40 protein-coding genes, 3 tRNA genes and 1 pseudogene are annotated in these 40,728 nt (G+C 67.0%); 24 read left to right on the top strand and 20 right to left on the bottom strand.

The features are described from left to right. Positions 1-256: pseudogene (locus AVE30378_RS29290) on the top strand (hypothetical protein); the annotation flags it as partial. A 50-nt stretch (positions 257-306) separates the two neighbouring features. Here AVE30378_RS29290 and AVE30378_RS29285 read toward each other — a convergent pair. Beyond that, on the bottom strand, positions 307-1,179 hold the full coding sequence (locus tag AVE30378_RS29285; RefSeq protein WP_129246243.1) for a DMT family transporter: 873 nt from the start codon (positions 1,177-1,179) through the stop codon (positions 307-309). Positions 1,180-1,455: 276 nt separating this feature from the next. Between AVE30378_RS29285 and rplS the strand changes: the two genes are divergently transcribed. Together rplS and AVE30378_RS29275 are read left to right on the top strand one after the other, a co-directional pair. Continuing rightward, on the top strand, positions 1,456-1,836 hold the full coding sequence (gene rplS, locus AVE30378_RS29280; RefSeq protein ID WP_043543023.1) for a 50S ribosomal protein L19: 381 nt from the start codon (positions 1,456-1,458) through the stop codon (positions 1,834-1,836). A 123-nt stretch (positions 1,837-1,959) separates the two neighbouring features. Next, on the top strand, positions 1,960-2,691 hold the full coding sequence (locus AVE30378_RS29275) for a CoA pyrophosphatase (protein WP_129246241.1): 732 nt from the start codon (positions 1,960-1,962) through the stop codon (positions 2,689-2,691). Positions 2,692-2,806: 115 nt separating this feature from the next. On the opposite strand, the gene rsgA is transcribed toward AVE30378_RS29275, so the two are convergent. Further along, positions 2,807-3,769, bottom strand: a complete 963-nt coding sequence (rsgA, locus tag AVE30378_RS29270; RefSeq protein WP_244235176.1) for a ribosome small subunit-dependent GTPase A — start codon at positions 3,767-3,769, stop codon at positions 2,807-2,809. Beyond that, the gene (locus tag AVE30378_RS29265; protein ID WP_129246239.1) at positions 3,766-5,013 is read right to left on the bottom strand and encodes a M48 family metallopeptidase; all 1,248 of its coding nucleotides are present in this window, start codon (positions 5,011-5,013) and stop codon (positions 3,766-3,768) included. Before AVE30378_RS29265 ends, rsgA begins: the two co-directional genes overlap by 4 nt. A 135-nt stretch (positions 5,014-5,148) precedes the next feature. On the opposite strand from AVE30378_RS29265, the gene orn reads away from it, so the two are divergent. Both orn and AVE30378_RS29255 read left to right on the top strand, forming a co-directional pair. Next, positions 5,149-5,694, top strand: a complete 546-nt coding sequence (gene orn, locus AVE30378_RS29260) for an oligoribonuclease (protein ID WP_043543026.1) — start codon at positions 5,149-5,151, stop codon at positions 5,692-5,694. An 11-nt stretch (positions 5,695-5,705) separates the two neighbouring features. After that, complete coding sequence (locus AVE30378_RS29255) at positions 5,706-6,698, top strand: sigma-54 interaction domain-containing protein (RefSeq protein WP_129246237.1); 993 nt, start codon at positions 5,706-5,708, stop codon at positions 6,696-6,698. Here AVE30378_RS29255 and AVE30378_RS29250 read toward each other — a convergent pair. Genes AVE30378_RS29250 through AVE30378_RS29240 form a run of 3 tightly spaced genes read right to left on the bottom strand, consistent with a single transcriptional unit; the run spans position 6,685 to position 9,408 of the window. Next, complete coding sequence (locus AVE30378_RS29250; protein ID WP_129246235.1) at positions 6,685-7,650, bottom strand: tripartite tricarboxylate transporter substrate-binding protein; 966 nt, start codon at positions 7,648-7,650, stop codon at positions 6,685-6,687. The two genes, AVE30378_RS29255 and AVE30378_RS29250, sit on opposite strands and share 14 nt — an antisense overlap. A gap of 57 nt (positions 7,651-7,707) precedes the next feature. After that, the gene (locus AVE30378_RS29245; protein WP_129246233.1) at positions 7,708-8,034 is read right to left on the bottom strand and encodes a DUF4387 domain-containing protein; all 327 of its coding nucleotides are present in this window, start codon (positions 8,032-8,034) and stop codon (positions 7,708-7,710) included. 12 nt (positions 8,035-8,046) lie between these two features. Next, positions 8,047-9,408 carry an acyclic terpene utilization AtuA family protein gene (locus AVE30378_RS29240; RefSeq protein ID WP_129246231.1) on the bottom strand — a complete coding sequence of 454 codons (1,362 nt, stop codon included), beginning with the start codon at positions 9,406-9,408 and terminating at the stop codon, positions 8,047-8,049. Positions 9,409-9,632: 224 nt separating this feature from the next. Between AVE30378_RS29240 and AVE30378_RS29235 the strand changes: the two genes are divergently transcribed. After that, complete coding sequence (locus AVE30378_RS29235) at positions 9,633-10,268, top strand: NAD(P)H-hydrate epimerase (RefSeq protein ID WP_129246229.1); 636 nt, start codon at positions 9,633-9,635, stop codon at positions 10,266-10,268. 34 nt (positions 10,269-10,302) lie between these two features. Here AVE30378_RS29235 and paaX read toward each other — a convergent pair whose 3' ends face one another. Next, positions 10,303-11,232 (bottom strand): phenylacetic acid degradation operon negative regulatory protein PaaX, encoded by a 930-nt coding sequence (paaX, locus tag AVE30378_RS29230; protein ID WP_129246227.1) that lies wholly within the window; start codon positions 11,230-11,232, stop codon positions 10,303-10,305. 173 nt (positions 11,233-11,405) lie between these two features. Here paaX and paaA point away from each other — a divergent pair, with 173 nt between their 5' ends. The 9 genes from paaA to paaK all read left to right on the top strand — a co-directional run bounded on the left by paaA (position 11,406) and on the right by paaK (position 19,796). Further along, positions 11,406-12,395, top strand: a complete 990-nt coding sequence (paaA, locus tag AVE30378_RS29225; RefSeq protein WP_129246225.1) for a 1,2-phenylacetyl-CoA epoxidase subunit PaaA — start codon at positions 11,406-11,408, stop codon at positions 12,393-12,395. A 183-nt stretch (positions 12,396-12,578) separates the two neighbouring features. Continuing rightward, the gene (paaB, locus tag AVE30378_RS29220) at positions 12,579-12,863 is read left to right on the top strand and encodes a 1,2-phenylacetyl-CoA epoxidase subunit PaaB (protein ID WP_013392438.1); all 285 of its coding nucleotides are present in this window, start codon (positions 12,579-12,581) and stop codon (positions 12,861-12,863) included. A gap of 15 nt (positions 12,864-12,878) precedes the next feature. Then, on the top strand, positions 12,879-13,643 hold the full coding sequence (paaC, locus tag AVE30378_RS29215; protein ID WP_129246223.1) for a 1,2-phenylacetyl-CoA epoxidase subunit PaaC: 765 nt from the start codon (positions 12,879-12,881) through the stop codon (positions 13,641-13,643). Further along, positions 13,640-14,146, top strand: coding sequence for a 1,2-phenylacetyl-CoA epoxidase subunit PaaD (paaD, locus tag AVE30378_RS29210; protein ID WP_129246221.1), 507 nt, complete (start codon positions 13,640-13,642; stop codon positions 14,144-14,146). Before paaC ends, paaD begins: the two co-directional genes overlap by 4 nt. Positions 14,147-14,159: 13 nt before the next feature. Beyond that, on the top strand, positions 14,160-15,248 hold the full coding sequence (gene paaE, locus AVE30378_RS29205) for a 1,2-phenylacetyl-CoA epoxidase subunit PaaE (protein ID WP_129246219.1): 1,089 nt from the start codon (positions 14,160-14,162) through the stop codon (positions 15,246-15,248). A 47-nt stretch (positions 15,249-15,295) separates the two neighbouring features. Further along, positions 15,296-16,960, top strand: coding sequence for a phenylacetic acid degradation protein PaaN (gene paaN, locus AVE30378_RS29200; RefSeq protein WP_129246217.1), 1,665 nt, complete (start codon positions 15,296-15,298; stop codon positions 16,958-16,960). 143 nt (positions 16,961-17,103) lie between these two features. Beyond that, complete coding sequence (gene paaG / locus AVE30378_RS29195) at positions 17,104-17,892, top strand: 2-(1,2-epoxy-1,2-dihydrophenyl)acetyl-CoA isomerase PaaG (RefSeq protein WP_129246215.1); 789 nt, start codon at positions 17,104-17,106, stop codon at positions 17,890-17,892. A gap of 2 nt (positions 17,893-17,894) precedes the next feature. Next, positions 17,895-18,365 (top strand): hydroxyphenylacetyl-CoA thioesterase PaaI, encoded by a 471-nt coding sequence (gene paaI / locus AVE30378_RS29190; protein ID WP_129246213.1) that lies wholly within the window; start codon positions 17,895-17,897, stop codon positions 18,363-18,365. A gap of 117 nt (positions 18,366-18,482) precedes the next feature. After that, entirely contained in the window at positions 18,483-19,796 is a 1,314-nt protein-coding gene (gene paaK, locus AVE30378_RS29185) for a phenylacetate--CoA ligase PaaK (RefSeq protein WP_129246211.1), read from the top strand. A gap of 158 nt (positions 19,797-19,954) precedes the next feature. Here paaK and AVE30378_RS29180 read toward each other — a convergent pair whose 3' ends face one another. The 6 genes from AVE30378_RS29180 to radC form a co-directional block, all read right to left on the bottom strand. Then, positions 19,955-21,358: an MATE family efflux transporter gene (locus AVE30378_RS29180; RefSeq protein WP_129246209.1), complete on the bottom strand. Its 1,404-nt coding sequence runs from the start codon at positions 21,356-21,358 to the stop codon at positions 19,955-19,957. Continuing rightward, positions 21,355-23,085, bottom strand: a complete 1,731-nt coding sequence (locus AVE30378_RS29175; RefSeq protein ID WP_129246207.1) for an ArnT family glycosyltransferase — start codon at positions 23,083-23,085, stop codon at positions 21,355-21,357. The genes AVE30378_RS29180 and AVE30378_RS29175 overlap by 4 nt, the downstream gene beginning before the upstream one ends. 124 nt (positions 23,086-23,209) lie before the next feature. Beyond that, a complete protein-coding gene (locus AVE30378_RS29170) occupies positions 23,210-23,476 on the bottom strand; it encodes a type B 50S ribosomal protein L31 (RefSeq protein ID WP_043549053.1) in 267 nt (88 codons plus the stop codon). Between the two features lie 210 nt (positions 23,477-23,686). Next, entirely contained in the window at positions 23,687-24,535 is an 849-nt protein-coding gene (kynA, locus tag AVE30378_RS29165) for a tryptophan 2,3-dioxygenase (protein ID WP_129246205.1), read from the bottom strand. A 202-nt stretch (positions 24,536-24,737) separates the two neighbouring features. Then, positions 24,738-25,364, bottom strand: coding sequence for an arylformamidase (gene kynB / locus AVE30378_RS29160; RefSeq protein ID WP_129246203.1), 627 nt, complete (start codon positions 25,362-25,364; stop codon positions 24,738-24,740). Between the two features lie 94 nt (positions 25,365-25,458). Continuing rightward, positions 25,459-26,136 (bottom strand): RadC family protein, encoded by a 678-nt coding sequence (radC, locus tag AVE30378_RS29155; RefSeq protein WP_129246201.1) that lies wholly within the window; start codon positions 26,134-26,136, stop codon positions 25,459-25,461. A gap of 50 nt (positions 26,137-26,186) precedes the next feature. Here radC and AVE30378_RS29150 point away from each other — a divergent pair, with 50 nt between their 5' ends. Genes AVE30378_RS29150 through maiA form a run of 3 tightly spaced genes read left to right on the top strand, consistent with a single transcriptional unit; the run spans position 26,187 to position 28,335 of the window. Further along, a complete protein-coding gene (locus AVE30378_RS29150) occupies positions 26,187-26,663 on the top strand; it encodes an FKBP-type peptidyl-prolyl cis-trans isomerase (RefSeq protein WP_129246199.1) in 477 nt (158 codons plus the stop codon). Then, positions 26,663-27,640, top strand: coding sequence for a 4-hydroxy-3-methylbut-2-enyl diphosphate reductase (gene ispH, locus AVE30378_RS29145; protein WP_129246196.1), 978 nt, complete (start codon positions 26,663-26,665; stop codon positions 27,638-27,640). Before AVE30378_RS29150 ends, ispH begins: the two co-directional genes overlap by 1 nt. A 50-nt stretch (positions 27,641-27,690) precedes the next feature. After that, positions 27,691-28,335 carry a maleylacetoacetate isomerase gene (gene maiA / locus AVE30378_RS29140; protein ID WP_129246195.1) on the top strand — a complete coding sequence of 215 codons (645 nt, stop codon included), beginning with the start codon at positions 27,691-27,693 and terminating at the stop codon, positions 28,333-28,335. 31 nt (positions 28,336-28,366) lie between these two features. On the opposite strand, the gene AVE30378_RS29135 is transcribed toward maiA, so the two are convergent. The 5 genes from AVE30378_RS29135 to AVE30378_RS29115 all read right to left on the bottom strand — a co-directional run bounded on the left by AVE30378_RS29135 (position 28,367) and on the right by AVE30378_RS29115 (position 33,418). Then, positions 28,367-29,809 carry a DegQ family serine endoprotease gene (locus AVE30378_RS29135; RefSeq protein ID WP_129246193.1) on the bottom strand — a complete coding sequence of 481 codons (1,443 nt, stop codon included), beginning with the start codon at positions 29,807-29,809 and terminating at the stop codon, positions 28,367-28,369. Positions 29,810-29,873: 64 nt separating this feature from the next. Then, positions 29,874-31,202 (bottom strand): ATP-binding protein, encoded by a 1,329-nt coding sequence (locus AVE30378_RS29130; protein WP_129246191.1) that lies wholly within the window; start codon positions 31,200-31,202, stop codon positions 29,874-29,876. Continuing rightward, a complete protein-coding gene (locus tag AVE30378_RS29125; protein ID WP_129246188.1) occupies positions 31,199-31,858 on the bottom strand; it encodes a response regulator in 660 nt (219 codons plus the stop codon). Before AVE30378_RS29125 ends, AVE30378_RS29130 begins: the two co-directional genes overlap by 4 nt. A 763-nt stretch (positions 31,859-32,621) precedes the next feature. Then, entirely contained in the window at positions 32,622-33,185 is a 564-nt protein-coding gene (locus AVE30378_RS29120; protein WP_129246186.1) for a PDDEXK family nuclease, read from the bottom strand. Continuing rightward, the gene (locus AVE30378_RS29115) at positions 33,182-33,418 is read right to left on the bottom strand and encodes a helix-turn-helix domain-containing protein (RefSeq protein ID WP_129246184.1); all 237 of its coding nucleotides are present in this window, start codon (positions 33,416-33,418) and stop codon (positions 33,182-33,184) included. The genes AVE30378_RS29120 and AVE30378_RS29115 overlap by 4 nt, the downstream gene beginning before the upstream one ends. Before the next feature lie 58 nt (positions 33,419-33,476). On the opposite strand from AVE30378_RS29115, the gene AVE30378_RS29110 reads away from it, so the two are divergent. Then, on the top strand, positions 33,477-34,466 hold the full coding sequence (locus AVE30378_RS29110; protein ID WP_129246182.1) for a DNA-methyltransferase: 990 nt from the start codon (positions 33,477-33,479) through the stop codon (positions 34,464-34,466). A 102-nt stretch (positions 34,467-34,568) separates the two neighbouring features. Here AVE30378_RS29110 and AVE30378_RS29105 read toward each other — a convergent pair. Beyond that, positions 34,569-34,644, bottom strand: a tRNA-Thr gene (locus AVE30378_RS29105). 376 nt (positions 34,645-35,020) lie between these two features. On the opposite strand from AVE30378_RS29105, the gene AVE30378_RS29100 reads away from it, so the two are divergent. The 3 genes from AVE30378_RS29100 to AVE30378_RS29090 all read left to right on the top strand — a co-directional run bounded on the left by AVE30378_RS29100 (position 35,021) and on the right by AVE30378_RS29090 (position 37,203). Next, positions 35,021-35,096, top strand: a tRNA-Asn gene (locus AVE30378_RS29100). A gap of 92 nt (positions 35,097-35,188) precedes the next feature. Further along, positions 35,189-36,205, top strand: a complete 1,017-nt coding sequence (locus tag AVE30378_RS29095) for a CobW family GTP-binding protein (RefSeq protein ID WP_129246180.1) — start codon at positions 35,189-35,191, stop codon at positions 36,203-36,205. A gap of 92 nt (positions 36,206-36,297) precedes the next feature. Next, complete coding sequence (locus tag AVE30378_RS29090) at positions 36,298-37,203, top strand: LysR family transcriptional regulator (RefSeq protein ID WP_129246178.1); 906 nt, start codon at positions 36,298-36,300, stop codon at positions 37,201-37,203. Between the two features lie 646 nt (positions 37,204-37,849). On the opposite strand, the gene AVE30378_RS29085 is transcribed toward AVE30378_RS29090, so the two are convergent. Further along, a tRNA-Met gene (locus tag AVE30378_RS29085) sits at positions 37,850-37,926 on the bottom strand. 61 nt (positions 37,927-37,987) lie between these two features. Here AVE30378_RS29085 and scpB point away from each other — a divergent pair. Together scpB and rluB are read left to right on the top strand one after the other, a co-directional pair. Further along, positions 37,988-39,196, top strand: coding sequence for an SMC-Scp complex subunit ScpB (gene scpB, locus AVE30378_RS29080; RefSeq protein WP_129246176.1), 1,209 nt, complete (start codon positions 37,988-37,990; stop codon positions 39,194-39,196). Positions 39,197-39,231: 35 nt separating this feature from the next. Next, a partial coding sequence (rluB, locus tag AVE30378_RS29075; RefSeq protein ID WP_208742453.1) for a 23S rRNA pseudouridine(2605) synthase RluB occupies positions 39,232-40,728 on the top strand: 1,497 nt, incomplete at its 3' end.

Here is a 40,728-nt window from a genome sequence, read left to right as displayed (position 1 = left end):
CCTGCTGGCTGGCAAGGGGCCGGCTCCGGTGTCCGTGCCGGCGCCCGAGGTCCGTCCCGCCGCACCGGCCGCACCCCTCGCGCCGGGCCTGGCGGCGGCGCCCGCCGCGCGCGAACGCAGCCTGGGCAACGCCACGGCCGAACCCGTAACGGCTGGCATGACCCGCAAGGCAATGCTGATCGACGTGGCGATGGTGCTGGCCTGGGGCGCCATCATCCCCGGGCTGATGTGGCTGGGCGCCGCCGCCGGTTTCTGAGCCGTCCCGGCGTTCGGGCGAAGCTGGAACCTGGAACGGATTCCTGGCGTTTAGCTGGATCCCAGCAGCACCACGCCCACCAGGATGGACAGGCAGCCGGCCAAGCGGCCCGGCCCCACTTTTTCGCGCAGCAGGAACATGCCCGCCAGGGTGCCCAGCATCATGGACATCTCGCGCGCAGGCGCAACCAGGCTCAGCGGCGCGCCGTTGCGCAAGGCGTACAGCACCAGGATGTAGCCTAGCGGCGACAACAGGCCGACCGCCAGCGCCAGGTGCCAATACCCGCGCATGGATTCCCAGGCGTGGGCCCGGCGGTGCAGCATGTGGGGAGTCATCATGGCCGTGCGGGTCACGCAGGTGAACCAGTCGAACAGCACCGGGCTGATCAGCAATACCTTCACGCCATAGGCATCCACGACGGTGTAGGCCGCGATGAAAAGGCCGATCACCATGCCCCAGCGTACGCCGATCCAGGCCTGCGCCTGCTTGAAGATGGCCAGCCGGCCCTGGGTCGCGATGAGCAGCACGCCGATCACCACGCACAGCATGCCGGCGATGCCGGTGCCGGTGGCGGGTTCGCGCAGCAACAGAAAGGCCCCCGTGGTGGAGAGCAGGGGGCCGGTGCCGCGGGCAATGGGATAGACCACCGACAGGTCGGCCACCTGGTAGCCGCGCTGCAGGCACAGGCTGTAGCCCAAATGCAACAAGCTCGAGGTCAGGATGGCGCCGACCACGGGCCAGGTCCAGTTCATGCCGTCGTGCATCAGCACCCAGACGACCCACGGCGCATACAGCACCGAGGCGCACAACCCATAGGCGAAGACAAACGGAGCGCCCACCATGGCCGCGCGCTTGGCGAGCAGATTCCACGTTGCGTGGGCCATCGCCGCCAGGACGACCAAAATCAGGGACGAGTACGACATGAGGGGAAACCGCGCCGTATGACGTGTTTGTTACAGAGAACGGAAGAGTACCCCAAACCGGGGCGGGCCGGGCTCATGTTACCTGAGGCTTGCCGTGATTTTTGGTGTAGAATCATTGGTTTGCCAAATCTCATCCTCTGCTTGCGGCACATGTATGGGGGTCCGGCTTCATGCTGGGCGGCCATGCACACGCGATTAGGTGCAAACCACAGCGCGTGAACAACATCGAACGGCAAAAGTTTCAGTCCGCAACGACATGATGATCTAGGAGTTCTCATGAACCTTATCGCTATCCTGGAACAGGAAGAAATCGCCCGTCTGACCGGCGGCGTGGCCAAGCCTGAATTTGCTCCCGGTGACACCGTCATCGTGAGCGTGAACGTCGTTGAAGGCACCCGCAAGCGCGTGCAGGCTTTCGAAGGCGTTGTCATCGCCAAGCGCAACCGCGGCCTGAACTCCGCGTTCACCGTGCGCAAGATTTCGTCGGGCGAAGCCGTGGAACGTACGTTCCAGCTTTACTCGCCGCAAATCGCCGGCATCGAAGTCAAGCGCCGCGGCGACGTGCGCCGCGCCAAGCTGTACTACCTGCGCAACCGCTCGGGCAAGTCGGCGCGTATCAAGGAAAAGCTGGTCAGCAAGCAAGCCTCGGCGGCTTGATCGCTTATCGGTACACGGCCCTGCCAGTGTCGGACGCTTACGCCTTCCCGCGTTTTCGTCCGGCACGGGTTTCCGGGTTAAAAAGGCACCTGCGAGGGTGCCTTTTTCTTTTCAAAAAGCCGTATGTCTGATTCCTCGTCTTCCCCGCGGCCCCGGAGGCCGCTGGCGCGTCCCGGCTTCGATCCGGCGACGCAACCGTGGGTGCTGGCCAACGAGTCCCTGCCGGCCGTGCCTGCCCGCCTGCTGACCCCGGATTCGCTGCGGGGCACGCTCAGCCAGCCGTCCACCTGGACGCTGGAGCTGTCGCGCGACACCGACCTGCGTTATCCGGGCCGCGAAGGCGCGCCCGTGCCGGCCGCGGTGCTGATTCCGCTGGTGACGCGCGACAACGGCGTATCCATCATGCTGACGCAGCGCGCCGCCCACCTGCACGACCATGCGGGCCAGATCAGCTTTCCGGGCGGGCGCATCGAACTCAGCGACTCCACGCCGGAGGCGGCCGCCTTGCGCGAAGCGCAGGAAGAAACCGGCCTGCCGGCCAGCTATGTGGAAGTGCTGGGCAGCATGCCGCCGTACCTGACGGCGACGGGATTCTCCATCATCCCCGTGGTGTCGCTCGTGCGTCCCGGCTTCAATCTGGCGCCCGATGCGTTCGAAGTGGCCGAGGTGTTCGAGGTGCCGCTGTCGTTCCTGATGGATCCCGGCAACCACCGCCTGTACGAGGCCCGGCTGGATGACGGCCGGGTGCGCCAGTATTACGGAATGCCCTACGGCAAGCATTTCATCTGGGGGGCGACGGCAGGCATGCTGCGCAACCTCTACCACCTGCTGCGCCACGGCTTCACGCCGCGCTGACCCGCCGATTGCATGCGGGTGCCGGGCACCTTTACCCGGCGCGGTGTCTGACACCCGCACGAGATGCCCGTTCAAGCTGAAACCAGCGCGTCCGGGTGTCTGACACCGGGTTCGTTCAATAACGCTGCTGCCCCGCCAGGTTCTCTTCCAGGATGCGTTGGTACAGCGCGTAGCGCGCCGGATCGATGGCGCCGGCCTCCAGGGCGGCGACCACGCCGCAGCCGGGTTCGTGCCGGTGGGTGCAGTTGTAGAAACGGCACTGTTCGATGGGCAGCGTGAATTCCGGGAAGCCGCGGATGATGTCCTCGCGGCTCAGGTGCTGCAGGCCGAAGGCCTGGAAGCCCGGGGAGTCGATCAGGTCGCCGCCCGGGGCGGGCAGGTGGTAGAGCCGGGTGCTGGTGGTGGTGTGCTTGCCCATGTCCAGGGCGGTGGAGTGTTCGCGCGTGGGCGCGGCCGCGTCCGGCACCAGGGCGTTGAGCAGCGTCGATTTGCCCATGCCGCTTTGTCCGAGCAGCAGGCTGGTGTGCCCGGCCAGGCGCGGCGCGAGCACGGCGTGCACTTTCTCGGGTTCCAGCGCGCTGAGTTCGATCACGTCCACGCCCAGCGCCGCGATCGGCGCCAGCCGCGCGCGCGCCGCCGGCAGCGCGTCCGCCAGGTCGGTCTTGTTCAGGACGACGATAGGCGCGATCCCGGCGCTCCACGCGCCGGCAAGGGCGCGCCCGGTCAGGTCGTCGGAGAAGGTGGGCTGCACGGCGATGACGATCAGCAGTTGGTCCACATTGGACGCGAACTGCTTGGAGCGCATTTCGTCGGAACGGTACAGCAGGTTGCGCCGGGGCAGGATGGCGTCGATGGCGCCTTCGTCCTTGCCTTGGGGCGTGATGCGCACGAGGTCGCCCACGGCGGCCCCGGCCTTCTTGCCGCGCGGAAAGCACTTGCGCAGCGTGCCGTCGGCAAGCTCCACAGTGTAGTGGCGCCCGTGTGCCGCGATGATGCGGCCCTCGTTCGGCGCGGCGGCCTGCGCGCTGGCGTGTTGCCCGTTCTGGTAAGCGCCCTTGGGGCGGCTCGGGCCGCTCATGCGGGCGCCATCAGGTGGCGGATGCGCACGGCGGCGGGGGGATGGCTGTCGTAGAAGGCGGAATGCACAGGGTCGGGGGTCAGTGTGGCGGCGTTGTCGTCGTAGAGTTTGACCAGCGCGGAGACCAGGCGTTCCGCCGAGCTCTGTTCGGCCGCATAGCGGTCCGCTTCGAATTCGTCGCGACGCGAGTACCAACTGGCCAGGGGCGTCAGCATGAAGGTGAATACGGGGATGGCCAGGAAGAACAGCAGCAGCGCCATCGCGTCGTTGCGTCCGCCCAGTTGCGGCAGCACGCCCAGCCCCACGTAGAACCAGGGCTGCTGGGAAACCCAGCCCAGGATGGCGAAGAACGCCAGCGCGGCGGCGAAGCTGAACACGATGCGCTTGACGATGTGGCGCTTGGCGAAATGGCCCAGCTCGTGCGCCAGCACCGCCTCGATCTCGTCGCCGTTCAGCCGCGCCAGCAGCGTGTCGAAGAACACGATGCGGCGCGAGCGCCCGAAGCCCGTGAAATAGGCGTTGCCGTGGGCAGAGCGGCGCGAGCCGTCCATCACGAACAGCCCGTTCAGCGCGAAGCCGCAGCGCTGCGCCAGGCGCTGGATGCGGCCGGCCAGTTCCGGGTCGGACAGCGGGGTGAACTTGTTGAAGAGCGGGGCGATGAACATCGGGTAGACGATCAGCAGCGCCAGGTTGAAGACCGTCCACAGCGCCCAGGCCCAGATCCACCAGTACGCGCCGGCGCTGCCCATCAGCCACAGCACCGCCGCCGCCAGCGGCAGGCCCAGCACCGCGGCCACCGCCAGGCCCTTCAAGGCGTCGGCGGCGAACAACTGCGGGGTCATCCGGTTGAAGCCGAAGCGGGCCTCCAGCCGGAATTGCCGCCACAAGGTGAAGGGCAGGCCCAGCAGGCCCAGCAGCAGCGCCACGGCGACCAGCAACAGCATCTGCCGGAGGAAGTCGTTGCTGGTAAGCTGGCCTACCATCAGGTCGATGAATTGCAGCCCGCCCATCAAGGTCAGGCACACCAGCAGGACGGCGTCGTAGGTGCGCTCCAGCATGCCCAGCTTGACCCGCGCCACGGTGTAGTCGGCCGCGCGCTGATGGCTCGCCAGCCCGATCCGGTGGGAGAATTCGGACGGCACCTGGCCGCGGTTGAGCGCGACGTGGCGGATCTGCCGCGACGCCAGCCACAGGCGCACGGCAATATCGGTCAGCAGGAAGGCGACGAACAGCAAAGTGAACATGGGCGTTGCGGATTGCTCTAGTAGGTGTGTGCGAAAATCGCGTGTTTTACCGCCGGGCCGCCCCAAGGTAAAAGCGCCCCCTTGGGGGCAGCAAGCCGAAGGCGCAGCGTGGGGGCACTCTTATAGGTAAATTATATGGCTGTGAATGAAAACCGCCTGGTCTGGCTGGACATGGAAATGACCGGCCTGGACCCTGAAAAAGAACGCATCATCGAGGTCGCCGTGGTGGTGACCGAGGCTGACCTGACGGTCGTGGCCGAAGGCCCCGTGCTGGTGGTGCACCAGCCCGACAGCCTGCTCGACGCCATGGACAACTGGAACAAGTCCACGCACGGCAAGAGCGGGCTGATCGACAAGGTCAAGGCGTCCACCGTGTCCGAGGCGCAGGCAGAGGATACGCTGTTGGCGTTTCTCGCGCAGCATGTGCCGGCCGGAAAGTCGCCGCTGTGCGGCAATACCATCAGTCAGGACCGCCGGTTCATGTTTGCTTACATGCCGCGCCTGGAGCAGTTCTTCCATTACCGCAACCTCGACGTCAGCACGCTGAAGGAACTGGCGCGCCGCTGGGCGCCCGCGGTCTACAAGGGGTTCGAGAAGAAGAGCCGCCACGAAGCGCTGGCGGACATCTACGAATCGATCGACGAACTGAAGTACTACCGCGAACACTTCCTGAAAGTGTAGCGGCCGCGTCCATGCCGACCGCCCCGTTCGCCTGCGAGCCGCTCATCGGCGACCATCCGTCGATGGCGGCGCTGCGCGATCTGGTGCGCCGGGTTGCGCGCAGCCGCGCCAGCATCGTCCTCATCTACGGCGAAACCGGCACCGGCAAGGGGCTGGTCGCCCGCAGCCTGCATGCGCAGTCGGCGCGCGCGGACAAGGGCTATACCGAGATCAACTGCGCCGCCATTCCCGGCAATCTGCTCGAGTCCGAGCTTTTCGGCCACGAACGGGGCGCGTTCACCGGGGCCGTGGCGCGCAAGACCGGCCTGCTCGAGGCCGCCAATGGCGGCAGCGTGTTCCTGGACGAGATCCGGGAGCTGGATCCGGTCATGCAGGCCAAGATCCTGACGCTGCTGGACAGCCGGCGCTTCCGGCGCATCGGCTCGGTGCAGGAGGTCTCGATCGACGCCCGGTTCATCGCCGCCACCAACAAGATCCTGCTGGGGGAAGTCCAGGCGGGCCGGTTCCGGGACGACCTTTATTACCGGCTGCAGGTCGTGTCGATCAACCTGCCGCCGCTGCGCGAACGCGGCGACGACGTGCTGGTGCTTGCGCAGCGTTTCCTGGAGCGATACAACGCCACCCACGGCAGCGGCTTCACCGCCATCGATCCCGAGGTCCGGCGCATTTTCAGGTCCTATGCGTGGCCGGGCAATGTGCGCGAACTGAGCAATCTGCTCGAACGGATCTGCATCCTGGAAGACGGCGACACCGTGCTGCCGCAACACCTGCCGCAGCGCATCCTGCGCGACGCGGGCAAGCCCGCGCCTTCGCCGGCGTCCCCCTCCGCCGGCGGCTACGCGGAACAGACCGCGCAGTTCCAGCGCGGCCTGATCCGCGCGGCCCTGCGGGCCGAGGAGGGCAACCTGGGCCGCGCCGCGCAGCGCCTGGGCCTGACGCGGCATGCCCTGCGGCACCAGATGGTCAAGCTGGGGCTGGGGCCCGTCGACGCTATTCCGAACTGATGCCGTGCTTGCGGGCGATCCCTTGCCACAGGGATAGTTCATCGCGCACGCGCTCGCCGAACTCGGCGCTGGACTGGCGGGCCGGCACGGTGCCGTCGATGTCGAGCAGCGCCGACATCTCCGGCGAAGCCGAGATCTCGTTCAGCGCCGCATTGAGCCGATCGATGTACGGCTGCGGCGTGCCCGCCGGCGCGAACACGCCCACCCAGATCTGCACCGAATAGCCCGGCAGGGTCTGCGCGGCGGGGGGCAGGCCGGGAAAGGCGGGTTGGGGCGCCTCCGCGGTCGTGGCCAGCAGCTTGACCTTCTTGCCCTGCACGACGGGGGCCAGCGTGCTGTAGTTGGACAGCATGACGTCGATCAGGCCGCCCGCCAGGTCCGAGGCCGCGTTGGCCGCGCCCTTGTAGGGAACGTGCGTCATTGCCGTGCCCGCCGCGTCGTCCAGCATGACCGTCGCCAGGTGCGCCAGCGAGCCGACGCCGGCCGAACCGTAGTTCAGGGCGCCGGGCCGCTTGCGGGCCGCCTCCAGCAGTTGTTGCAGCGACCCGTAGGGCGTCTGCGCCGAAGTCGCGATGACCAGCGGGCCCTGGCCTATCATCGCGACCGGGGCGAATTGCTTCAGCGGATCGTAGGGCAGGTGCGGCTGGGTGGCGGCGGTGGTCAGGAAGGTGCTCGACGTCAGGAGCAGCACCGAGCCGTCCTTGGCCGAGCGCGCGACGTACTCGGAGCCGATCGCGCCGGCGGCGCCGCCGCGGTTCTCGACGATGACCGTGTTGCCGAACCGGGCGGCGAGTTGCGGCGCTATCGCGCGGGCGATCGCGTCGTTGCTGGCGCCGGCGGTGAACGGCACCACGATCTTGACCTGTTTGGGCACGTCGGGCTGGGCCGCGGCCGCCGCGCCGGCCAGGGCGGCCCCGGCCAGGAACAACAAGGTTTCTTTTAGCGCTTTCATGATCGATTCTCGAAGGAAGCGGAAAGGGGCGGGCGCCGTTCCCGGCGCCCGCGGCGTTCAGTCCGGCATGGGGACCGCGATGTCGAGCAGCGGCGCGTATTGCTGCGCCCCGAAGATATCGCCGTCGCCGGCGGATCCGCTGGGAGCCAGCCGGTAGATCGTGAACTTGATGGCCAGGCCGGGATCGTAATGCACGAAGTCGGAGATGCGGCCGTCCTCGATCCGGTACAAGGCCGCCACGCTGGCGCGCGTCACCGCGCCGGAGCGCTTGACCGCCTCGTAGACCGACGGATCCCGGAAGATGATGTCGAAGGTGATTTTGTTCACGCCCGCGTTCTTGCTGCGGATGGTCTTGGCCAGGGTGCTGAGTTTCTGGGTGCTCATGGTCTTGCCGGCTCAGGCGCCAGCCTCGGTGAGGTGGGTCGGGAAGAGTTCGCCGGCATTGTCCACCGGCAAGGTATGGTTCAGGGTCCAGCGGTAGGCCGCGCTCGTGCGCACCACTTCGTCCAGCGGGAACGACACCGAGCCGGCCGTGCCTTTCACGTCGGGCAGGCGGGCGTAGAACATCTGGCGCAAGCCCGTCAACGTCAGCTCTTCGGCCATGTCGCTCGTGGGGGCGACCCCCTGGACCATGACGCAGAGCTCATGGCCGGGCCGGTCCCGCAGCGGCTCCAGGTCGCCCATGACGCCGTCGCGCCCATACACCTTGTAGTGCAGCTCGTAGCCGGAATCGCCGAACCGTTCGCGCACTTTTTCGCGCGCCCAGCCGATGACGCGGTCCACGTTTTCGATGGTGTAGGGATCCCGTATGCCGCACAGTCCCATATAGCGTTCGCCGACCTTGCCGGAACCTTCCAGCTTCACGCGCACCTGGTCGGCGGGGTGGAAGCGCGAGCCGGTGATGCGGGTGGTCTTTTCGCTTAGCTGTTCATAGCTGCAATGGGTCATGTCCAGCTTGCCGCCCGCGAAATATTCTTCGTAGGGGTTGGACCGCTCGTACATCGCGTGGCCGGCGACCGACGCGATGGTGCAGCGCTGGTCGGGGTGCATGGCGGTGACGCGCACGTCTTCCGCCGAGATCTCGCCCATCACGGTTTCCTTGCCGCCATAGGGTTCGGCGCAGAAGGACGCGCATTCCAGCACCTTGCCGAGGTAGTAGGCCTTGTCCGCGTCGTAGCCCCGGTGCAGCGCGGGCGCGGCGAACACCGCGGCGTCCGAGCTGCGCCCGCCGATGATGACGTCCGCGCCGGCTTGCAGCAGTTCGAGATAGGGGTGCACGCCGGCCACCGCCACGATGCGGTCGGTGGCATCCAGCTCCGCCTCCGTCAGGTCGGCGTAGCCGTCCAGCCCGGCCACCTGGGCGCCGTCGCGCAGCGCCTTGCGCACGCGCTCCTTGTCCACTTCGGAATAGAAGTAGCCGATCTTGAACGGCGCCAGCCCGTGTTCGGCGGCGATTTCCTTGATGAGCCGCACGTACAGGTCCACGCGGCTGTTGGAGCCGGTATCGCCGGCCGATCCCACGATCATGGGCACGCCCAGCTTGCGCGCGGCCAGGAGCATCTGCTCCAGGTCGTGGCGCTGCCACGCCTGCGGGCTGGTGGAAGTGTCGGAGCCCAGCGGCACCGGGCCCACGTCGTCGCTGCCCGAGTCGGCGGCGATGCAGTCCGGCCCGGCGGCAACGCCGCGCTGGAAACTCTCGGTACGCAGCGGGGCGAATCCTAAGTGCCCGTTCGGGCAGATGATGCTCATGGAACGCATTGGTATAGTCTCTTCGGTTGGGTCGTCCGGTATCGCTCGTACCGGCCCTGGCTATAACGCAAAATGCATGCCAGCCCGAAATGGCCGGGTCCCCGCCCGGGCGCCCCGCGAGTTTGCGGGGGCAGGCGCGCTGCCGGTTGCGCTATGTTGGAAAATTTTCACGCATTGCGTGAATTTCACGCACTCCCTTGCGGGCAGCCCGCCCGATACGCCAGGTATCCGCCATGCCGTCTTCCTATCCCGTAGCCCAGATCCGCGACGCCGAACGCCAGGCCCTGGCCGAGGGCAGGCGGTTGATGCCTTTGGCGGGGGCGGCCGCGGCCCGTTTCGTGGCGGAAAGGATCCAGCCCGGCACGGCCGTGCTGGCGCTGGCGGGCCCCGGCAACAACGGCGGCGACGCCCTGGTGGCGGCGACCCTGCTGCGCGCGATGGGCCACGACGCGCGCGTGCTGCTGCCCGCGGGCGCGCAGGGGCTGCCCGCCGACGCGGCCCGCGCGCATGCGGGGTGGACCGCCGCGGGCGGCGCGACGCTGTCCGCGCTCGAACCCGGCTTCGTGCCCGGCCTGGTCATCGACGGCCTGTTCGGCATCGGACTGAATCGGCCGCTGGGGGCCGACTGGCAGGCGCTGGTGGACACGGTCAACGGCTGGGGCGTTCCGGTGCTGGCGCTGGACGTGCCCAGCGGCGTGGACGCGGATACGGGCGAAGCCCTGGGGCGGCCGATCCGGGCGCGCTGGACCCTGTCCTTCATCGCCCGCGCCAGGGGGCTGGACCTGTCCGGGTCCGGCGCCGGCGCCATCGGCGAATCGCACGTGGACACGCTGGGCGTGGCGATGCCGGCCGCGGGCGGCGAAGCCTGAGCGCAGCGGAAAGGCGGGGCGTCCGCCCCGCGCCTCAGGCGGGCCTGCCGCCGAAGCGCGACGCGATGTCGGCCGCCACCGGCGCGTACCGTTCGTTGTCGCGGCCGGCCAGGGCGTTCAGGTGGGCTTCCGAGGCATCGAACACCTGCCAATAGATGCGGCCGCAGATCTCGCGGGCCGCATGGCCGGGCCAGTTGTCGGGCAGCATGGGGCCGGGCAGTTGCGGATCGTGCAGCACGATCCGGCGCCAATTGTGCAGCAGCATGACGCGCACGATGAACGCCTCGGAAGGCGAAGGCGGGGTCTCCAGCAGCTTTTCCAGCGGGCCGAAGTTCTTCGTGAACTGCCGGTACTGCTCGGCCACGCCTTCCAGGTTCCAGCATTGCGAGGCCAGGCTGGCTATCGGCAGGCCGCCGGCGCCGGCGAGGTCGCGGGCCGACAGCACCAGCGCCCGGTCCGGGATGCCCAGCTTTTCCAGGATGTCGTGGGCCGCGCGCGCCTCGGTGTGCGGATGGGCGAAGAGCCCGGGCGCGATCATGCCGAATCCTTCCCAGACCAGTTCGCGGCGCAGTTCCGCACGCTCGGCCAGGCCATTTCCGGTGCGCGGCAGCGCGACCAGCGTCCATTCCCCGTTCCATTCCTGCGGCGCGCCTTCATAGATGCGCTGGGAGGCGTGCGCGGTGTGGCGCAGGCCCTGTTCGGAGATCAGATAGAGGCTGCGCCGCCCGTGGCGTTCGGATTGCAGCCAGTTCTGGGCGACCAGCCGGAACACGCTGGTGCGCAGCAGGCGTTCATTGATGCCCAGCGGCGCCAGCAGTTCGATCAGGTCGCCCAGCCAGATGGCGCCGCCGTGTGGGGCCAGGGCGTCGCCCAGCAGGCTGACGCAGAGCGATTTCGCGCGCGGCGGATCGTTCTTGACCAGGCGGGACAGGAAGCGGTCCAGGGACGACTGAGGGTTTGCCATTAGAAGGGGCCGCGGGCGGCCGGTATCGGGTTCGGCAATATGATACATAAATCCAATGTGATACAGATTTGGGTTTGACAATGATTTTTTTGTATTAAATAATCCTCGTATGACATGACGGCACTGCGGAACGTTTGCTTTGCGTTTTCGCAAACCGTCTCAAGGAGACATACATGTACGCTCAACTCGTCGAAACCGGCGTCAAGCAGGTCAAGACCGCGGACCAGCTCGAAGGCCAGGAACAGGCGTTCCAGCGCCGCATCGACGACGGCATCCGCATCGAGGCCAAGGACTGGATGCCCGAGGCCTACCGCAAGACGCTCGTGCGCCAGATTTCCCAGCACGCGCATTCCGAAATCGTGGGCATGCTGCCCGAAGGCAACTGGATCACCCGCGCGCCTTCGCTCAAGCGCAAGGCCATCCTGCTGGCCAAGGTCCAGGACGAGGCCGGCCACGGGCTCTACCTGTACAGCGCCGCGGAAACCCTGGGCGTGTCGCGCGACGACCTGATCGACGACCTGCACGCCGGCCGCGCCAAGTACTCCAGCATCTTCAATTACCCCACGCTCAGTTGGGCCGACATCGGCATGATCGGCTGGCTGGTCGACGGCTCGGCGATCATCAACCAGATCCCGCTGTGCCGCTGCTCCTACGGCCCGTACGCGCGCGCCATGGTGCGCGTCTGTAAGGAGGAATCCTTCCACCAGCGCCAGGGCTACGACCTGCTGATGCAGATGTGCCTGCATGGCACGCCCGAGCAAAAGGCGATGGTGCAGGATTCCCTCAACCGCTGGTGGTGGCCCGCGCTGATGATGTTCGGCCCGAGCGATGCCGATTCCCCCAACAGCGCCCAGTCCATGGCGTGGAAGATCAAGCTCTTCTCCAACGACGAACTGCGCCAGAAGATGGTGGACCAGACCGTGCCGCAAGCCGAGTTCCTGGGCCTGACCGTTCCGGATCCCGACCTGAAGTGGAACGCCGAGCGCGGCCACTACGATTTCGGCGAGATCGACTGGAGCGAGTTCTACGCGGTGCTCAAGGGCAACGGCCCGTGCAACCGCGAACGCCTGGCGGCGCGCGTCAAGGCGCACGAGGACGGCGCCTGGGTGCGCGGCGCCCTGGTCGCCTACGCCGACAAGCAGGCCGAGCGCAAGGCAGCCTGAAAAGGATGACGCCCACCCCCGAAGCGCTGCGCGCTCCCCCCTCCCGGGGGCGCCGCGGCGGCCCGGCGAAGCCGGCTCCGCGCGGCCGCGCAGTTGCTTCGGTAGGTGAGTTTCGGGACTCACTCTTCTAACCATTGCAGATCAGGGCGCGCGGCGCGCGCCCGGCATTCGAGGACATCCATCATGAGCAAAGACTGGCCCCTGTGGGAAGTGTTCATCCGCAGCCAGCACGGCCTGGCCCACAAGCACGTCGGCAGCCTGCACGCCTCCGACGCCGAAATGGCGATCAACCACGCCCGCGACGTCTATACCCGCCGCAACGAAGGCCTGAGCATCTGGGTGGTGCGCGCCTCCGATATCTCGGCCAGCAGCCCGGGCGACAAGGACCCGCTGTTCGAGCCGGCCAACAGCAAGGTCTACCGGCATCCCACGTTTTTCCCGATGCCCGAAGAAATCAAGCACATGTAAGGCGGCGGGGGAGACATGGACAAGACTCTGTTTGAATACCTGCTGCGCCTGGGCGATTCCTCGCTCATCCTGTCGCAGCGCCTGGGCGCGTGGACCGGCCACGGCCCCATCCTGGAAGAAGACCTGGCGCTGACCAACACCGCGCTGGACCTGCTGGGCCAGGCCCGCATGTGGCTGACGCTGGCCGGCGAGGTCGAGGGCGCGGGCCGCGACGAAGATGCGCTGGCCTACCTGCGCGACGCGCACCAGTTCCACAACGCGCTGCTGGCGGAGCGGCCCAACGGCAACTACGCCGACACCATGGCGCGCCAGTTCCTGTTCGACGTCTGGCACTATTTCCTGCTGCAACGCCTGGAGCAGTCGTCCGACGAACGCGTCGCCGCCATCGCGGCCAAGGCCATCAAGGAAGTCACCTACCACGTGCGCCGTTCCTCGGACATGGTGGTGCGCCTGGGCGACGGCACGGCGGAAAGCCATGCCAGGATGCAGTCGGCCATCGACGACGCCTGGCGCTTCACGGGCGAACTGTTCGCCGACGACGCCATCGACCGGGACGTGGCGGCCCGCGGCATCGGCTGCGAACTGTCCGCCCTGCGCCAGCCCTGGCTGGCGCATGTGCGCGAAGTGCTGGAAGAAGCCACCCTGGCGGTGCCGGACGAGGCCGCCGCCAACCACCTGGCCCACCGCGGCGGCCGCCAGGGCAGGCACACCGAGGAGCTGGGCTACGTCCTGGCCGAAATGCAGTTCCTGCCGCGCGCCTATCCGGGAGCCAAGTGGTGAACGCGCTGGCGCCCGTTTCCGCCGACCAGGTATACGCCTGGCTGCAGGAGGTCCCCGATCCGGAGATCCCCGTGCTGTCCGTGGTGGACCTGGGCGTGGTGCGGGACGTGTCCTGGGACGACGGCGCCTGTGTCGTCGTCATCACGCCCACGTATTCCGGCTGTCCGGCCATGCGCGAGATCACCCAGGACATCCAGCAGACGCTGGCGCGCCATGGCGTCGCCGAGGTCCGCGTGGAAACCCGGCTGGCCCCGGCCTGGACCACCGACTGGATGAGCGAGAAGGGGCGCGAGGCGCTCAAGGGCTACGGCATCGCCGCGCCCGCCGAACGCGCCGTCGACATCTCCGGCATCAGCCGGCGCGCCGCCGGCCCTGCCATCGCCTGCCCGCGCTGCGGGTCGCGCGATACGCGCCTGGTCAGCAATTTCGGATCCACGTCGTGCAAGGCGCTGTATCGCTGCGTGTCCTGCCGCGAGCCCTTCGATTATTTCAAGACTCACTAAGAGCGGTTTCGAGATGAGCCAGAACCAATTCCATTCCTTGACGGTGGCGTCGGTGGCGCGCAATACGCGCGACGCCGTCGTCGTGACCTTCGACCTGCCCGAGACGCTGGCCGACGAGTTCGCCTTCCTGCCGGGCCAGTACCTGACCCTGCGCACCCGGCTCGACGGCGAAGAGCTGCGCCGCTCCTATTCCATCTGTTCCGCGCCGCACGACAAGCTGCTGCGCGTGGCGATCAAGAAGGTGGACGAAGGCGCGTTCTCAAGCTGGGCCAACCACGAGCTGCAGCCGGGCCAGACGCTGGAAGTCATGGCGCCGGCGGGCAATTTCACCGTCGATTTTTCTTCCGGGAACGAACGCCACTATGTGGCGTTCGCCGTAGGCAGCGGCATCACGCCGGTGTTTTCGCTGGTCAAGACCGCGCTGTCCACCGAGCCGCGCAGCAAGTTCACGCTGTTCTTCGGCAACCGCGCCTCGTCGGCGGTGCTGTTCCGCGAAGAAATCGAAGACCTGAAGAACCTCTATATGGAGCGCTTCTCGCTGGTCTACATCATGAGCCGCGAGACCCAGGACATCGAACTCTTCAACGGCCGCCTAGACGGCGACAAGGTCGACCAGCTCATGTCGGCCTGGATGAGTCCCGAGGATATCGATTACGCTTTTGTCTGTGGTCCGCAGACCATGACCGAAAGCGTGGTCGAGCGGCTGCAGGCCCGCGGCATCCCGAAGGCGAACATCAAGTTCGAACTCTTCGGCGCGCCGAAGGGGCCGCGCGCGTTGCGCACCGGCCAGGACGCCCGCCAGGCGCCCGGCAAGGGGCAGTGCGAGGTTACCGTGGTGCAGGACGGCCACAGCCGTATGTTCGTCATCGACAAGAACAAAGACAGCGTGCTGGATTCGGCGCTGGCGCAAGGGATCGAGCTGCCGTATTCGTGCAAGGGCGGGGTGTGTTCCACCTGCCGCTGCAAGGTCATCGAGGGCGAGGTGGACATGGACGCCAACTTCGCCCTGGAAGACTACGAAGTGGCGCGCGGCTTCATCCTGAGCTGCCAGAGCTTCCCGGTCAGCGACCGCCTGGTCATCGACTTCGACCAGGAAACCTGACCTGGCCCGCGCCAGGCAGAAAACCATATCCCCATTGGAGAGACGCAGTGTCCCAAGCATTCTTCGAACGCCACCAGCCCCTGCTGGAACAAGCCATGGCCGCGGCAGCGCTGCGCGGCTACTGGAGCCCCTACGCCGAATCGCCCAGCCCCCGCAACTATGGCGAGACCGCCAACGACGACGGGCGCGCCGCGTTCGAAGCCCTGCGCGGCAAGCCTTTCCCGCTGAACCTGCATGACGCCGACGGCACCGTGGGCGGCGAGCAGTCGCCCTATGGCTTCGACCTCGGGATCACCTATCCCCGCGTCCCGGCCGACAAGCTGGTCGCGGCGTCCAAGCGCGCGCTCGAGGATTGGCGCCGCGCCGGTCCGCGCGCCTGGGTCGGGGTGTCGCTGGAGATCCTGGCCCGCCTGAACAAGCTCAGCTTCGAAATCGCCTACGCGGTGCAGCACACGACCGGCCAGGGCTTCATGATGGCCTTCCAGGCCGGCGGCCCGCACGCGCAGGACCGCGGCTTCGAAGCCGTGACCTACGCGTGGCAGGAAATGTCGCGCATTCCGGGCGTGGCCATCTGGGAAAAGCCGCAGGGTAAGAACGACCCCATCCGCATGGAAAAGCAGTTCACCGTGGTGCCGCGCGGCGTCGCGCTGGTGATCGGCTGCTCCACCTTCCCGACCTGGAACGGCTACCCCGGCCTCTTCGCCAGCCTGGCCACCGGCAACACGGTCATCGTCAAGCCTCACCCCGGCGCGATCCTGCCGCTGGCCATCACCGTGAAGGTGGCGCGCGAAGTGCTGCAGGAAGCGGGGTTCGACCCCGACGTCGTGCTGCTGGCCGCCCATGAAGCCGGCGACGACACCGCGCAGAAGCTGGCGCTGGATCCGGCCGTCAAGATCATCGACTTCACCGGCAGTTCCGCCAATGGCGACTGGCTGGAGAACAACGCCCGCCAGGCGCTGGTCTATACCGAGAAGGCCGGCGTGAATCAGGTCATCATCGATTCCACGGACGACCTGAAGGGCGTGGCGCGCAACCTGGCGTTCTCGCTGGCCCTGTATTCGGGCCAGATGTGCACCGCGCCGCAGAACATCTATGTGCCGCGCGACGGCATCCAGACGCCGGAAGGCCGGGTCGGCTTCGACGACGTCGCGGCCGCCCTGGGCACGGCGCTGGACAAGCTCGGCGCCGACGCCGCGCGTGCCGTCGAACTGACCGGCGCCATCCAGAACGAGGGCATCGTCGAGCGCATCGAGAAGGCGCGCGCGCTGGGCCTGCCCGTGGTGGCCGATAGCAAGACGCTCGCCCATCCGCAGTTTGAAAACGCGCGCGTGCGCACGCCGCTGCTGCTGCGCGCCGAGGCCGGCAACGCCGCCATCGGCCAGGAATGGTTCGGTCCGATCGCCTTTGTGGTGGCCACCGACTCCACCGCGCACAGCATCCAGTTGGCGCGCGACAGCGTCATCCGCCATGGCGCGCTGTCCTTCTCCGCCTACACCACCGACAACGCCGTTGCCGAGCGGGTGCAGGACGCGGCGGAAGTGTCCGGCGTTTCGCTCTCGCTCAACCTGACGGGCGCGGTGTTCGTCAACCAGACCGCGGCCTTCAGCGACTTCCACGGCACCGGCGCCAACCCGGCCGCCAACGCGGCGCTGTCGGACTCGGCCTTCGTTTCGAACCGCTTCCGCGTGGTGCAAACCCGCCGTCATGTTTGATCCCACCCCCGAAGCGCTACGCGCTTCCCCCTTAGGCGGGCCCCCCTTAGGCGGGCCCCCCTCAAGGGGGCGCCGCTGCGGCCCGGGGTGGGCGTTACGCATAATCTCTGATGCGAGTGACGTGCCCGCTATGGACAAATGATATGACCTATCAAGACATTCAATTCGACCTGTCGGACGGCATCGCGCGCCTGACGCTGAACCGTCCCGACAAGCTGAACAGCTTCACGGCCAACATGCATGGTGAAGTGGCTGATGCCCTGACCCGCGTTGAAACCGAAGGCGCGCGCGTGCTGGTGCTGACCGGCGCGGGCCGCGGTTTCTGCGCGGGGCAGGACTTGAGCGAGCGCAAGCCCGCGGAAGACGGCACGCCGCCCGACCTGGGCGAGACCGTCGACAAGTTCTACGCGCCGCTGGTGCGCCGCCTGAACGCCTTGCCCATGCCCGTCGTGGTGGGGGTGAACGGGGTGGCGGCCGGGGCGGGCGCCAACCTGGCGTTCGCCGGCGACATCGTCATCGCCAAGGCGTCGGCCAGCTTCATCCAATCGTTCTGCCGCCTGGGGCTCATCCCCGACACCGGCGGCACCTTCGCGCTGCCGCGCCTGGTCGGCCGCGCCCGCGCCATGGGGCTGGCCATGCTGGGCGACAAGCTCAGCGCCCAGCAGGCGCAGGACTGGGGCCTGATCTGGCAGTGCGTGCCGGACGAGGAGTTCGACGCCGCGCTGGATCGGCTGGCCCGGCATTTTTCCAAGGCGCCCACGAAGGGGCTGGCGTTCACCAAGCAGGCCATCCAGGCCAGCCTGGGCAACGACCTGTCCACCCAACTGGACCTGGAACGCGACATGATGCGCGAACTGGGCCGCAGCGCGGATTACGCGGAAGGCGTGGCCGCCTTCCTGGGCAAGCGCGAACCGCAATTCAAGGGGCAATAAGAATGAACGCACACGTTCCCGCCGTCGAGGTGCCGAGCGATCCCCAGGAATTGGCGCACGCCGTCGGCACCGCGATGTACGCCGGCGACGCCGCGTCGCAAGGCCTGGACATGAAGGTCGAGGAAATGGCGCCGGGCTACGCGCGCCTGACGATGCGCGTGCGCCCCGACATGCTGAACGGCCACAAGACCTGCCATGGCGGCTTCATCTTCGCCCTGGCCGACAGCGCCTTCGCGTTTTCGTGCAATTCGCGCAACGTCAGCACCGTGGCCTCCGGCTGCACCATCGACTACCTCGCGCCGGGCTTCGAGGGCGACCTGCTGACCGCGGTGGCGCAGGAGCGCTCGCTGGCTGGCCGCACCGGCGTCTACGACGTGACGGTCACCAACCAGGACGGGCGCAACGTGGCCCTGTTCCGCGGCCGCTCGTATCGCATCAAGGGCCAGATCGTCGGAGTCCCCACGGACGCTTGAGCCAATCACCCAACCAACCAAAGACAAGGCCGCCGGCCCTGCCATGCGCGCGCGGATTGCCCGCGCGCCGCGCGGCCGGGCCCGGCGCAGAGAGAGAATTTCAGGAGAGAGATAACCATGTCCAACACCATGAGCAAGCCGGGGCTGGACCCCATCGAGCATGCCAGCCAGGATGAGTTGCGCGCCTTGCAGCTCGAGCGGCTGAAATGGTCGCTCAAGCACGCCTACGAGAACGTCCCGCATTACAAGAAGGCGTTCGACGAGGTCGGCGTGCACCCCGACGACCTGAAGCAGCTATCCGACATTTCGAAATTCCCCTTCACGACGAAGAAGGAATTGCGCGACAACTATCCCTTCGGCATGTTCGCCGTGCCGCGCGAGCGCATTTCGCGCATCCACGCGTCCAGCGGCACCACGGGCAAGCCGACGGTGGTGGGCTATACCAAGGGCGACCTGGACAACTGGGCCAACCTCGTGGCGCGCTCGATCCGCGCGGCGGGCGGCAAGCCTGGCGACACGGTCCACGTCGCGTACGGCTACGGCCTCTTCACGGGCGGCCTGGGCGCGCATTATGGCGCGGAACGCCTGGGCTGCACGGTCATCCCGATGTCGGGCGGGCAGACGGAAAAGCAGGTGCAACTGATCAACGATTTCCGCCCGGACATCATCATGGTCACGCCCTCCTATTTCTGCAATATTCTGGAGGAACAGCGCCGCCAGGGGATTGACCCGCGTCAAAGTTCGCTGCGCATCGGGATCTTCGGCGCCGAACCCTGGACCGGCCAGATGCGCGCCGACATCGAGACCGAGGCCGGCATCGACGCCGTGGACATCTACGGCCTGTCCGAAGTGATGGGGCCCGGGGTGGCCAGCGAATGCGTCGAGACCAAGGACGGTCCGGTGGTCTGGGAAGACCACTTCTACGCCGAGATCATCGATCCCGACACGGGCGAACCCGTGGCCGACGGCGAACCCGGCGAACTGGTGTTCACCTCGCTGACCAAGGAAGCGATGCCCATCGTCCGCTACCGCACCCGCGACCTGACGCGCCTGTTGCCGCCGACGGCGCGCAGCATGCGCCGCATCGGCAAGATCACCGGCCGCAGCGACGACATGCTGATCGTGCGCGGCGTGAACATGTTCCCGACGCAGGTGGAAGAACTGGTCCTGAAGATCGCCCAACTGGCGCCGCACTACCAATTGGTCCTGTCGCGCACGGGCAACCTGGACGAACTGGAAATCCTGACCGAGCTGCGGGCCGAGTTCTCGGGCCTGTCGGACGCCGAACGCGCGAACCTGGGCAAGCAGCTCCAGCATGCCGTCAAGACGCACATCGGCGTCAGCGCACGGATCCAGGTGTCGGATTCGGGCTATGTCGAACGCACGCTGACGGGGAAGGCGCGCCGGGTGATCGACAAGCGGCCGAAGTAATCGATGGGGGGTGTCAGACACCCGGGAAGGCTTGCTTTGATGTGGAAGAGCGTCCCGTACGGGTGTCAGACACTTGAGACCGGTGCAGTGTCTGACACCCGTACGAGATGCCCTTCACTGCACGCCGGCGCCCCATGGGTGTCTGACACCCCCTAGAACTACACCCCGCCAGTAACCCGCACAATCCGCCGATACCAATAGTGCAGCAGGGCCGCCGACAGCGCCAACCCAGCCATCGCCATCAGCCACATGCTGCCGGCGCCCTGGGGCGAACCGGGCACGAGGATCGCGCGTATGCCGCCCAGGCCGCCGCGGCCCGGGCCGAAGCCGAACCACCAGCCGCCGACCAGGCCCACCCCCGCCAGCGCGACCATCTGCAGCAACAGGGGCACCACCGCCACCTTGTAGGCGCGCAGCAGGTACGAGTTGATGCATTGCATTGAATCGAACAGGTGGAACAAGGGCAGCACGGCCAGCAGCGTGGTCGCGACGGCGGCCACGTCGGGGTTGTCGGTATAGGCCGCCAGGATGAGCGGCCGGCCGGCCAATAGCACCGCCGCGGTCAGCAGGGCGCCCAGCAGGCCGAGCGTCAGGCCGGCCATGCCGGTGCGATGCGCATGGGCGAAATTGCCGGCGCCGATGGCCTGCGCGGTTAGCGCGGCGGTGGCCACGCCCAGCGCCATGGGCATCATGTAGCAGAGGGCGGCCAGGTTCGACATGATCTGGTGGCCGCCGGTCACGAAAGTGCCCTCGCGCGCGACCAGCAGGGCCATGAAGGTGAAGGCGGACACTTCCACCAGATAGGACCCGCCCATCGGGATGCCCAGGCGCAGCAGTTCCTTGAGCGTCTTCCAGTCGGGCTTGCCGACCCGCAGCTTGAAGCGCCGGTAGTAGCGGTCGTGCGTGATGACCCACAATCCCAGGCCCAGGCTGATCCACGAAACCAGCGCGGTCGCGAGCCCGGCGCCGGTGGCGCCCATGGCCGGCAGGCCCAGTTTGCCGTAGATGAGCAGCCAGTTGAAGAAAGCCTTGAAGCCGATGGCCGTGAGGTTGATCGCCATGACCAGCTTGGGGCGCGAGACCGACGTGCCCAGCGCGTAGATGGTGCGGAACACCAGCGCGGCGGGCAGGGCCAGCACCAGGGCCTGCAGGTAGGAACCGATGCGTTCGCGCACGCCGGGGGCGACGTTGCCCGAAAAGGACAGCCACAGGTCCGGGAACAGCATCAGGACGGCGCCCACGACGGACAGCCCGAGGGCCAGCCAGACGCCCTGGCCCCAACTGCGGCCCACCTCGAGGTTCTGGCCCGCGCCGAAGTGCTGGGCCAGGATGGGGATCAGGGCATGCACCACGCCCATCAGGCCGACGAAAATGGTGATGTAGATGGACGCGGACAAGGCCATGGCGGCCAGGTCGTCGGCGCTGGAATGGCCCGTCATCGCGGTGTCCAGCACGCCGAACGAAATGCCGGCCCATTGGCTGACCAGCACCGGCCAGGCCTGCTTGGCGATGCCTCGCAGGGTGGCGCCGAAGGATATCGGCGCGGCGGCGGCCGCGGTCATCGGTTCGAGCCGACGCGCAGCAGACGGAATACTTCCTGCCGGTCCGCCCGCCGGCCGCCTTGCCACAGCACGTCGGCGCCTTCGCTATAGGCGGCGGTGTTGTCGCGCAGGCTCTGGTTGCTGGTCTGCTGCAGGATCAGGGTGCACTTCGCGTCGAACGTGAACGTCAGGTTGTTGAAGATCAGGAACGAGGCGCGCTGGCCGCTGCCCAGGCTCAGGCCGCGGACGCACTCGCCGGGGCGGAGGTTCTGTTCCAGCGCCTGCGCCAGTTGGCCCGACACGGTGCGATAGCTGCGCGCGTAGTCGACCGCCGGCTGCCACAGCAGCACCAGCAGGATCCAGGTCACGGTCAGCCCACCCGCCGACAGCACGGTGCCGCGCCACAGCGCCTGGGGCTTCACGCGCAGCCGCCACACCACCAGCGCGATCCAGGCCAGGGTGAACACCAGGGCCAGCGCGAAGGCGAGCCAGGAGATGACGGGCTCGTAGCCCGTGGTCTGGCGGGCGATGTTGCGCGAAATCTGCGCCGGCCAGTGGAAGTGCAGGGCGACCCAGCCCAGCCAGACGGTGGCCGCCGTCAGGGAAAAGCACATGACGGCGAACCAGTCCAGCGTGTTGACCACGCCGCGGCGCAGCGTCGGTAGCGAAAACGCCGCCAGCACGGCGCAGGGGACGGCCAGCAGGACGTACTCGGAGTCCGAGGCTTCGTCCAGGCCGAACAGCAACAGCGTAGAGCACACCAGCAGCGTCAGGGGCAGCCAGATGTGGGGCGCGTAGATCCAGGAGCGCCAGCGCCAGACGGCCAGCACGGCCAGGGGCCAGGTCGGCCACAGGTACCAGGGCAGGTCGCGCAGCGTGCGGCCCATGTCGTGCCAGGTCGGCACCGCGAAGGACGACAGGTTCCAGATCTTCCAGTTGCGGACCCAGTATGCGCTGCCCTGGCTGGCGGGGATCCACCAGGCCAGGATCAGGACCGCGGTCACCAGCGCCGCCCAGGGCAGCCAGCGCCGGCAGCGCCACAGTTGGCTGCGCGGGTAGAAGGCCAGCAGCGCGCCGATCATGATGGGGGTCGCGCCCACCCAGCCGCGCGTGAGGAAGCTGGCGGCCAGGGCGATGCCCAGGGTCGTGCAGCCCGTGAAGGGGCGGTCCACGCTGCGCGCCAGCGAATAGAAGGCAAGCGCCTGCCACGCCATGATGGCGGGCACGACGGTGGTTTCATGGGTGCGCTGCAGGATGCCGACCGTGGCAAGCAGCAGGAGCAGGGCGGCGTCCGCCAGCATGCGGCCGTAGTCGCGCGGCTCGGGTTCGCCGCCGAAGGGCAGGGCCAGCGGCTGGGCTTCGGCGCGGCGGCCCAGCAGATAGGTGCCGTACCACACGCTGGTGGTGGTGATGCCGAACCACAGCAGATTGGGCAGGCGGCCGGCGGTGATGTCGCCGATGAAGGGGCCGAACAGCCAGATGCAGATCGCGCCGACCCAGGTGATCAGCGGGCCTTCCTCGGCGTGGGCCAGCAGCCCTACCTGGGGCAGCAGCCAGGTGATGCCGCCTTCGCGGATCGCCGTGATCATGGTCGCCAGCCCGACCGCATCGTCCGTTTTCCACGGGTCGCGCATGAACAGGCCGGCCACGATATAGGCCAGCAACACGCCCAGCAGGATCAGCCTGGGCAGTTTCGCGGTGGCCACGGACGTCAGCCGGGCCGGTGTGGAAAAGGATAGTGGGGACACGGGCGTTAATGTAACCGAGTGGTCGGGTTGCGCTAGCCCCCAGCGTGGGAATAGGCTGCCAGGGAGGAAAAAAAAGCAGCCCGAAGGCTGCCTTTTTGCTGTGGCTCCTGCGGGAGCGACAGGATCAGGAAGCGGACTTGACCGTGCCGGCCGTACGGGCGAAACGGGCGCGGAACTTCTCCACGCGGCCGGTTTCGACGATACGGGTCTGGGCGCCCGTGTAGAACGGGTGCGATTCGGAGGTCACGTCGCACTTGAAGAGCGGGTACGTCTTGCCGTCGAGATCGATGGTTTCGCGCGTTTGCACGGTCGAACGGGTGATGAACTTGTTGCCCGTTTGCAGATCGGCGAAGACGACTTCGCGGTATTCGGGGTGAATGCCTTCTTTCATGGTGCTTTCCTAGGGCTCCTGCGAGCCTTCCTCGGTTGTTAGGGTCGCCAGCCTAGTAGGATGCCAAGCTTCCGGCATCGGCTCTAGCCACGTATCCAAAAAGTAACCCTGAATTCTAGCATGGGAAATTTCCCTGGGCCAAGGGGAAATGGGCGGCCCGGCCCCGGCGGGCGCCTCCCGCGTAAAAGGGGGCCGGAGCGCCTCCGGCCGTCAGAGGTCCGTGCGCAGCTTCCAGATCTCCGGGAACAGCACCACTTCCAGCATGCGCCGCAGGTAAGCCACGCCGGACGTGCCGCCGGTGCCGCGCTTGAAGCCGATGACCCGTTCGACCGTGGTGACGTGGCGGAATCGCCACAGCCGGAACGCGTCTTCCAGGTCGGTCAGTTTTTCGCCCAGTTGATACAGGTCCCAGTAGCGGTCCGGTTGCCGGTAGACCGCCAGCCAGGCCGCCTCGACCCCTTCCGACGGCTGGTAGGGCTGCGTCCAGTCGCGCTGGAGATGGTCGGCCGGCACGTCCAGGCCCTGGCGCGCCAAGAGCCGCAGCGCTTCGTCGTACAGCGAGGGGGCCTCGTAGGCGCTCTGCACCTGGGCCAGCAGGTCCGCGCGGTGCCCGTGCGGCTTGAGCATGGCCGCGTTCTTGTTGCCCAGCAGGAATTCGATCTGGCGGTACTGGTAGCTCTGGAATCCGCTGGAGCGGGCCAGGTAGGGGCGCAGCGCCGAGTATTCGGGCGGCGTCATGGTCGCCAGCACGTCCCAGGCGTGGACCAGTTGTTCCATGATCTTGCTGACCCGGGCCAGCATCTTGAACGCGGGCTGCAGGCGGTCGGCCGCCACGTTGGCGATGGCGCCGCGCAGCTCGTGCAGCATCAGCTTCATCCAGAGCTCGCTGGTCTGGTGCTGGATGATGAAGAGCATCTCGTTGTGCTCGGGCGACAGCGGATGCTGCGCGCCCAGCAGGGCGTCCAGGTGCAGGTAATCGCCGTAGGTCATGTCGCGCGCGAAATCCAACTGCGCTTTTTCCTCGCGGACGATGTCTTCGGGGCGTTCGGTCTGGCTCATGCGCGGCCTCCCTGGCAGGGCGGGGCGGCGCGGCGGGCCGACGCGGGCTGCGCGCGCCAGCCTGGCGCGTGGAGGCGGGCGCAAGCGAGCGCCGCGCGCGGGGAGAGGTGGTGTCTCATGGTGGTGCTTCCTGAACGGAGCGGCGGGATTGCGTCCCGCCGCCCAAAGGCCGTCGGACCAGCCTCGGGCCTGTCTACAGGCCCTACAGTTCGCGCAGGACCGCGCGAACCGGGCTGGCATCAGCCTGGACCAGCGCCAACGGCAACGCGATCAACTCGTAATCGCCCTCCGGCACGGCATCGAGCACCAGGTTCTCCAGTACCCGCATGTCGCGCCGCAGGATCGTGTGGTGGCTGTCCAGGGTCTTGCTGGACGCGGGGTCGATGCTGGCGGTATCCAGCCCGATCAGCATGACGCCGCGCTCGGCCAGCCATTCGATGGTCTGGGGCGCGTAGGCGGAGAAATCGTCGGTCCACCAGTCCTGGGCCGCATGCTTGGCCGTGCGGACCAGCACGCGGGGCGGCAGGTTCAGGGCGGCATGGGCAAGATGGTCGACCGTGATGAGCGGGCCGCAGTCGATGGCGTGGATGACGCGGCAGGGCCCCAGGAACGGTTCCAGCGCGACGGCCCCGATGGCGGCGGCGCCATTCTGGTAGTGCAGGGGGGCATCGGCGTGCGCGCCGATGTGCGGCGACAGCGTGATTTCGCTGACATTGACCGGACAGCCGGGCGCAAGCGACCATTTCCATTGCTGGCGGTACGGCGTGTCGCCTGGAAAGACAGGCGAAGCCGCGGAGACGGGCGGGGAAATATCCCACAGGCGCTTCATGTCGGGCGGAAAAGGTCGCGTGATGCCGGAATTAGGTCAAGCCTAAAGCAATAACGGGCGGTAGTCTAACGAAATCCGGCGCGCGGCGCTGCTTTTACAGGCTGCCCCGTTCGGCCATGGAAACCACGGTGCCGCCGGCGACGATGAGGTGGTCCACGAGCTTGATGTCCACCAGCGCCAGCGCCTTTTTCAGGTGTTGGGTGAAGCCGTGGTCGGCGGCGCTGGGTTCGGCCACGCCCGAGGGGTGGTTGTGGGCGACGATGAGGGCGGCCGCATGGTGGCGCAGGGCCTCGCGCACGACCTCGCGGGGGTAGACCGACGCCTGCGACAGCGTGCCGCGCGCGAGTTCGCCGGTGGCGATCAGGCGCAACTGGTTGTCCAGGTAGAGGGCGATGCAGTGTTCCACCCTGCGGTGGCCCAGCGCCAGCTTGCAATATTGTTTCACCTGCAAGGGGTGGTCCAGGCTGCTGGCCCGGGGCAGTTCTTCCTCGATGGCCCGGCGGGCCAGTTCCAGCAGGGCCGCCAGCATGCAGGCCTTGGCGGCGCCCAGGCCGGGGGCCGCCATCAGTTCCTCGGGCGCGGCCCCCAGCAGGCCCCGCAAGCCGCCGAATTGCCTCAGCAGCCGGTTGCCCAGTTCCATGACGTGCAGGCCGGGAATGCCCGTGCGCAGGGCGATGGCGAGCAGCTCGGCGTCCTGGAGCGCGGCGGCTCCGTGGCGCAGCAGCCGCTCCCGGGGACGCTCGTGTTTTGGCGGCTGGACGGACAATTTCATAAGAGGCTCTAAAATCAAGGATTATTCAATTGCCTATACGGTGGCAGATCTTGAGCTCCGCCTCTAATGAAGTGAACGTTTTGGTCCGTCCGGATTCCTACCTGACGCTGCACTACCGGATTACGCTGGCCTCGGGCCCGGGCAAGGATTCGGTGTTCGCCGACACCTTCGACGGCCGGCCCGGCACGCTGCAGCTCGGCAGCGGCCAATGGGCGCCCGGCATGGAGGCGGCGCTGATCGGCCATGCCGAAGGCGAGCGCTTCAGCGTCACGGTGGCGCCGGCCGATGCCTACGGCGAGCGCAACCCGGAGCTCATCCAGCGCGTCACGCGCGCGATGCTCTCCGAGCATGCTGGCGCCGACGCCACGTTCGAGCCGGGCGATCTGGTGGAATTCACCGCGCCCAACGGCGGGCGGTATTCCGGCGTCCTGAAGGAAATCAACGAAGAATCGGCGCTGTTCGATTTCAACCACCCGCTCGCGGGCATCAGCCTGCGGGTCGACGTGGCGCTCCTGGGGGTCCTCTGATGAGCCAGGCCGTAACCGCTTCCGACGCCGAAGTCCTGCTGGCGCAGCCGCGCGGCTTCTGTGCCGGAGTGGACCGTGCCATCGATATCGTCGAGCGCGCGCTCGAATTGCACGGGGCGCCGATCTACGTGCGCCACGAGATCGTCCACAACCGCTACGTGGTGGAAGACCTGCGCGCGAAGGGGGCCGTTTTCATCGACGAACTGGACGACGCGCCCTCGGGCTCCATCGTGGTGTTTTCGGCACACGGGGTGTCCAAGGCGGTGCGGGCGGAAGCCGAAGCGCGCGGCCTGCAGGTCTTCGACGCCACGTGCCCGCTGGTCACGAAGGTGCACATCGAAGTGGCGCGCATGCGCGCGGCGGGCCGTGAAATCATCATGATCGGCCACAAGGGCCATCCCGAGGTCGAAGGCACGCTGGGTCAGGCCCAGGGCGGCATGTACCTGGTCGAGACGGTGGAAGACGTCGCCGGCCTGCGGGTGACGGACCCCGAGAACCTCGCCTACGTCACGCAGACGACCCTGTCCGTGGACGACGCGGCGGCGGTGTCCCGGGCCCTGAAGGCGCGCTTTCCCAGCATCGTCGAGCCCAAGAAAAGCGACATCTGCTACGCCACCCAGAACCGCCAGGACGCGGTCAAGGTGATGGCGCCGGACTGCGACCTGGTGCTGGTGGTCGGCAGCCCCAACAGCTCCAACTCGAACCGCCTGCGCGAGGTCGCCGAGCGCAAGGGCGTGCCCTCGCACCTGATCGACGGCGCGCAGTCCATCGACCCCGCCTGGCTGGTCGGCCGCAAGCGCATCGGCGTGACGGCGGGCGCCTCCGCGCCGGAGATCCTGGTGCAGCAGGTGATCGAACGCGTCAAGGAATTGGGCGCGGTGTCGGTACGCACCATGCCGGGCCTGGAAGAGAACGTGGCGTTCCCGTTGCCCAAGGGCCTGTCGCGCAAGTCGGCGCAGACGGAATCGCTGGAATAGGAAGGCGGGCGCCGCCGAGGGCGGCCTCGGATCAGGACAAAGGAGACTTCATGCAGTTGTACAGTTACTTTCGCAGTTCGGCCGCGTACCGCGTGCGCATCGCCCTGAATCTGAAGGGGCTGTCCTACGAATACCTGCCGGTGCATCTGCTGAAAGACGGCGGCCAGCAGTTGTCGGCCGGCTACCGCAAGATGAATCCGACGGGGCTGGTGCCGACGCTGGTCGACGGCGACGCCGTCATCGGGCAGTCGCTGGCCATCATCGAATACCTGGAAGAAACGCACCCGCAAGTTCCCTTGCTGCCGGCCGACGCGATCGGCCGCGCGCGCGTGCGGGACCTGGCGCTGGGCATCGCCTGCGACACGCATCCGCTGAACAACCTGCGCGTGCTGAAGTACCTGAAGCACACGCTGGGCATGGACGAGGACGCCAAGACCGCCTGGTACCAGCACTGGGTGCACCAGGGCCTGGAAGCCCTGGAAGCGCAACTGGCGCACTCCGGCGCCACCGGCCGCTTCTGCCACGGGGATGCGCCGACGATCGCCGACATCTGCCTGGTGCCCCAGGTCGCCAATGCGCAGCGTTTCGGCTGCGACCTGTCGGCCATGCCCAACGTGGTGCGCATCGACGCCGCCTGCCGCGAACTGCCGGCCTTCGACGCGGCCGCGCCGGGCAAGCAGCCCGACGCGGAATAGCGCCAGCCCCCGGGAAGGGGGCTGCCCGGCGTCAGCCGATCTGCACCGGCACGAAGATCTTGTCTTCGCCGCGCTGCACCAGCAGCGCGACCGTCTTGCCGGCCTTGGACAAGGCTTCCTTGACCTGCCCGATGTTGTGCACGGGTACCCCGTTCAAGGACAGCAGCACGTCGCCCGGCTCGATCCCGGCCTTGGCGGCCGGCCCGGCGGACCGTTCGATCAGCAGGCCCTCGGCGCCCGCCGCCTGCTGTTCCTGCGGGCTCAGCGGCCGCAGCGCCAGGCCCAGTTGGCCGCGCTGCACTTCCTGGTCTCCCGCCGACGCCTGCGCCTTGTCCGCCGGGATGCCGCCCAGCGTGGCGACCAGTTCCTTGTGCGCGCCGTTGCGCCAGATGTCCAGCTTGATCTTCTCGCCCGGCGAGGCCAGCGTGATGGTGGAGGCCAGGTCCCCCGAGGACACGATGGTCTTGCCGTCGATCTGCCGGACCACGTCGCCAGGTTGCAGGCCGGCCTTGGCGGCGGCGCTGCCCTTTTCGACGCTGGACACCAGCGCGCCCGAAGGCGAGTCCAGCTTGAACGAGTCGGCCAGGTCCTGGTTCACTTCCTGCACCGTTACGCCCAGCCTGGCGTGCTGCACCTTGCCGTGTTCGAGGATCTGGTCCTTGATCTTGTAGGCCACGTCGATCGGGATCGAGAACGACAGGCCCTGGAACCCGCCGGTGCGGCTGTAGATCTGCGAATTGATGCCCACGACTTCGCCGCGGTCGTTGAACAGCGGGCCGCCGGAATTGCCGGGGTTGACCGCCACGTCCGTCTGGATGAAGGGGACCGACGTATCGTCGGGCAGCGAACGGCCCTTGGCGCTGACGATGCCCGCGGTGGCCGTGTTTTCCAGGCCGTAGGGCGAGCCGATGGCCAGCACCCATTCGCCCACCTGGAGCTGGCCGACGTCGCCCACCTTCACCGTGGGCAGGTTCCTGGCGTCGATCTTGATGACGGCCACGTCGGTCTGCGGATCCGAGCCCAGCACCTTGGCCTTGAATTCGCGGCGGTCCGTCAGCTTCACCGTGACTTCCTTCGCGTCCTGCACCACGTGCGCGTTGGTCAGGATGATGCCGTCGCTGTTGACGATGAAGCCGGAGCCTTCGCCGCGCATGGGCACTTCGCGCGAAGGCATCTGCCCGCGCCCGCCCGGGAACTGGCCGAAGAATTGGGCGAACGGGTCGCCGTCGTCGGCGGACACCTTGCGGGTGCCGCTGACGCTGATGTTCACCACGGCCGGCCCGTAGTCGCGCGTGATCTGCGCGAAGTTGGGCAGGGTGGACTGACTGGCCGCCTGGAAGGGGGCGGAGACGGCCGGCGCGCCGGCCGCCATCGAAACGCCGCCGATGACGGCGGTTGCGCCGGCGCCGCCGATGGCGCCGGCGGCCAGCAGCGCCATCACCAGGCGCGAGGGTTTCATTTGGGAGGTCTTCATGTCGGCTCCTGCGTTCATGTTGAAGGACATGGCGCTATGTTCGGGCCTGACACTTAGGGGAATCTTAAGCGGGAAAAACCACCTTCACGCGCAGGCCCTGGCCGGACGGCGCGTCTTGCAGCTCGATCGTCGCGCCGTGCCGGGTGGCGATGGCGCGCGCGATCGCCAGCCCCAGGCCGCTGCCGGGCTGGGTATTGCCCTCGACGCGGTAGAAGCGGTCGAACACGCGTTCGCGTTCCTCCGGCGCGATGCCGGGGCCTTCGTCGTCGATCAGCAGCGTGGCCTGCCCGGGCGTCTGCTCCAGCCGCAGGCGGATTCGCTTGCCGGCGGGCGTGTACTTGACCGCGTTGTCCAGCAGGTTACGGGCCAGCAGCGCCAGCGCGTCCCGGTGGCCGTGCACCCAGGCCTGCGGCGCGCCGTCCAGGTCCACGGCGATCGATTTCGCGTTGGCCTGGGGCAGCGTCTCGGACAACGACTGCCGCAGCACGTCCGCCAGGTCCACGGGCTCGGCGGGCGCCTGGTCGGCCGCGCCTTCATGGCGCGCCATGGACAGCAGTTGCTCCACCAGGCGCGTGGCGCGGTCGATGCCGGCGGCCAGGCGCTGCTCGGCCAGCCGGCGCCCGTCCGCGTCGCCCGCGCGCTGCAGGGCCTGCAGTTGCAGGCGCAGCGCGGCAAGCGGGGACCGGAGTTCGTGCGCGGCATCGCCCACGAATTGCCTTTGCCGCGCGAAGGCGCCGCGCATGCGTTCCAGCAGCAGGTTCAGTTCCAGGACCAGCGGCCGGATTTCATCGGGCAGCCCCTGCACGCTGACGGGCGAGAGATCCTCGGGCTGCCGCGCCGCCACCTGCGCGCGCGCCCGTTTCACTGGCCGCAGCGACCAACTGACCACGCACCAGACGATCAGCATCAGCAGCGGGGCGGCGGCCGCGATCGGCGCGACGGTGCGCAGCGCCAGCGAGCGCGCCATGTTCTTGCGCACGTCCATGTCCTGGGCGACCTGGATCACCTGGAAGGGCGTGGCCAGGGAATACACGCGATAGGTGCTGCCTTCCATCCTGGCGTCGGAGAATCCCAGGACGATCTGGTCGGGCAGCGGGCGGCGCGAGCGCGAATTGAAAACCCGCACGCCGTCCGGCGTCCAGATCTGGATGATGAGGTCGTCGGCCACCGGCGAGCCCGCGCCGCGCGCATGGCGCGGCCCCGCGCTGAGCAGCCCGTCGCCGGTGCCCAGCGACAGCGCGGTGCGCTGCAGCAGCGAATCGAAAATGTCGTCGGCCTGCGCCAGCGTGCTGCGATAGGCGATCGCGCCCTGCACCAGCGCGCCGACCACGATGGCGGCCAACAGGAAGAAAAGCAGCCGGGCCCTCAGCGAATAGCTAAGCGGAATGCTCATGTTTTGGGGATGACATAGCCGACGCCTCTGACGTTCTGGATCAGGTTCGGACCCAGTTTCTTGCGCAGGCCATGAATATAAACCTCAACCGCGTTGCTGCTGACGCTGTCTTTCCAGCTATACAGTTTTTCTTCCAGTTGGGCCCGCGAGAAGATCATGCCCGGGCGCGCGATCAGCGGCTCCAGCACGGCCCATTCGCGGGCGGTCAGCGTCACGGGGGCGCCGTCCACCATGGCGGCATGGGACTGCGGGTCGATGGTGATGCCCTCGTGCTCGAACACGGGTTCGGCGCGGCCCGCGCTGCGCCGGATCAGCGCGCGCATGCGCGCCAGCAATTCGTCCACGTCGTAGGGCTTGACGATGTAGTCGTCGGCGCCGGCGTCCAGCCCGGCGATGCGGTCGCTGACCGCGTCGCGCGCGGTGGCGATCAGCACCGGCGTGCGGTCCTTGCGCCCGCGTAGGTCGCGCAGCAGCGCGAGCCCGTCGCGCCTGGGCAGGCCCAGGTCCAGGAGAACCAGGTCGTAGGCGTCGGTGCGCAGCGCGAGATCCGCGGCGTTGCCGTCCTTGACCCAATCGACGGCATAGTGCTCCGCGCGCAGGCAGTCCAGGACGCTTTCGCCGATCATGATGTCGTCTTCGACTAGGAGAATGCGCATGGCGGTGTCCGCAGGGATGGTCCGGCAAGTTGGACGCGCGGCGGCGGGCGGGAGTTCCCGCGGCGGGTGCGGGCAGGGGCGGAAATGAAAAAGCAGCCCGAGGGGCTGCTTTTGGAATTCTGGTGCCGGCAATAGGAGTCGAACCTACGACCTTCGCATTACGAATCGGGCCGTGCGTATCTTGCCATGATTTGGAATCAGACGCTCTGGGGCCGCTTACAACCAGAAAAATGCATGACTTAATGGCGTTTACCGGGTCCGCACGGTACGCCTGAACACAGCATCTTGTGGTCAGAAAGCGTGTTCGTGCCGTGGCCCACCAACAAGGAGCTGCTTCTATGTTCAGTCCCTAGTTAACGGCAAGCAGGTCCGCACGAAGCTCGGCGACCGCCCGGCGCTCGACGCCAAGCAGGCACGCCGACAGGCTCAAGGCGTGGGGCGAGGCCGTTCTGAAGCGGCCCCGTCCGGCGCGACCTGCACCTGTTCATGATCCTCACGGGGATGCGCCGTACGTCCACCTGCGAGTCGCCGCCGCCGAAGTTGCACAGGTCAACGTCCACGACCACTACGTTGGCGGGCAGGCGCACGCCCAGGTTCAGCCCCCCGACTTCGGGGGGGTAGGTGAGGCGAAGGAGCGCGGCCGCCTCCTGGGCGGTGGCGAGCGCGCCGTCGAGGAGGGCGTGCAGCTAGGCGAGCTGCTCGGTATCGGGGCCGACGCATCCCGGATGCGGCACGGGCCGCCTGGTGAGTTCGTGCGGCTATCCTAGACTTCGTCTGGTTCGAAGCCCGCCGCATCCGGCGGGGTCGGCTGCACTTGGCGACGGGCCGACAGGTCGGGAGTCGCCCCGTGCAGGAGCTTACCGTTCTCGATCACGTATTTGACGGGGATTTTCGGGTTATTGATGTCCTTATTCCCATCCGCGTGCCACTTTTCCTCCCACTTCTGGAAATAGAACTCGAGGTTCTCGGGCTCCAAGATGTACACGGCCTGGAGCGCGATATGGCGATAGATGGCGAAAACCCACGGAACCTGCCGATATTTAGCGATAATGACGGGGTTCATGTGGTGGTGGGTCGAGAAGCCCTTGGTCAGCTCGATGTTGACCGACTTCAGTTCGTACTCGCGCCCGTCGGCATCCACGGCATCATTACCCTCACGGCCGGGAATGATGCGGAGGCCGAGCAGGAGAAGGACCTGGAGCAGCTTGCCTCCGTTGTCCTGGAAGATGTCATCGATGCCATGCTTGGTTGCCAGTCGCTGGTATTCCTCGACAGAGGGCCATGCGGCTTGTAGGCGTTGGTAGTCTTCGTGCGGCTTGAGCGTCATTGGTTTGGTTTCTCCAGCAGTGAAGCGGGAGACACGTTCAGAGCAATGGCAAGCCGGTCGATGTTGTCGATGGAGATGTTTCGTTCACCACGCTCCACCGACCCGACGTAGGTGCGATGAAGTCCCGCCGCATCGGCCAGGGCCTCCTGCGACAAACCAAGTTGCTCCCGCATCCTCCGTAGGTTCAAAGCGACATATCGCCTCGATGCGGAGGAATTCTGTTTTTTCTCCATACGCGGGATAATCAACACATGATGACGATGAATCTACAGACTATGAGTAGCACACAACATGATTGACGCTTTTTCTCCGGCCTACTTCACCCAAAAGGGGGGAACCTACGTCGGCGACTCTCGCGAGCTCCTGGCCGCGCTTCCCGACAACAGCGTCAACCTAGTGATGACGAGCCCCCCTTTCGCTCTGCAACGGCAGAAGGAGTACGGGAACCTCGATCAGCACGAATACATCGACTGGTTTCTTGAGTTCGCGAAGCTAGTGCACCAGAAGCTAAAGGATGACGGGAGCTTCGTCGTGGACTTCGGTGGGGCCTACATGAAGGGAGTGCCCGCCCGCAGCCTTTACAACTTCCGCGTGATGATCCGCATGGTGGACGAGTTGGAATTCTTCTTGGCGGAAGACTTCTACTGGTTCAATCCTTCCAAGCTGCCGAGCCCGATCGAGTGGGTGAATAAACGGAAGCTGCGGGCGAAGGACTCGGTCAATACGGTGTGGTGGTTCAGCAAAACCGAGTGGCCTAAGTCTGACATCACCAAGGTTCTCGCGCCGTACAGCGATCGCATGAAGAAGCTGATCGAGGACCCGGATAAGTTCTACACGCCGAAAGTCCGGCCTTCGGGGCATGACATAGGCAAAGGCTTTGCAAAGGACAACGGGGGAGCGATCCCGCCCAATCTCCTGCAAATCTCGAACTCAGAGTCCAACGGGCAATACCTATCGGGCTGCAAGGCCGTCGGCATCAAGGGGCATCCGGCACGCTTCCCCGCGAAGCTGCCCGAGTTCTTCATCCGCATGTTGACTGATCCCGACGACCTCGTCGTGGACATCTTCGGCGGCTCGAACACCACGGGCCAGGTGGCAGAGGTGGAAGGGCGCCGCTGGATGACGTTCGAAGCCCTGCCTGAGTACGTGGGGGCCTCCGCCTTCCGGTTCCTCGACAAGGGCATGACGCCGGAAGCGATGAAAGAGCTCTATGAGCGGATCGTTGCGGGAGAGTCCATACCTCTGGACGAATACCGCCAGCAGTCCGTCCTGACGCTGTGATACCGTTGATACAGTGAAAAGAGCCGCATGACAGCGGCTCTTTTCATTCCCCATATGCAAAGCAAAAAGGGCCACCCGTTTGGGTGGCCCTTCTCACTTTTTTGGTGCCGCTTGCCGGATTCGAACTGGCGACCTTTTCATTACGAATGAACTGCTCTACCAACTGAGCTAAAGCGGCGAAACCTAAAACTCTAAACCGTGTCCGTACTATCTTGCCATCGGACCGCTGGCGGCCCGAAAGCCTTGTCGTGCTTACCTCGGGGGCCTCGCATCATAGCAATCGCGTTGCGATTACGAATGCGCTGCTCTACCAACTGAGCTATGCCGGCAAGACCATTTGCTTCGTTCCTGGCGATGCCCGAAACGGGGAAGCAAAACATCTTCGTTTTCTTGCTTTTTTCTTTCTCGTTCCCTTGTTTTTGGGGCCCGATCTGGAAAGACCGAAATCATATCAGAGTTTTTTGCCGATGTGAAACCGGGCGGACGGAAAATGCAAAAAAAGTGCGAACTTGCACGAGCCAAAAATTTCGTTCATAATCTCGTTTCTTAGCAGTTCCCCGATAGCTCAGTCGGTAGAGCGACGGACTGTTAATCCGCAGGTCGCTGGTTCGAGCCCAGCTCGGGGAGCCAAAGAATTCAGGGCCATTCACGCAAGTGAATGGCCCTTTTGGTTTTCGCCGCTTCGTGGCCGGAGCCGGGGCAGGGCCCATCGGAGGGTTCGTATGAAAGACGATAAGCAGGATGGCGACAAGCGCATCGGCGTAACGGTGATTTCCGGGTTCCTGGGCAGCGGCAAGACTACGCTTCTGAATCGCCTGTTGCGCGATCCCGCCTATGCCGACGCGGTCGTGATCGTCAATGAGTACGGCGACGTGGGCGTCGACCATCATCTGGTCCGGCAGGCGCGGGACAACGTCGTGCTGGTCGAGGGCGGATGCCTGTGCTGCGCGGTCAGCGGCGCGGTGGTCGACGCCTTGCGCGACCTGTTCATGCTGGCGCTTGGCCGCCGGATCAAGCCGTTTCGCCGCGTGCTGATCGAAACCAGCGGGTTGGCGGATCCCGCGCCCATCCTGTTCACACTCAAGCACGACCGTTTCCTGTCCGAACGCTACGCGTACCGGGGAGCGATCGTGCTGGTGGACGCGCGCCATGGCGCGGAGCAACTGGCCGCGCAGCCCGAAGCGTCGCGGCAACTGGCCTTGGCGGACGCCGTGGTGTTCAGCAAATCGGACCTGGCCGACGCCGGGCAATTGCGCCGTGCCGAGCAGGCCGTCGTTGCCGTCAATCCCGGCGCGCAGCGCTGCGTGCAGCGGCTCGACGCGCCCCTGGCCGGCGTGCTGCGGGACGGGCCCGGCGCGCGCGCCCGGCGCGACGGCGCCGCGCTTTCGAATTGGCTGCGGCCCTTTTCCGCGACGCCGCCGGGCGGCCATGCGGAGGTGGCCAGCTTTTCGCTGGTCCTGGAAGCGCCCGTGGGCCGGGCGGCCTTTCTTGCTGGGATCTCGCGGATCCAGGAACGTTTCGGGTCGGGCCTGCTGCGGATGAAAGGGCTGGTGCGCTTCGAGGGTGAAGCCCTGCCGTGCGAGGTGCATGGTGTGCATGGCGAGCTCTATCCGATCCTCACCCTGGCCCAATGGCCCGACGACGATCGCTCGTCGCGGCTGGTCTGCATCCTGCGCGGGCTGGATGGTGGCGAGGTCCGGCACGCCGTTTGCGAGGCGCTGGACCAACCGCCCGCCTGACCGCCGCCGGGTGGCGCTTCTCGATTTCTGATGTCGGTGTTGCACGGAAATACGGTATAACCGATCGGTCTGGTGCAAGAATCGAGACAATCATGGATCGTCTGAAAGCCATGCAGGTGTTCGTCGAGGTCGCCGACAGGGGCAGCCTGTCGGCGGCGGCGGTGCATCTGGACATGTCGCGCGCCATGGTGTCGCGCTATCTGGCGGAAATGGAACAGTGGGTCGGCGTGCGCTTGCTGCACCGCACGACGCGCCGCCTCAGCCTGACTCCGGCCGGCGCCGAGACATTGCCGCGGTGCCGGCAGATGCTGGACATGGTGGGGGACCTGCGCAGCGCGGTCGCCACGCCCGAAGATACGCCGCGCGGCCTGTTGCGCATCACCACCAGCATGTCGTTCGGTTCCCGGCACCTGGCCAGCGCCATCACCGAGTACGTCAAGCGGCATCCGGGCACGTCGGTGGACCTGATGCTGGTCGATCGCGCCGTCAACCTGGTGGAAGAACGCGTCGACCTGGCCGTGCGCATCACCAATGACCTGGATCCCAACCTGATCGCGCGCAAGCTGGCGGTTTGCCGTTCGGTGGTCTGCGCCTCGCCGGAATACCTGGAGCGCGAAGGCGTGCCGGCGCGAATCGAGGACCTGTCCCTGCGCAATTGCCTGACCCATTCGTATTTCGGCAAGAGCTTGTGGCGTTTCGAGCGCGGCGGCGAACCCGTGGACGTGCCGGTAAGCGGCAACATCAGCGCGAACGAGGTGTCCGTCCTGGCGCGGGCTGCCCTGGAAGGCGCGGGCATAGCCATGCTGCCCACATACTATGCCGCCGAAGACGTGGCGGCCGGCCGCCTGCGGGCCATCCTGACCCACAGCAAGCCCCAGGAACTGGGCATTTACGGCATTTATGCCTCGCGCCGGCAGATGCCGCTGATCCTGCGTTCCATGCTGGATTTCCTGGTGGAGCGATTGGAATCCACGCCGTGGGATGAGCCCGCCGCGTAACTGCCCGCCCCCGGGCGGCGGGGCGGGCGCTTGAGGGCGGAGTAGTTGACGGTATAATTTGGCGACGGCTTGAACGGGCCTGGCGCGGTTGGCCAGGCTGGAAAACATCTAAGAATCGTAGTTCGGCTCGGGAATGAGCCGCGGCATCGCGGAACCGGTTTCCGGATGCACGAGGGGAGGCGCATCGGGCTTTTCGGATTGTGGCGGTTCGCCCGCCGCGCCGCAGCGCCCGTTGCCTGGCGATTCAGGTCCTTGATATCGATTGCCGCGAAAGGCGGCGCCGGGTTGCCGGCGTGCTTCGCAGGCTTGTTGGCAATTTGTGCCAGCTTTTCCGGAATTTGCTTAAGGTGTTCGCCGCGCACGGTCGCGGCGGGCATTCCGCCCAGGCTCGATCGCGCGGCCGTTTCGGCGCACGGCCGGGGCGGGTGGCGGTAAACACAGGAATCCATGAGAACTTCGCAAACCAACGCTGTCTGTTGCTGGCCCGCCATCGGGGCGGTGCGCCTGGCGGCGGCTGCGGGTTTGCGTGCGGGCGGTGCGCGGGTCTGTGCGTGGACCTGCGCGTGGGGTCGTGTACGGGTTTTTGTGCGTACACGGGCCGCGCAAATGAAAAAGGCCCGGCGAATTCGCCAGGCCTCGATCAATTTGGTTGCGGGGGCAGGATTTGAACCTACGACCTTCGGGTTATGAGCCCGACGAGCTGCCAGACTGCTCCACCCCGCGTCTGAGAAATGAATAGTAGCCTTATTTCCAACCCGGCGCAAGTTAGCCCTTTTGAATTTGAATGTCGATGAACGATAGCGAGGCAATAATCGTGCTGGAAACCGCGCTTCTGTGCGCGGCGCAGCCGATGCAACTGTCCGAAATGCGCAAGCTATTCGGGGACGATGAGCAATTCGACAATAGCGTGCTGCGCGCGCTGCTGGAGACGCTTCAGAACAACTGGGCCGATGGGGGCCTGGAGCTGGTGCAACTGGCGACGGGATGGCGCTTCCAGAGCCGTCCGCGCATGCAGCGCTACCTTGAAAGGCTCAACCCCGAGAAGCCGCCCAAGTATTCCCGCGCCGTGATGGAAACGCTTGCCATCGTGGCCTGGCGCCAGCCGGTGACCCGGGGCGACATCGAAGACATCCGCGGCGTGACCGTGTCGTCGCAGATCGTGAAGGCCCTGGAAGACCGGGGCTGGATCGAGGTCATCGGCCACCGCGACGCGCCCGGGCGTCCCGCCCTGTTCGGCACGACGCGCCAGTTCCTCGACGATCTGGGCCTGCGCGCGCTGGACGAACTGCCCGCGCTGGAGTCCGCGCAAGCGGCCGCGGCGCTTGCGGGCCTGGACCTGGGCGAAGTCCAGCAGGTGATGGGCGAGGCGCCGGTGGAAGAGGGCGCCGAGGCCGGCGGCGACGCCGCGCCCGAAGGCGAATCCGCGGCCGGCGGCGATGAAGAGGCCGGCGCGGACGCTGGCGGCGGGGGCGAGGCCCTTGCCGAAACCGCCGAAGGAGAGGCGTCGGCAGCCGCTATTCCGGTTGCGGAATTGTCTGTTTCGGAACACGATATACCCATAGACCCGGCCGATAGCGTAGAATTCGCTGCTTCGCGCACAGAAGAAGGCGCGGATCCCGCAGACGAATCCACCGTCCGGGAGCAAGCCGAAGGCTTGTCCGATACGCCAGCCATGCCCGGTTTTCCCGACGGCGAGGCTGGCAGCGACATTTCCGATATGGCCGCCGACGCCCCAGAGGCCGGTGCTGCAAAGGAAAGCGTCGAGAACGCAAAACACGCGGAACCGACCGACCCGATTGACGAGACCGATACCGCGGCGCCTGCCGCTGCCGGGCATGAGCCCGCTTCCGGTCTTGCCGATCCTGTTCGGCCTGGCCCGGATGCCGCCTCCCCGGAATCGGACGAGGCAGGCCCCGAGCGGCCCGAGGCCGACCGAGAGCCGGTGTCCCCAGATGATGACGAGCCTGCCCCCGGCAGGCCCCCCCAAGTTTGAAATTCGGAGCTGTCCCAGTGACAACGAATACAACAATGCAGGACGACGATCCCCGTTCGGATGATGCCGTTTCGAGCGGCCAGCCGGAATCTTCCGCGGCGCGCGAGCCCGCGGCCGAAGGCGAGGCCGGCGCGCGCGGGCGCGGCCGCAAGCTGAGAACGCCCTTCCGCCGCCGCCGCGGCGACGCTTCGGCCGAGCAGGCGCCCGCCGGTGATGCGCAGCCCGCCGCGGCCGAGGCCGCAGCCCCGGTCGAGTCCCCGGATTCCCGCGGTAGCGAGCAGGAGGCCGAGCAGGCCCTGGCGTACCTGGATACGGCGGACCGCATGGAGCAGCGGCTGGGCAAGTACCTGAACAGCGAAGCGGTCATGCCCAAGCTGCACAAGGTGCTGGCGGACGCGGGCATCGGATCGCGGCGCGAAATGGAAGAACTGATCGTCGCGGGCCGCGTGTCGGTCAACGGCGAACCGGCGCACATCGGCCAGCGCGTGGCGCCCAACGACCAGGTCCGCGTCAACGGCAAGCCCATCGTGCGGACGAACACCAAGAAGCCGCCGCGCGTCATCCTCTATCACAAGCCCGCCGGCGAGATCGTCAGCCACGACGACCCGGGCGGCCGCGCGAGCGTCTTCGCGCGCCTGCCCAAGCTGCGCACCGGCAAGTGGCTGTCGGTCGGCCGCCTGGACCTGAACACCGAAGGCCTGCTGATCTTCACGACCTCCGGCGACATGGCCAACCGCATCATGCATCCGCGCTACGGCACGGAACGCGAGTACGCCGTCCGGGTGCTGGGCGAGATGGACGAGGCGCAGCGCCAGTCCCTGGTCGATGGCATCGAGCTGGACGACGGCCTGGCCGCGTTCGGTTCCCTGGACTACCTGGGCGGCGACGGCAGCAACCGCTGGTACCGCGTCACCCTGCAGGAAGGCCGCAACCGTGAAGTCCGCCGCATGTTCGAGGCGGTCGGCGTCACGGTCAGCCGGTTGATCCGCACGCGCTTCGGCGACATCGTCCTGCCCCGCACGCTGCGCCGCGGCCGCTGGGACGAACTGGATCCTTCGCTGGTCACCGCGCTGATGGTCCAGCTTGGACTGTTGCGCGAAGACGACGATTCCGGCGGCAACCGCCGCCGCTCCAAGCAGCCCCAATCCCATGACAGCGCCTTGCCTCCGGGCTTCGGCACGATGGACCGCAATGGCATGAACGGCGCCCGCATCGGCCGCCGCGGCAAGCTGCAAGGCGGCCGCCAGGGCAGCGCGGGCCAGGCGGCGGCGTGTCCGTCCGATCCTTTCGGAACCGGCCTGATGATCGCGGGCGGTTATGCCAATGGCCATCCGCTCGCCGGAGAAGGCGGAAACCGCAAGAGCGGCGGCAAGCCCGCCGGCGGACGTCCGTCGGCCGCGGGCGGCAAGGCGGGCGGCCGGCCGGGCGGTAAATCCGGCGGCAAGGGGCAAGGGCAGGGGCAGGGGCGCGGTCCGCGCGCCGCGTCGGCCGGCGGCCCCTCGGGCAACGCCGCGTCCGGCAATGTCGCGGAG

The sequence above is a fragment of the Achromobacter veterisilvae genome, assembly GCF_900496975.1.
Classification (GTDB): domain Bacteria; phylum Pseudomonadota; class Gammaproteobacteria; order Burkholderiales; family Burkholderiaceae_B; genus Achromobacter; species Achromobacter veterisilvae.
The sequence above is the reverse complement of the archived record's forward strand: the minus strand, read 5'-3'. Positions and strand labels throughout refer to the sequence as shown.

What these genes read in the sequence shown, in the direction of transcription:
- AVE30378_RS29285 (WP_129246243.1), bottom strand. Translation starts at nt 1,179, where the DNA reads ATGTCGTACTCGTCCCTGATTTTGGTCGTCCTGGCGGCGATGGCCCAC.
- rplS (WP_043543023.1), top strand. Translation starts at nt 1,456, where the DNA reads ATGAACCTTATCGCTATCCTGGAACAGGAAGAAATCGCCCGTCTGACC.
- AVE30378_RS29275 (WP_129246241.1), top strand. Translation starts at nt 1,960, where the DNA reads ATGTCTGATTCCTCGTCTTCCCCGCGGCCCCGGAGGCCGCTGGCGCGT.
- rsgA (WP_244235176.1), bottom strand. Translation starts at nt 3,769, where the DNA reads ATGAGCGGCCCGAGCCGCCCCAAGGGCGCTTACCAGAACGGGCAACAC.
- AVE30378_RS29265 (WP_129246239.1), bottom strand. Translation starts at nt 5,013, where the DNA reads ATGTTCACTTTGCTGTTCGTCGCCTTCCTGCTGACCGATATTGCCGTG.
- orn (WP_043543026.1), top strand. Translation starts at nt 5,149, where the DNA reads ATGGCTGTGAATGAAAACCGCCTGGTCTGGCTGGACATGGAAATGACC.
- AVE30378_RS29255 (WP_129246237.1), top strand. Translation starts at nt 5,706, where the DNA reads ATGCCGACCGCCCCGTTCGCCTGCGAGCCGCTCATCGGCGACCATCCG.
- AVE30378_RS29250 (WP_129246235.1), bottom strand. Translation starts at nt 7,650, where the DNA reads ATGAAAGCGCTAAAAGAAACCTTGTTGTTCCTGGCCGGGGCCGCCCTG.
- AVE30378_RS29245 (WP_129246233.1), bottom strand. Translation starts at nt 8,034, where the DNA reads ATGAGCACCCAGAAACTCAGCACCCTGGCCAAGACCATCCGCAGCAAG.
- AVE30378_RS29240 (WP_129246231.1), bottom strand. Translation starts at nt 9,408, where the DNA reads ATGCGTTCCATGAGCATCATCTGCCCGAACGGGCACTTAGGATTCGCC.
- AVE30378_RS29235 (WP_129246229.1), top strand. Translation starts at nt 9,633, where the DNA reads ATGCCGTCTTCCTATCCCGTAGCCCAGATCCGCGACGCCGAACGCCAG.
- paaX (WP_129246227.1), bottom strand. Translation starts at nt 11,232, where the DNA reads ATGGCAAACCCTCAGTCGTCCCTGGACCGCTTCCTGTCCCGCCTGGTC.
- paaA (WP_129246225.1), top strand. Translation starts at nt 11,406, where the DNA reads ATGTACGCTCAACTCGTCGAAACCGGCGTCAAGCAGGTCAAGACCGCG.
- paaB (WP_013392438.1), top strand. Translation starts at nt 12,579, where the DNA reads ATGAGCAAAGACTGGCCCCTGTGGGAAGTGTTCATCCGCAGCCAGCAC.
- paaC (WP_129246223.1), top strand. Translation starts at nt 12,879, where the DNA reads ATGGACAAGACTCTGTTTGAATACCTGCTGCGCCTGGGCGATTCCTCG.
- paaE (WP_129246219.1), top strand. Translation starts at nt 14,160, where the DNA reads ATGAGCCAGAACCAATTCCATTCCTTGACGGTGGCGTCGGTGGCGCGC.
- paaG (WP_129246215.1), top strand. Translation starts at nt 17,104, where the DNA reads ATGACCTATCAAGACATTCAATTCGACCTGTCGGACGGCATCGCGCGC.
- paaI (WP_129246213.1), top strand. Translation starts at nt 17,895, where the DNA reads ATGAACGCACACGTTCCCGCCGTCGAGGTGCCGAGCGATCCCCAGGAA.
- paaK (WP_129246211.1), top strand. Translation starts at nt 18,483, where the DNA reads ATGTCCAACACCATGAGCAAGCCGGGGCTGGACCCCATCGAGCATGCC.
- AVE30378_RS29180 (WP_129246209.1), bottom strand. Translation starts at nt 21,358, where the DNA reads ATGACCGCGGCCGCCGCCGCGCCGATATCCTTCGGCGCCACCCTGCGA.
- AVE30378_RS29170 (WP_043549053.1), bottom strand. Translation starts at nt 23,476, where the DNA reads ATGAAAGAAGGCATTCACCCCGAATACCGCGAAGTCGTCTTCGCCGAT.
- kynA (WP_129246205.1), bottom strand. Translation starts at nt 24,535, where the DNA reads ATGAGCCAGACCGAACGCCCCGAAGACATCGTCCGCGAGGAAAAAGCG.
- kynB (WP_129246203.1), bottom strand. Translation starts at nt 25,364, where the DNA reads ATGAAGCGCCTGTGGGATATTTCCCCGCCCGTCTCCGCGGCTTCGCCT.
- radC (WP_129246201.1), bottom strand. Translation starts at nt 26,136, where the DNA reads ATGAAATTGTCCGTCCAGCCGCCAAAACACGAGCGTCCCCGGGAGCGG.
- ispH (WP_129246196.1), top strand. Translation starts at nt 26,663, where the DNA reads ATGAGCCAGGCCGTAACCGCTTCCGACGCCGAAGTCCTGCTGGCGCAG.
- maiA (WP_129246195.1), top strand. Translation starts at nt 27,691, where the DNA reads ATGCAGTTGTACAGTTACTTTCGCAGTTCGGCCGCGTACCGCGTGCGC.
- AVE30378_RS29135 (WP_129246193.1), bottom strand. Translation starts at nt 29,809, where the DNA reads ATGAAGACCTCCCAAATGAAACCCTCGCGCCTGGTGATGGCGCTGCTG.
- AVE30378_RS29130 (WP_129246191.1), bottom strand. Translation starts at nt 31,202, where the DNA reads ATGAGCATTCCGCTTAGCTATTCGCTGAGGGCCCGGCTGCTTTTCTTC.
- AVE30378_RS29125 (WP_129246188.1), bottom strand. Translation starts at nt 31,858, where the DNA reads ATGCGCATTCTCCTAGTCGAAGACGACATCATGATCGGCGAAAGCGTC.
- AVE30378_RS29120 (WP_129246186.1), bottom strand. Translation starts at nt 33,185, where the DNA reads ATGACGCTCAAGCCGCACGAAGACTACCAACGCCTACAAGCCGCATGG.
- AVE30378_RS29115 (WP_129246184.1), bottom strand. Translation starts at nt 33,418, where the DNA reads ATGGAGAAAAAACAGAATTCCTCCGCATCGAGGCGATATGTCGCTTTG.
- AVE30378_RS29110 (WP_129246182.1), top strand. Translation starts at nt 33,477, where the DNA reads ATGATTGACGCTTTTTCTCCGGCCTACTTCACCCAAAAGGGGGGAACC.
- AVE30378_RS29095 (WP_129246180.1), top strand. Translation starts at nt 35,189, where the DNA reads ATGAAAGACGATAAGCAGGATGGCGACAAGCGCATCGGCGTAACGGTG.
- AVE30378_RS29090 (WP_129246178.1), top strand. Translation starts at nt 36,298, where the DNA reads ATGGATCGTCTGAAAGCCATGCAGGTGTTCGTCGAGGTCGCCGACAGG.
- scpB (WP_129246176.1), top strand. Translation starts at nt 37,988, where the DNA reads ATGTCGATGAACGATAGCGAGGCAATAATCGTGCTGGAAACCGCGCTT.